This window comes from Ilumatobacter coccineus YM16-304, assembly GCF_000348785.1.
Classification (GTDB): domain Bacteria; phylum Actinomycetota; class Acidimicrobiia; order Acidimicrobiales; family Ilumatobacteraceae; genus Ilumatobacter_A; species Ilumatobacter_A coccineus.
In genome coordinates this window covers 3907356-3965026 of the sequence record NC_020520.1, presented here as the reverse complement: position 1 = coordinate 3965026, position 57671 = coordinate 3907356, and the positions used below count along the sequence as shown (strand labels likewise).

At 67.4% G+C, this 57671-nt stretch carries 46 protein-coding genes (1 of these 46 only partly in view); 19 read left to right on the top strand and 27 right to left on the bottom strand.

Annotated elements, in window-relative coordinates; translation table 11 throughout:
• Window positions 1-344 precede the first annotated feature (344 nt).
• From YM304_RS22985 to YM304_RS17655, 3 genes are all read left to right on the top strand, one after another.
• The gene (locus tag YM304_RS22985; protein ID WP_015443083.1) at window positions 345-1292 is read left to right on the top strand and encodes a GNAT family N-acetyltransferase; all 948 of its coding nucleotides are present in this window, start codon (window positions 345-347) and stop codon (window positions 1290-1292) included.
• 79 nt (window positions 1293-1371) lie between these two features.
• Complete coding sequence (locus YM304_RS17660; protein ID WP_197536901.1) at window positions 1372-2409, top strand: phosphotransferase family protein; 1038 nt, start codon at window positions 1372-1374, stop codon at window positions 2407-2409.
• A 3-nt stretch (window positions 2410-2412) separates the two neighbouring features.
• Window positions 2413-3156 (top strand): dienelactone hydrolase family protein, encoded by a 744-nt coding sequence (locus YM304_RS17655; protein ID WP_015443081.1) that lies wholly within the window; start codon window positions 2413-2415, stop codon window positions 3154-3156.
• A 43-nt stretch (window positions 3157-3199) separates the two neighbouring features.
• On the opposite strand, the gene YM304_RS17650 is transcribed toward YM304_RS17655, so the two are convergent.
• From YM304_RS17650 to YM304_RS17635, 4 genes are all read right to left on the bottom strand, one after another.
• Window positions 3200-4822: an AMP-binding protein gene (locus YM304_RS17650; RefSeq protein WP_015443080.1), complete on the bottom strand. Its 1623-nt coding sequence runs from the start codon at window positions 4820-4822 to the stop codon at window positions 3200-3202.
• 112 nt (window positions 4823-4934) lie between these two features.
• A complete protein-coding gene (locus tag YM304_RS17645) occupies window positions 4935-5396 on the bottom strand; it encodes a VOC family protein (protein ID WP_051071485.1) in 462 nt (153 codons plus the stop codon).
• Window positions 5397-5440: 44 nt separating this feature from the next.
• Window positions 5441-6217, bottom strand: coding sequence for an SDR family NAD(P)-dependent oxidoreductase (locus YM304_RS17640; protein ID WP_015443078.1), 777 nt, complete (start codon window positions 6215-6217; stop codon window positions 5441-5443).
• Window positions 6218-6285: 68 nt separating this feature from the next.
• Window positions 6286-6870 carry a glycerol-3-phosphate acyltransferase gene (locus YM304_RS17635; RefSeq protein WP_162142106.1) on the bottom strand — a complete coding sequence of 195 codons (585 nt, stop codon included), beginning with the start codon at window positions 6868-6870 and terminating at the stop codon, window positions 6286-6288.
• A gap of 293 nt (window positions 6871-7163) precedes the next feature.
• Here YM304_RS17635 and YM304_RS17630 point away from each other — a divergent pair, with 293 nt between their 5' ends.
• Both YM304_RS17630 and YM304_RS17625 read left to right on the top strand, forming a co-directional pair.
• Window positions 7164-8861, top strand: coding sequence for a right-handed parallel beta-helix repeat-containing protein (locus YM304_RS17630; RefSeq protein WP_041298413.1), 1698 nt, complete (start codon window positions 7164-7166; stop codon window positions 8859-8861).
• A gap of 102 nt (window positions 8862-8963) precedes the next feature.
• The gene (locus tag YM304_RS17625; RefSeq protein ID WP_041298412.1) at window positions 8964-10724 is read left to right on the top strand and encodes a right-handed parallel beta-helix repeat-containing protein; all 1761 of its coding nucleotides are present in this window, start codon (window positions 8964-8966) and stop codon (window positions 10722-10724) included.
• Window positions 10725-10754: 30 nt separating this feature from the next.
• On the opposite strand, the gene mftC is transcribed toward YM304_RS17625, so the two are convergent.
• From mftC to YM304_RS17610, 4 genes are read right to left on the bottom strand one after another with little or no spacing between them, the layout of a single operon-like run.
• Window positions 10755-11912: a mycofactocin radical SAM maturase gene (mftC, locus tag YM304_RS17620; protein ID WP_015443074.1), complete on the bottom strand. Its 1158-nt coding sequence runs from the start codon at window positions 11910-11912 to the stop codon at window positions 10755-10757.
• 3 nt (window positions 11913-11915) lie between these two features.
• Window positions 11916-12233 carry a mycofactocin biosynthesis chaperone MftB gene (gene mftB / locus YM304_RS17615; protein WP_015443073.1) on the bottom strand — a complete coding sequence of 106 codons (318 nt, stop codon included), beginning with the start codon at window positions 12231-12233 and terminating at the stop codon, window positions 11916-11918.
• A 4-nt stretch (window positions 12234-12237) separates the two neighbouring features.
• Entirely contained in the window at window positions 12238-12351 is a 114-nt protein-coding gene (mftA, locus tag YM304_RS24880; protein WP_070105291.1) for a mycofactocin precursor MftA, read from the bottom strand.
• Between the two features lie 50 nt (window positions 12352-12401).
• The gene (locus tag YM304_RS17610) at window positions 12402-13664 is read right to left on the bottom strand and encodes an amidohydrolase (RefSeq protein WP_015443072.1); all 1263 of its coding nucleotides are present in this window, start codon (window positions 13662-13664) and stop codon (window positions 12402-12404) included.
• 156 nt (window positions 13665-13820) lie between these two features.
• Here YM304_RS17610 and YM304_RS17605 point away from each other — a divergent pair, with 156 nt between their 5' ends.
• The gene (locus YM304_RS17605) at window positions 13821-14543 is read left to right on the top strand and encodes an MOSC domain-containing protein (RefSeq protein WP_015443071.1); all 723 of its coding nucleotides are present in this window, start codon (window positions 13821-13823) and stop codon (window positions 14541-14543) included.
• Here the strand turns inward: YM304_RS17605 and cobA are convergent.
• From cobA to YM304_RS17590, 3 genes are read right to left on the bottom strand one after another with little or no spacing between them, the layout of a single operon-like run.
• Window positions 14528-15289, bottom strand: coding sequence for a uroporphyrinogen-III C-methyltransferase (cobA, locus tag YM304_RS17600; RefSeq protein WP_015443070.1), 762 nt, complete (start codon window positions 15287-15289; stop codon window positions 14528-14530). The genes YM304_RS17605 and cobA overlap by 16 nt on opposite strands.
• Complete coding sequence (locus tag YM304_RS17595; protein ID WP_015443069.1) at window positions 15286-17049, bottom strand: NADPH-dependent assimilatory sulfite reductase hemoprotein subunit; 1764 nt, start codon at window positions 17047-17049, stop codon at window positions 15286-15288. The genes cobA and YM304_RS17595 overlap by 4 nt, the downstream gene beginning before the upstream one ends.
• Before the next feature lie 55 nt (window positions 17050-17104).
• Window positions 17105-17764: a phosphoadenylyl-sulfate reductase gene (locus YM304_RS17590; protein ID WP_015443068.1), complete on the bottom strand. Its 660-nt coding sequence runs from the start codon at window positions 17762-17764 to the stop codon at window positions 17105-17107.
• A gap of 71 nt (window positions 17765-17835) precedes the next feature.
• Between YM304_RS17590 and YM304_RS17585 the strand changes: the two genes are divergently transcribed.
• Together YM304_RS17585 and YM304_RS17580 are read left to right on the top strand one after the other, a co-directional pair.
• Window positions 17836-18441: a precorrin-2 dehydrogenase/sirohydrochlorin ferrochelatase family protein gene (locus YM304_RS17585; protein ID WP_015443067.1), complete on the top strand. Its 606-nt coding sequence runs from the start codon at window positions 17836-17838 to the stop codon at window positions 18439-18441.
• A gap of 85 nt (window positions 18442-18526) precedes the next feature.
• Window positions 18527-21562 carry a M16 family metallopeptidase gene (locus YM304_RS17580; RefSeq protein ID WP_154723526.1) on the top strand — a complete coding sequence of 1012 codons (3036 nt, stop codon included), beginning with the start codon at window positions 18527-18529 and terminating at the stop codon, window positions 21560-21562.
• A gap of 124 nt (window positions 21563-21686) precedes the next feature.
• Here YM304_RS17580 and YM304_RS17575 read toward each other — a convergent pair whose 3' ends face one another.
• Window positions 21687-22226, bottom strand: coding sequence for a hypothetical protein (locus YM304_RS17575; protein ID WP_154723525.1), 540 nt, complete (start codon window positions 22224-22226; stop codon window positions 21687-21689).
• Between the two features lie 116 nt (window positions 22227-22342).
• Between YM304_RS17575 and YM304_RS17570 the strand changes: the two genes are divergently transcribed.
• Complete coding sequence (locus YM304_RS17570) at window positions 22343-23458, top strand: NDMA-dependent alcohol dehydrogenase (RefSeq protein WP_015443064.1); 1116 nt, start codon at window positions 22343-22345, stop codon at window positions 23456-23458.
• Between the two features lie 71 nt (window positions 23459-23529).
• Here the strand turns inward: YM304_RS17570 and YM304_RS17565 are convergent, their stop codons facing one another.
• Window positions 23530-25074, bottom strand: coding sequence for an HNH endonuclease signature motif containing protein (locus YM304_RS17565; protein ID WP_015443063.1), 1545 nt, complete (start codon window positions 25072-25074; stop codon window positions 23530-23532).
• Window positions 25075-25259: 185 nt separating this feature from the next.
• Between YM304_RS17565 and YM304_RS17560 the strand changes: the two genes are divergently transcribed.
• From YM304_RS17560 to YM304_RS17540, 5 genes are all read left to right on the top strand, one after another.
• The gene (locus tag YM304_RS17560) at window positions 25260-28004 is read left to right on the top strand and encodes a 2Fe-2S iron-sulfur cluster-binding protein (RefSeq protein ID WP_015443062.1); all 2745 of its coding nucleotides are present in this window, start codon (window positions 25260-25262) and stop codon (window positions 28002-28004) included.
• Between the two features lie 158 nt (window positions 28005-28162).
• The gene (locus tag YM304_RS17555) at window positions 28163-28852 is read left to right on the top strand and encodes a hypothetical protein (RefSeq protein WP_015443061.1); all 690 of its coding nucleotides are present in this window, start codon (window positions 28163-28165) and stop codon (window positions 28850-28852) included.
• 118 nt (window positions 28853-28970) lie between these two features.
• Window positions 28971-30122 (top strand): NDMA-dependent alcohol dehydrogenase, encoded by a 1152-nt coding sequence (locus tag YM304_RS17550; RefSeq protein ID WP_015443060.1) that lies wholly within the window; start codon window positions 28971-28973, stop codon window positions 30120-30122.
• Entirely contained in the window at window positions 30115-31086 is a 972-nt protein-coding gene (locus YM304_RS17545) for an AAA family ATPase (protein WP_051071483.1), read from the top strand. Before YM304_RS17550 ends, YM304_RS17545 begins: the two co-directional genes overlap by 8 nt.
• A gap of 47 nt (window positions 31087-31133) precedes the next feature.
• A complete protein-coding gene (locus YM304_RS17540; RefSeq protein WP_015443058.1) occupies window positions 31134-32027 on the top strand; it encodes a vWA domain-containing protein in 894 nt (297 codons plus the stop codon).
• 45 nt (window positions 32028-32072) lie between these two features.
• On the opposite strand, the gene YM304_RS22980 is transcribed toward YM304_RS17540, so the two are convergent.
• From YM304_RS22980 to YM304_RS17490, 10 genes are all read right to left on the bottom strand, one after another.
• Complete coding sequence (locus YM304_RS22980) at window positions 32073-33482, bottom strand: LCP family protein (protein ID WP_015443057.1); 1410 nt, start codon at window positions 33480-33482, stop codon at window positions 32073-32075.
• A gap of 101 nt (window positions 33483-33583) precedes the next feature.
• The gene (locus YM304_RS17530) at window positions 33584-34378 is read right to left on the bottom strand and encodes a L,D-transpeptidase (protein WP_015443056.1); all 795 of its coding nucleotides are present in this window, start codon (window positions 34376-34378) and stop codon (window positions 33584-33586) included.
• A 192-nt stretch (window positions 34379-34570) separates the two neighbouring features.
• Complete coding sequence (gene valS, locus YM304_RS17525; RefSeq protein WP_015443055.1) at window positions 34571-37117, bottom strand: valine--tRNA ligase; 2547 nt, start codon at window positions 37115-37117, stop codon at window positions 34571-34573.
• 95 nt (window positions 37118-37212) lie between these two features.
• A complete protein-coding gene (locus YM304_RS17520; RefSeq protein WP_154723524.1) occupies window positions 37213-39684 on the bottom strand; it encodes a hypothetical protein in 2472 nt (823 codons plus the stop codon).
• Between the two features lie 122 nt (window positions 39685-39806).
• Window positions 39807-40454, bottom strand: coding sequence for a 5' nucleotidase, NT5C type (locus tag YM304_RS17515; protein ID WP_015443053.1), 648 nt, complete (start codon window positions 40452-40454; stop codon window positions 39807-39809).
• Window positions 40455-40461: 7 nt separating this feature from the next.
• Window positions 40462-41352 (bottom strand): phosphonate ABC transporter, permease protein PhnE, encoded by an 891-nt coding sequence (gene phnE, locus YM304_RS17510; RefSeq protein WP_015443052.1) that lies wholly within the window; start codon window positions 41350-41352, stop codon window positions 40462-40464.
• A complete protein-coding gene (gene phnE, locus YM304_RS17505) occupies window positions 41349-42179 on the bottom strand; it encodes a phosphonate ABC transporter, permease protein PhnE (RefSeq protein ID WP_015443051.1) in 831 nt (276 codons plus the stop codon). Before phnE (YM304_RS17505) ends, phnE (YM304_RS17510) begins: the two co-directional genes overlap by 4 nt.
• Window positions 42176-42952: a phosphonate ABC transporter ATP-binding protein gene (phnC, locus tag YM304_RS17500; RefSeq protein ID WP_015443050.1), complete on the bottom strand. Its 777-nt coding sequence runs from the start codon at window positions 42950-42952 to the stop codon at window positions 42176-42178. Before phnC ends, phnE (YM304_RS17505) begins: the two co-directional genes overlap by 4 nt.
• A 174-nt stretch (window positions 42953-43126) precedes the next feature.
• Window positions 43127-44272 carry a phosphate/phosphite/phosphonate ABC transporter substrate-binding protein gene (locus tag YM304_RS17495; protein WP_015443049.1) on the bottom strand — a complete coding sequence of 382 codons (1146 nt, stop codon included), beginning with the start codon at window positions 44270-44272 and terminating at the stop codon, window positions 43127-43129.
• A 117-nt stretch (window positions 44273-44389) separates the two neighbouring features.
• Window positions 44390-44995: a 5' nucleotidase, NT5C type gene (locus YM304_RS17490; protein WP_041298410.1), complete on the bottom strand. Its 606-nt coding sequence runs from the start codon at window positions 44993-44995 to the stop codon at window positions 44390-44392.
• Between the two features lie 125 nt (window positions 44996-45120).
• On the opposite strand from YM304_RS17490, the gene cysS reads away from it, so the two are divergent.
• Window positions 45121-46482 carry a cysteine--tRNA ligase gene (cysS, locus tag YM304_RS17485; protein ID WP_015443047.1) on the top strand — a complete coding sequence of 454 codons (1362 nt, stop codon included), beginning with the start codon at window positions 45121-45123 and terminating at the stop codon, window positions 46480-46482.
• A gap of 59 nt (window positions 46483-46541) precedes the next feature.
• Here the strand turns inward: cysS and YM304_RS17480 are convergent, their stop codons facing one another.
• Window positions 46542-47537 carry a hypothetical protein gene (locus tag YM304_RS17480; protein WP_154723523.1) on the bottom strand — a complete coding sequence of 332 codons (996 nt, stop codon included), beginning with the start codon at window positions 47535-47537 and terminating at the stop codon, window positions 46542-46544.
• A 198-nt stretch (window positions 47538-47735) separates the two neighbouring features.
• On the opposite strand from YM304_RS17480, the gene YM304_RS17475 reads away from it, so the two are divergent.
• From YM304_RS17475 to YM304_RS17465, 3 genes are all read left to right on the top strand, one after another.
• Complete coding sequence (locus YM304_RS17475) at window positions 47736-49196, top strand: extracellular solute-binding protein (protein WP_015443045.1); 1461 nt, start codon at window positions 47736-47738, stop codon at window positions 49194-49196.
• 67 nt (window positions 49197-49263) lie between these two features.
• Window positions 49264-50655, top strand: coding sequence for a carbohydrate ABC transporter permease (locus YM304_RS22975; RefSeq protein WP_015443044.1), 1392 nt, complete (start codon window positions 49264-49266; stop codon window positions 50653-50655).
• Window positions 50648-51496 carry a carbohydrate ABC transporter permease gene (locus YM304_RS17465; protein ID WP_015443043.1) on the top strand — a complete coding sequence of 283 codons (849 nt, stop codon included), beginning with the start codon at window positions 50648-50650 and terminating at the stop codon, window positions 51494-51496. The genes YM304_RS22975 and YM304_RS17465 overlap by 8 nt, the downstream gene beginning before the upstream one ends.
• A 20-nt stretch (window positions 51497-51516) precedes the next feature.
• Here YM304_RS17465 and YM304_RS17460 read toward each other — a convergent pair whose 3' ends face one another.
• From YM304_RS17460 to YM304_RS17450, 3 genes are all read right to left on the bottom strand, one after another.
• On the bottom strand, window positions 51517-54324 hold the full coding sequence (locus YM304_RS17460) for a helix-turn-helix transcriptional regulator (RefSeq protein WP_015443042.1): 2808 nt from the start codon (window positions 54322-54324) through the stop codon (window positions 51517-51519).
• 105 nt (window positions 54325-54429) lie between these two features.
• Window positions 54430-55536 carry a hypothetical protein gene (locus tag YM304_RS17455; protein ID WP_015443041.1) on the bottom strand — a complete coding sequence of 369 codons (1107 nt, stop codon included), beginning with the start codon at window positions 55534-55536 and terminating at the stop codon, window positions 54430-54432.
• 147 nt (window positions 55537-55683) lie between these two features.
• Window positions 55684-56769 (bottom strand): hypothetical protein, encoded by a 1086-nt coding sequence (locus YM304_RS17450; protein ID WP_015443040.1) that lies wholly within the window; start codon window positions 56767-56769, stop codon window positions 55684-55686.
• Between the two features lie 162 nt (window positions 56770-56931).
• On the opposite strand from YM304_RS17450, the gene YM304_RS17440 reads away from it, so the two are divergent.
• Window positions 56932-57671 carry the 5' portion of an acyl-CoA dehydrogenase family protein gene (locus tag YM304_RS17440; protein ID WP_015443039.1) on the top strand. 481 nt of this gene lie beyond the right edge of the window, so 740 of the gene's 1221 nt are visible here — the first part of the coding sequence; its start codon is at window positions 56932-56934; the stop codon falls past the right edge of the window.

Here is a 57671-nt window from a genome sequence, read left to right as displayed (position 1 = left end):
TTCCTTGACCTCGGAAGATCTTTCGGCGCCTCAGCGAGCTGACCGTTGAGTGGTGCTGGGTTGATCTTGTGGTGCGGCCACGCGCCTTGCGAGCGACGCCCCTGAGCACCGTCAGCAAGCTGATCTTTTATCATCAGCGAGCTGATCTCTTGATGTGGCGGCAACTCGGCCTCATGCTTCCTTGACCTCGGAAGATCTTTCGGCGCCTCAGCGAGCTGACACTTGAGTGGTGCTGGGTTGCTCTTGTGGTGTGGTCACGCGCCTTGCGAGCGACGACCCTGAGCACCGTCAGCAAGCTGATCTCTTGATGCGGTGATCTGGCTGGTGTGATCTGATGGGGGGTCATGACCGTGGTGATTCGGCGGGCGCGAGTCGCCGACCTCGACCAGATGGCGACGCTCGCCGCCGACGCGCAGGCAGACCCCGATCGCTTCTGCGCCTACCTGGCCGCCGACGCCGGGGCCATCGCCGCCGACGTCGCCGGTGTCATCGGTCCGAATGGCGGTGACTGGACCGACGCCTCGTGGGTCGCGCTCGACGACGCCCGCAACGTCATCGCCTGGCTCGTGGCGGAAGTCGACGACGACATGGATCGCGTGTGGTGGTGGGGGCCGATCGTCGCCGACGAGCAGCGCCTGCCGCCGGTGTTGCGCGACGGCACGATGGACCAGCTGTTCGCCGCAGCGAACGACGTCACCGGCCGCTACGACGAGCACGAGCTCGCGATCGACGACCGCTCGACGATGCTGCGATCGTTCGCCAGCCGCCACGGCTTCGTCGCCGAAGAGGCATCGGCCATGCTGCGCACGCCGCCGCTCGCCGCGACCGGCCAGCAACACGGCGACCGGGCGACCGACGAGCACCAGGGCGGCGTCGTCGCGCTCGCGCCACACCACCACGCCTCGGTCGTGGCACTCCACGACTCTGCGTTCCCCGGCACCCACACGACCGGCGAGAAGCTGGTCGAAGACGCCCCTGGCCGCAGTGTCCTGGTGATCGACGACGCCGCCGCGTCCACGACTGGAGCGGTCGCCGGCTACGTCGCCGTCGAACGGCAGAGCGACGGCTCGCTCTACATCGACTACCTCGCCGTGGCGAACCACCTGCGCGGCCGCGGCATCGGGCGTCGCCTGGTGTCGGAAGCAGTCGCTCGCGGTGCCGCCGAGGGGGCCACGCACGCACACCTCACCGTGCGGGTCGGCAACGTCGCGGCTCGGCGCCTCTATGCGTCGGTCGGCTTCGTCGAAGAGAGCATTCTCCTCCCGCTCCGCCGTGGCTTCAGCGTCCCCTGACCGGCGGCCAACACGGTCGACCGCAGCGAAAGAGATGTTCGTCTGAGTCGACGATCGGGTGGGCGGCTACGTTCGTCGTGTGAACGAAGCTGTGGTCGGAATCAACATCGAGAACGTCACGAAGTGGCTCGACGAACACGTCGACGAGCTCGACGGTCCGTATGACTTCAAGATCATCACCGGTGGTCGATCGAACCTGACGTTCCACGTCACCGACTCGAAGGGCGTGCAGTTCGTGCTGCGCCGTCCGCCGACCGGCAACGTGCTGGCGTCGGCGCACGACATGGTTCGAGAACATCGGATCATCGCTGCGGTCGGCCAGACCGACGTCCCGGTGCCACGCACGCTCGGCGTGTGCGAGGACGACACGGTCAACGACGCCCCCTTCTACGTGATGAGCTACGTCGAGGGCACCGTGCTCGACGAGGTCGAGAAGGCCCTCGACATGACCCTCGACCAGCGTCGGGCAGCCGGTGAGCACCTCATCGACGTGCTCGCCGACCTGCACGCCGTCGACATCGACGAGATCGGGCTCGGCAACCTCGCCAAACGCGAGGGATACGTCGAACGTCAGGTCAAGCGCTGGACGATGCAGTGGGAGAAGTCGAAGACACGCGAACTTCCGGCGGTCGACGAGATCGCTCGCCGCCTCGCCGAGAACCTTCCCGCACAGCAGAGTGTCACCATCGCGCACGGCGACTACCGCTTCGGCAACTGTCTCGTCGACAAACAGGCTGCCAAGGTCGTCGGCGTCCTCGACTGGGAACTCTGCACGCTCGGCGATCCGCTCGCCGACGTCGGATACCTCGGCGTCTACTGGTCGGATCCCGGTGAAGAGCAGATGCGGGCGAACGACCCGACGGGCATCGAAGGATTCCCGAAGTACGCCGAGCTGCTCGAGCGCTACGCGAACCGCACCCGACTCGACCTGTCGAACATCGGTTACTACGTCGCGTTCTCGTCGTGGCGGCTCGCCGTCATCTCCGAAGGCGTCTACTCTCGCTTCATCCACGGAGCGATGGGTGACCAGGAGATCGAGCCCGAGATCCTCGAGAACTTCCGCGTCGGGGTCGAACGACTCGCCGAATCCTCGCTCGAGGCACTGAAGGGAATCTGATCGATGAGTACCGGGGTCCTCGCTGACTGGGCCACGTCCGACTTCACGGCGGCTGGGATCACCCGGGACGTGTATCGCAAGGGGTCGGGGCCGGCGGTCGTCGTCGTCCACGAAGTCCCCGGCATCACTCCGAAGGTCACCGCGTTCGCGAACGAGGTGGTCGACCGCGGCTTCACGGTCGTGATGCCCGACCTCGTCGGCACCCCCGGCAAGGAACCGAGCAATGTCTACGGCCTCACCTCGATCCTGAAGGTGTGCGTGGCGAAGGAATTCACCACCATGGCGCTCAACCAGACCTCGCCGATCATCTCGTGGCTCCGAGCGCTCGCCCGCAATCTCCACAACGAGGTCGGTGGCCCCGGTGTGGGAGCGGTCGGCATGTGCTTCTCCGGCGGGTTCGCGCTCGGGATGATGGTCGACGACATCATGCTCGCTCCCGTCCTGTCGCAGCCGTCGTCGCCGTTCGCGATCGGCAAGGCGCGCAGCGCAGATCTCAACCTCTCACCCGACGACGAGGCCGCGGTCATCGCTCGCGCGCAGCAAGGATGCCAGGTGCTCGGACTGCGGTTCACCGGCGACAAGTTGGTCGGCGACCGGTTCGCCACACTCCGCGACAAGCTCGGCGACGCGTTCATCGCGATCGAACTGCCGAGCAACAAGGCGAGCGATCACTCGGTGCTCACCGAGCAGCGCGACGACGCCAGCGTCGAACGCGTCCTCGACTTCTTCGTCGAGAAGCTGCACTGATCCGGTATCCGCTCGACGAGCGGATGCCGAACACAGCGGGACGTCAGCGCGATGCGTCGGCGAGCGCCTTGGCGGCCTTGTAGTTGGCCTTGCCGTTCGGTGCGCGGGGCACCGACTCGACGAACACGACCGACTTCGGGGCCTTGTAGCCCGCGAGGTCGTTCTTGACCGAGGTGATCACGGTGGCTTCGTCGACGTCGGAGCCGTCGACTCGCGACGCCACGGCAGTGACGGCCTGACCGAACTTCTCGTCGTCGATGCCGACGACGAGGCAGTCGAGGATGCCCTCGACCCGCTTGACCGATTCTTCGACCTCTTCGGGGAACACCTTCTCACCGCCGGTGTTGATGACCTGGCTGCCACGACCGAGCAGGATCAGCGTGCCGTCGGCGGCCACCTGAGCGAGGTCGCCGGGGAACGAGTACCGAACCCCGTCGATGACACGGAACGTTCGGGCCGACTTCTCCTCGTCCTTGTAGTAGCCGAGGGGCACGTTGCCGCCGGCGGCCACCATGCCGACCTGGTCGGATCCGGGCTCGACCTCCTTGTCGTCGTCGGTGAACACCTTGGTCGTCGGCATCTGCTGGAACTTCGCCGTTTCGGTCGGCATGCCCTTCATCATGATCTGGGTGCCCATCGAACCCTCGGACGAGCCCATCGCGTCGACGAGCACGGCGTGTTCGATCCGGTCGAGCATCTGCTGCTTGACCTCGGTGGTCCACATGACCCCCGACGACATGAACAGGCCGGCGGTCGAGAGGTCGTAGGTGCCGCCGCCGGGCTTGCCTTCGTCGATCGCCCGCACGAGCGGCTTGGCGAAGCTGTCACCGACGATGGTGAGCGCCGTGACCTTGTGGTCTTCGATCGTCTGGAGCACCTCGTGTGGGTCGAGACTGCGGCTCGTGGTGGTGACGATCTTGCCGCCGGCCGACATCGGGATGAACCAGCCGAGCCAGCACCCGGTGCCGTGCATGAGCGGGGCGCACGGGATCGAGACCATGCGTGAGCCGGCCTCGGCCGCACCCTTGACGAGCTCGCCCACGCCCGACGCATCGGCTGGTGGCTCGAGCCCGACCATCGGGAAGCCCTGCATGATGAAGCCCTCGCACAGGCCGCCGATCGCGTACATCACGCCCTTGGGCATGCCGGTCGTGCCGCCGGTGTAGAGCATGTAGATGTCGTCTTCGCTGCGTTCGATGCGCTCCATCGGCTCGTGGCCGGCCACGACGTCCTCGTAGGCCTGCGCTCCGGGCACGTCGGCACCGGGTCCGTCGTCGACCACGACGAGGAGCTTGAGCTTCGGCAGACGGCCGACGACCTTCGCCACCCGGTCGGCGAGCGACGAGTGGAAGACGATCGCCTCGGCGTCGGAGTTGTCGAGGAGGTACCAGAGTTCTTCGTCGAGGTAGCGGTAGTTGACGTTGACGGCGACGCCACGCATCTTGAACGCGGCGTAGTGGGCCTCCATGTACTCGTTGCAGTTGTACATGTACAGCGCGACCTTGGAATCGGGGCCGAGCCCGGCTTCGGTGAGCGCCTGCGCGACCCGGGCGGCACGGTCGTCGTACTCCGACCAGGTTCGGGCGGTGTCGGCGTGAACGATGGCGATCTCGTCAGGGATCGCGTCGGCGATCGATTCCCACACGGTGGCGAAATGCATTTCCATGTGGGGGATCGTAGGCAATCGAGCTGTGGCCGCCGTCACGGGAGTGCGGAACTCGGCCAGACGCCGCTTCCGCAGGCTGCGGCGCGGTGCGCCAGTCTGATGCCGCGGCGAATCAGCCGCCTTCGACGACCGTGAATCCGTCCATCGCGGACTCGATCTCGGCGTGCGACGGCGCGCTGACCGTCTGGCTCAGCATCCACCGATGGCCGAACGGATCGAGGATCGTGCACTGTCGGGCACCGTGGGGCTGATCGGCCGGCGGCTGGAGCGATGTGGCGCCGTTGCCCACGGCCAGTTCGTGCAGGGCGTCGCAGTCGTCGACCTCGAGGTGGAGAGCGTGCGACGAGCCCTGCTGCGACGTGGCAGCCACGACGTCCATCTCGGGGTAGGCGTCGGAGAGCATCACGGTGGCGCCCGACACCACGAACTGGGCGTGACCGAGTCGTCCGTCGTCGCCGACGTATCTGACGGTCTCGGTCGCGTGCAGGCTGTCGGCGTACCAGCGAAGTGCGGCGTCGCCGTCGTCGACGGTGATGTAGGGAGTGATGCGTTGTGCTGCGGCCTGATCGCTCATCGGCACAGTGTCGCGCGGCGCGGCGAACTCCCCGGACCGTTGCGTCAGCGCGGTCCGCCGTTGACGTCGATGAGGGTGCCGGTCGTGTAGCTCGAAGCGTCGGTGGCGAGGTACAGCGCGGCGCCGATGATCTCGTCGGGTTCGCCACCACGCCCGAGTGCGAGCGTCTTGCGGGCCGACTCGTTGAACTCGTCGAGGTTCCAGGCCTTGGAGATGTCGGTGAGGAACGGGCCGGGAACGATGCAGTTGACCCGCACTTCGGGACCGAGGGTCCGCGACAGACCGTACGTGAGGTTGTTGACCCCGGCCTTGGCCGCTCCGTAGACCACCTCCTGCGGACTCGGGCGTTGCGACGAGATCGACGACACGAAGATGATCGACCCCGAGCCCTGCGTGCCGGCCTGCACGGCGGCCTGCATGCGGGTGCCGATCACCGCCGACAAGCGGAACGGCCCCTTCAGGTTGACGCCGAGCACCTTGTCGTAGAGCGCTTCGGAGATCGCGTCGACGCTCGGGTACAGCGGCGACATGCCGGCGTTGTTGACGAGCACGTCGCAGCGCCCGAAACGTTCGTAGGTCGCCTCGGCGAGTCGGTCGCTGTCGTCCCAGTCGCCAGCGTGGTAGGCGATGGGCAGTGCCTGGCGACCGAGCGCCTCGACCTCGCGTGCGACCGATTCGCAGTTCTCGATCTTGCGGCTGGCGATCACGACGTCGGCACCCTGCTCGGCGAACGCGAGCACCATCTCTCGTCCGAGGCCACGCGACCCTCCGGTCACCACGGCGACGCGGCCGGTCATGTCGAACTTGTCGATTGCGCTCATCGCTCCAGTGTCGTCGCTCGGCGCCTCGACGACCGAACTCGCGGGTACCGCACTCGGTGACGAGGCGGTCAGGCCGCCTTCTGCACGCTGCTGAGCGACGGTTCTTCGCGCCGGATCAGTCGACCGAAGTTGCGCCAGTGCTTGACGAGGATCAGCGCGCACACGGCGCCGAGCGCGGCGTACTCCCAGGCGGGACGGTCGAGGAGCGCGAGGCCCGCTGGTACGAGTCCGACGGCGACGAGCGATCCGACGGCAGCCTTGCCGGTGATGCGCGTGACGATCCACCACAGCGCGCAGGCGAACGGGGCGATGATCGGCTGGAGGACGAAGAGCACACCGGAACCGGCAGCGACACCCTTGCCGCCGCGGAACCCGCGAAACACCGGGAACATGTGGCCGATGATGGCTGCGCCGCCCGCCCAGTAGGCGAGTGGGCGTCCGTCGTACCCCAGCGCGAGCCCGGTGGCGACGGCGGCCTTGAGCGCATCGAGCACGTACACCCACGCCCCCTTCTTCCAGCCGAGCGCTCGGGTGACGTTGGAGGCCCCGGGGTTCCCGGAGCCGAACGTTCGGATGTCGATGCCGTTGGCGCGCGCGATGAGGATCGCGCTCGGGAACGTGCCGAGCACGTACGCGACAACCATCAACAACATCGGCACGGGTAGTGATCCTTGCAGGTCGACCCGCGTTTGCGACATCTCGTCGCGCACACGACCATGTGGCTCGACGTGACGCGAAGGTCGTCCGACGGTGCCGGAGGGGCAGAATCTCGACGCAGGGTGATGTCCGGTCACGCACCGTCGAGACCGAACGGCGTTCAGGTGGTGTAGTCTTGACGAATCGGTGGCGATTGTTTTCTGAACGGTCGAGCGGACACCGAGACACAGATGCGGTTGAGAGGGCGGCGTTCGTTGCGGCGCCTTCTGGGTGCGGACTTCCGACTTTCATGACGACACACGACACGATTCCCGAGACGGCGACGCTCGACGAACCGCGTCCCCGTCGCTGCGTCGGCACCCGCTCGATCATCGCCGTGGTGCTCGCGATGGCGGTGTTGATCACGCCCCTCGCGTTCGACGAAGGCTCGACGGCTCACGCTGCGGCACGAACCTGGGTGGTCGCCCCCTGGGGCGACAATTCGGCCTCGGGCTCTGCGTCCGACCCGTTGAAGACCGTCGGTTGGGCGGTCGCCCGTGCACGGAGCGGCGACACGGTCGTGCTGCGCGGCGGCGTCTACAACGAGCAGGTCCAGGTGTACCGCAAGACGTTGCACATCCGCTCGCAACCCGGCGAGCGAGCGGTGCTCGACGGTGCGGTCGCGGTCGACGACTGGTCGCCGAGCGGCGGCGACTGGTACAGCAGCGGTTGGACGCAGCAGTTCTACCGCGAGGTGTCGGGTGGGGTCGTCGACGGCGACAACATCGTCGCCGGCTACCCCGACCAGATGTTCATCGACGGCCGGACGCTCACGCAGGTGCTGCAACGCAGCGACGTGCGCCCCGGCACGTTCTTCCACGACACCGATGCCGATCGTCTCTGGATCGGTGACGACCCGACCGGCGCCCGCGTCGAGGCATCGAAGCTGCGCTTCGGCTTCTACTTCAACCGTGCCGACGGCTCGACGCTCACCGACGTCACCGTGCGCCGGTACGCCACCGAGGCTCGGCACATGGCGGCCATCCGTGCGTACTCCGACAACCTCGTGTTCTCGGGCGTCACGTCCGAACTCAACGCCCGTATCGGGATCTCGGCGATCGGCTCCGGCATCGTCATCCGTGACAGTCGCTTCGTCGACAACGGGCATCTCGGAGTGCACGGTGACCGCCTGACCACCTTCGTGGTCGAGCGCACCGCGGTGAAGGGCAACAACAAGGCGGGCTTCGACACCTTCCACTCGGCCGGTGGACTCAAGGTCACGTCGTCGCGGGGCGTGACCATCCGCGACAGCGACGTGTCGCGCAACAACGGGCCCGGCATCTGGACCGACCTCGACACCGAGTACGTCACGATCTCGCGCAACCTCGTCGAGCGCAACGGCCGCGCCGGCATCGAGATCGAGTTGTCGCGGAGCGTCAACGTGCTCGGCAACGTCACGCTCGACAACGGTGAAGCCGGCATCTGGGTGCTCGAGTCGCAAGACATCCAGGTGCTGCACAACGCCAGCTACGACAGCAAGAACGCCATCGAGGTCGAGGAAGGCCCGCGTCGCAACGTCCGCAACGTGCGCGTGTTCAACAACGTGCTCGCCCGGGCGAAGGGCGGTTCGCTCGCACTGCTCGCCGTCAACGACTGGACCGAGGAACGATCGGCGGCTCAGATGGGTGTGCGTACCGGGTACAACGCCTACTGGGTGCCGAGCACGTCGGAGACCGCCAATCTCAGCCGCTGGGGGCAGTGGCCGAGCAGCCCGGCGTATTCGCAAGACCTCCGCGAACATCAGCAGGTGACGGGCCAGGGCGTGGGTTCGCTGGTCGACACGTCCGGATCGAATCCGTTCGTGCGCTCGACCGACACCCTCGACTACCGGAGCCCCAGCACCACTGCGGCGGGAGCCGCGGTGGCGGGATCGGCGGCCGCCGAACTCGGTGTGCCGAGCGGATCTCGGCCCCGAATCGGGCCGCTCAGCGTCGTCGTTCGTCGCTGACGACGATTCGTCGAGAATTTCTGAAGATTCTGCTCAAGTCCGGAGTGCATCCGGTCGATACACGTGGTGGTGGAATCTCTCAATGCGCCAGGGCGGCGTTCGGTGGCTGCTTCGTCGCGCCCGTGGTGGCGGACGATCGGCGCCCTCGTCGCCACCTGTCTCAGCGTGTCGGTGCTCGTCGCCGACGCGTCCCCCTCTGCCGACGCAGCGACCGTCTGGCACGTCTCGACCCGAGGCTCCGACAGCGCGTCGGGTTCGTCGTCGTCACCGCTGCGCTCGATCGGTGAGGCGGTCGACCGTGCGTCGTCGGGTGATGCGATCGAGATCCGCGGCGGTGTGTACCGAGAATCGGTGCAGGTCTACCGCAAGGCGCTCGACATCAGATCGGCCCCGGGAGAGCGAGCGATCCTCGACGGATCCGTCCCGGTCTCCGGTTGGGAGCGAGGCTCCCTCGGCTGGTTCGTCGACGGTTGGACCACGCAGTTCCACGCCGACTTCGGTGCGATGGTGCTTCCGGGCTATCGCACCGCCGGCTACCCCGACCAGGTGTTCGTCGGTGGCGAGCCACTGTTCCAGGCGGCCGGCGGCGACGCGTGGGGCCCGGGGCACTTCTTCCACGCGACCGGAGCCGATCGCATGTGGATCGCCGACGATCCGGCCGGCCGGACCGTCGACATCTCCAATCGGTCGTGGGGGATCTACTTCAACGAGGCGCACGGCTCGAGCCTGACGAACGTGACCGTGCGCCGCTACGCGACCGAACGTCGTCACATCGCGGCCATCCGCGCGTATGCCGACGACCTCACGTTCGACGGGGTCGTGGCCGAAGACAACGCGGCGATCGGTATCTCGGTCATCGGCGACGACGTCACGATCGCCAACGGTCGTGCGAGCGACAACGGCTACATCGGCATCCACGCCGACAGCGCGACCGACCTCGTGATCGACGCCATGTCGGTCGTCGGCAACAACCGCGCCGGTTTCGACCCCTTCCATTCGGCGGCGGGCATCAAGACCACCCGGTCGGCGAACGTCACCGTGCGACACAGTGACGTGTCGTGGAACCACGGCCCGGGCATCTGGACCGACGTCTCGAGCGCCGGCGCCGTCATCGTCGGCAACCTGACGGAGAGCAACCACCGATCGGGCATCGAAGTCGAACTCACCGACGGCGCGGCCATCGCCGGGAACACGGCACTGCGGAACGGCGAAGCCGGTATCTGGGTGCTGGAGTCACAACAGGTCGACGTGTGGAACAACGCGGCATTCGACAACGCGTGGCAGATCAAGGTCGAGGAGGGCCCCCGGCGCGACGTCGACAGGGTCACGATTCGCAACAACCTCCTCGGGTCGTCCAGAGCAACCGGTGCGGCGCTCCTCGACGTCAACGACTGGACCGAGAACCGCTCGGCAGCCCAGATGAGGGTGACCGCCGACCACAACGTCTACTGGCGGCCGAGCACGTCGTCGACGCCGGTGTCACGCTGGGGTCGTTGGCCGTCGTCGCTCGCCGTCAACACCAGCCTCGGCGCGCACCGCTCGAACACCGGACAGGGCGAGCGCTCGGTCGCCTTCGCCGGCGACGATTTGTTCCCCGTCCGCGCCGCCAAGTGTCGTGACTATCGCGGCGTGGAGACGCTCGCTGCGGGCGCCCCGTTGCCACCGGTGATCGCCGGCGTCGTCGACCTGCTGGCCGGTCTGGTCCCGGTTCCGGGTCCGACGGCGGTCGCGCCCCGACTGCGGTACGACTGGCCGCTCGACGCTCGCGTCGATCCCGCTCCAGCGGGAGGTCTCGTCGGCGCCAACGGGATGCGCCACGCCGTGCGCGTCGGCCCGGTCGACGTCGTCCCCAACTGCGCCTGAATCAGCGCGTGGGCCGCGCCCGCAGATGAATCAGCGGCGGGTGAGCGCGACGGGGGTGCGCTGAGGCTTCGAGTGGTCCATCGCCGGTTTCGGAACGACGACGTTGCCCGACGACGCGGCGAGCATCGCAGCCTCGCCGTGACCGCTCACGCACTCGGGGTCGGGGCCATCGAGCGGGATGCCGACGAAGAACTTGGCGGCCATGCAGCCGCCCTGGCACGCGTCGTAGCTGCCGCACGAGGCGCACGCGCCGGCCGACTGCGGCTCGCGCAGTTCGGTGAACAGGTCGCTGTGCTTCCACACGTGGCTGAAGCCGCCGGCGTCTCGAACCGAGCCGGCCTTGAACTCGTCGTGGATGACGAACGGGCAGGCGTACACGTCGCCGATCGGGTCGATCAGGCACACGACGCGTCCGGCGCCGCACATGTTCAACCCGGGCAGCGGCTCTTCGCCGAGCGCGTTGAGGTGGAAGAACGAGTCGCCGGTGAGCACGTCGTCGCCGTTGGCGAGCAGCCACTCGTAGATCTGTCGCTGCTGCGCCTGGGTCGGGTGCAGGTCGTGCCACGAGTCGGCGCCGCGGCCCGACGGGCGCAGACGGGTGATGCGCAGCGTGGCGCCGAAGGAGTCGGCGAGCGCCTTGAACTCGTCGAGTTGATCGACGTTGTGGCGGGTGACGACCACCGAGATCTTGAAGTCGTCGAAGCCGGCGTCGCTGAGGTGCTGCATCGCCTGGATCGCCGTGGCGTACGAGCCCTCGCCGCGAACGGCGTCGTTGACCTCGGCGTCGGTGCCGTCGAGGCTGATCTGGATGTCGAGGTAGTCCATCGCCGCGAGGCGTCGGGCCTTGTCGGCGTCGATGAACGCGCCGTTGGTCGAGAACTTCACACCGATGCCCTGGCTGATCGAGTAGTCGAGGATCTCGAAGAAGTCACGACGGATCATCGGTTCGCCGCCACCGATGTTGATGTAGAAGACCTGGAGCGCCTTGAGCTCGTCGAGCACGCCCTTTGCTTCGGCGGTGGTGAGCTCTCGCGGGTCACGGCGACCCGACGACGAGAGGCAGTGGACGCACTCGAGGTTGCAGGCGTAGGTGAGTTCCCACGTGAGGCAGATGGGTGCATCGAGCCCGCCCTTGAGCTGCTCGACGAGCGCGGCGGGGCCGGACGTGGGGGTGTCGGTCACGGTCATGGTTCAGGCCTCGATCGCGGTGGTGGGTTGACGGACGTCGGTGCTCGACGAAGCGCCGCTGGGCGCGACGTCGCAGAGCATGTCGGACTCGTAGAGGGAGGTCAGCGCTCGGTCGAACGAGGGCCAGCGGCGCTCGTCGATGTTGCACGCGGTGAGCGTGTCGGCGACAGTGTCGTGGTCGGCGAGCGACTGCACGACGCGCACGACGTCGGGGTGTTTCAGGAAGACGAGCTTGCGCGTGTCGTAGTGGTACGCCAGCGCGCCGAACGGCTCGGGGCGGAGCGCTACCTGCGGGTGCAGGCCGAGCGACGCGTCGAGCATCCGGTCAGTAGACGCCGCACATCCCGTCGATGGAGATCTCCTCGACGAGAAGTTCTTCTTCGACGAGAACGTCGGTCGTCTCGGTCTCGACGGAATCGTTGACGGTCGTTTCGTCCATGGAGGCAGGATAGCCGCGGTCTCGTCGCCCGACCTGATCTGCCGATCGAGCTACGCGGTCAACCATTGGCGCGCCGCCACGTACATCGCCTCGATCCCCGCGGCCATGGTCGGATTCTGGATGGGCGCGTACAGCGGGGAGTGATTGGCGGGAATGTCCTCGTTCACTCGATTGGCGGCCAGCGCATCGAAGAAGGTGGCGTGGTCGGCACCTCCAACGAACCAGAAACTGGACGGAAAGCCGCCCCGCTCTCCCAGCAGACCGAAGTCCTCCGATGCCGAGGCGGGCGGTGCCTCGAGCACCCGGTCGGCAGCGAAGTGCGAGCGGAACGCGGCCTCGACCGTGGTCGTGGTGGTCGGATCGTTGTGCAGGGCCGGGAACCGACTGATCGGCTCGATCTCGGGTGAGGACGGGCATCCGGCCGCATGGGCCTCGCCGTGGACGATTCGCTCGATCGCAGCCAGGACCCGGTCTCGCACCTTGGCGTCGAAGGTGCGGACGTTGAGCCCGAGTTCGGCCCGATCGGCGATGATGTTCTCCTTCGTGCCGGCGTGCACGGTGCCAACCGTGACGACCGCCGATTCCCGGGCAGCCAACTCGCGTGAGACGATGCTCTGCAGGCGCATGATCGTCGAAGCGGCCAGCACGACCGGGTCGACCGTGGATTCGGGTGACGAGCCGTGTCCGCCCCGGCCGTGCAGGACCACCTTCAGCGAGTCGCTCGCCGCCATCGCAACGCCCGACCGCGACAACAGCCAGCCGGCGGGTGCGGGCGCAACGTGTTGACCCAGGCCGACGACGGGGGTGCCGAACCGTTCGAACAGTCCGTCGTCGCACATGGCGGCGGCCCCGCCGCCGACCTCCTCGGCAGGCTGGAACACCAGCATTGCCCGGCCGCCCCACGCGGATCGGTCGGAGGCCAGCAGTTCGGCCACGCCGAGCATCCAGGTCACGTGCATGTCGTGCCCGCAGGCGTGGGCGATCGGCACGTCGTCTCCGGCGGCGGTCATGCCGCGCTGCGTGCTCGCATAGGAGAGCCCCGTCGCCTCCTCCACCGGGAGCGCATCGATGTCGGCCCGAAGCAAGACCGGCGGCCCGTCGTCGCCGAGCGTGGCGACGACTCCGGTGCCGCCGACTCCGGTGGTGACCTCGAAACCGAGGGCGTCCAGCCGGTCCGCCACGACTCCGGCCGTGCGGTGCTCCTGGAACGAGAGTTCGGGATGGGCGTGGAGGTCCTCGTACACCTCTCGGAGAGGCGGCAACATGGAGTCGATCTGCTGAGCAATTCGGTCGTGGTCGATCGTCACGGTCACGAGCGCCAACCTAGTGGTCGGCGCCGATCCGGCAGCGTTGGGCCCGGCCTGCCCGCCGTACGGGGCTCGGGGCGGTCACCGGCAGGTGTTCGAGACCGGGTCGAGTGAACCGACCGCGGCCGAATCGCGTCGAGGGAGCGGGCTAGCTTCGGGCAGGTGCGCGTGAGAGAGATCTGGCGATACCCGGTCAAGTCGATCGGGGGCGAGGTGCTGCCGTCGGCGACGATCACCGAACTCGGCATCGCCGGTGACCGCGGCTGGAGCCTGTTCGACGTGAGTACCGGAACGACGCTCACGGCCCGCCGCACGCCGGAGCTGTTGTTTGCGTCGGCACGGGTGGTCGGCGGGGACGTGGTGATCACGTTGCCCGACGGCAACGAGGTCGGAGCCGGCGACGACGCGGCGCTGTCGGCATGGCTCGGGCGAGACATCGAGCTGCGTGCGGCCGGCGAGCACAACCTCGAAGCGGGCGGTACCTACGAGGTGCCGCTCGACGTCGAGAACGATGCCGACTGGGTGAGTTGGCAGGGCCCCGGCGGAGCGTTCCACGACTCGGCGAAGGCGCGGGTGTCGCTGGTGTCGGAAGGGTCGCTTCGCGACTGGGACCGCCGCCGCTTCCGCACCAACCTCATCGTCGACGGATCGGGCGAAGACGACTTCGTCGGCGGCCACGTGGCCATCGGCGACGTGCGGTTGTTCGTCCGCAAGCAGATCGATCGCTGCGTCATGGTCACGCGGCCGCAGCCCGACCTCGACCGCGATCTCGACGTGCTGAAGACCATCAACGCCGAACGGGCGACGTTCCTCGCGGTCGGCTGCCTCGTCGAGTCGCCTGGCGAGATCGAGGTCGGTGCCGAGGTCGTCTACAGCGCGAGTTGAGCCGGGTCGAACCGTGGCGCGGCATCGTGTTCGACGCGCAAGAGGTCGAAGGCCGCGACGGCGCCGATGACGATCGTGGCCGGTGACTCGACGTGCGTCGAACCGAGTTCTGCCAGATCGCATCGAGCGACGACCTGATCGCCCGTCGTCGCCGATCGCACCGCTGCCACCGGCGTGTCGGGATCGAGCCCACCGGCGATCAACTCGTCGGCGATCGCACCGCGATGGGCCACGCCCATGAGCACGACGATGGTGCCACCGGTGCGGTTGAAGCGGGCGAGCGCCCGCCAGTCGACGTCGGGTTCGCCCGGTCGACGATGCCCGGTGACGACGGTGAAGGCCGCCGACACACCCCGGTGCGTGACAGGAACGCCCGCGGCGGCCGGTGCGGCGACGCACGACGTGATGCCGGGCACGATCTCGAAGCTCACGCCGGCTTCCTGGAGCGCGATCGCTTCCTCCCCACCTCGACCGAAGACGAACGGGTCGCCGCCCTTGAGTCGCACGACGCGCTTGCCCTGCCGGCCGAGTTCGACCAGGAGCGCGGAGATCATCTCCTGGGGGACGGGGCGACCGGCGCGCTTGCCGACATCGATCCGCTCGGCCCGTTCGGGAACCAGATCCATCACGCCGTCGCCGACGAGTGCGTCGTGGACCACCACGTCGGCCTGTGCCAGCAGACGCGCTGCCTTCATGGTCAGCAGATCGGGGTCACCCGGCCCGGCACCGACGAGGGAGACGGTCATGATTCGCTCCGTTCGGCACGGCGAGCGGCGCGGCGCGACGTGTCGGGCGGAAGCAGCGCGTCGAGCTGCTCCCAGTTGGCGTCGGCCCAGTCGCCGAAGCTGGTGGGTGACGTGCGGTCGGTGTCGCGGCTGAATCGTTCGAGCAGCGGGCGGAGCAGGTCGGCGATGTCGTTGATCGGCACGTCGGCGCGAAGCCGGCGCGCGAGGCGGTCGCCGGCCGGGGAGCCGCCGACCAGCACGTCGTAGCCGCGCTTCGAGCGACCGACGATGCCGAGCTCGGCGGCGTAGGGACGTGAGCAGCCGTTGGGGCAGCCGGTCATGTTGAGGCGGAGCGGGAGGCCCGTGTTGCCGGTGTCGGCCAAGACCTTCTCGAGCCGGTCGACCACGTCGGGCAGCACTCGTTCGGCTTCGCCGAGTGCCTTGGAGCAGGTCGGGAGCGCCGGGCAGGCGATGGCGAGGTTGCGGGTGGCGCTGTTGTCGGAGGCGAGCTGCACACCGTTGGCGTGCAGCAGGTTCTCGACCGTCTCGATCTCACGCGGATCGACGCCGAGCAGCAGGAGGTCTTGTCGCGCGGTCACGCGCAGTTCGTCGACGAGGCCGTCGGCGATCAGTCGGCGCAGCGCCCAGCGGAGCCCGCCGGCGACCTTGCCCGACGGCACGGGGAGGCCGAGGGTGACCGAGTCGCTCGCATGGCCCGGTGACGACTCGTGGTCGTGCCAGCCGTGGTGGGCGTCGACGGTCCAGTCGGGCAACTCGACGGGCGCGGCGAGGGCGAAGCCGGTGCGCTCCTCGATCTGGTCGCGCAGCCAGTCGATCCCCTTCGCTTCGAGCAGGTACTTGAGTCGTGCCCGGCTGCGGTCGTCACGGTTGCCGTGATCGCGTTGCGTGGCGACGATGGCCTCGACCACGTCGCCGACCTGCTCCACCGGCACCCAGGCGACGGGCTGAGCGAGCAGTGGGTAGGTGTCGTCGGGGCGGTTGTGGCTCATGCCCATGCCGCCGCCGGCGAGCACGACGTAGCCGGTCAGCTCGCCCGACGTTCCCTCCGAGAGCGTCGGCACGATGCCGACGTCGTTGGTGTAGATGTCGACGCAGTTGTCGCCGGGCCAGGCGACGGCGATCTTGAACTTGCGCGGGAGATAGGCGTCGCCGTAGAGCGGCTCGACGTCGTCGATCGCCGGGAGCGAGAGGGCGTTGGCCCGAGGCTTCTCCGCGCTGACGGCCTTCTCGCCGTCGACCCACAGTTCCCAGTAGCTCTCGGTCTGCGGACGGAACCGGGCGACCAGATCGTCGACGAGCGGATCGATGACCGCTCGGCGTTCGGGGTGGGGGAGCGGGCACGCCATGATGTTGCGCACCACGTCGCCGCAGGCGCCGAGCGTGGTGAGCAGCGAACTGTTGATGCCGCCGACCAGTTGGGCGAGTTCGTTCTTGTAGACGACGTGGTACTGCACGCCCTGGCGGGTGGTGAGGCGCAGTTTGTCGTCGGCGAGCGCGGCCACGCGGTCGAGAGCGAGCCACTGGTCGCCGGTGATCACGCCGCCGGGAACCGACGCCCGGACCATGCACGAGTAGTCGAGCGGCAGCTTCGCCTGGGTGCGGCTGCGGCGGATGTCGCGGTCGTCCTGCTGGTAGATGCCGTGGAACTTCAACAGCATCTCGGCGTCGTGTTGGAACTCGACGGCGCCGTCATCGGCGAGTTCGGCACCGATCGTGCCGGCGAGGTAGCCGCTCTCGATCTTGATCGTCTCTGCGCTCATGGCGTGGTCTTTCGTGAGGTGACGTACGTGGGGGAGAGGTGGAACCGGGTGGTGTTCACAGGTGCAGCCCGCATTCGGTCTTCTCGGAGTCGGCCCATCGACCCGACCGAGCGTCGGCGCCGTCCTGCACCGGGCGGGTGCACGGCCAGCAGCCGATCGACTCGTAGTTGCGATCGGTGAGCGGGTGCTCGGGGAGGTCGTGCTGGGCGGCGTAGTTCGCGACGTCGGCGTCGCTCCACGACACGAGCGGGTTGACCTTGACGACGTTCTTGAGGAGGTCGACGTGGGCGAGTGGGGCCGAACGTCGCGATGGGGAGTCGTCACGGCGGAGTCCGGTGACCCACACGTCTCGGTTCTGCAGCGCTTGTTGCAGCGGCTCGACCTTGCGGGCGGCGCAGCAGGCGTCGGTGTCGGTCTGCCACACGTCGCGCTCGAGGTCGGCGGCGGGACGGACGATCCGGATGTTGAGGTCGAATCGGTCGCGCATCGTGTCGGCGAACCACTCGGTTTCGGCGAAGAGGTAGCCGGTGTCGAGCAGGGTGATCTCGATGCCGGGAATCGTGTCGTTGGCGAGGTGGGCGAGTGTGGCGTCACCGAAGCTCGCAGTGACGCACACGGCGTCTCCGTGGGTTCGGTGCGCCCAACGGAGTGCGGCTCGTGCGTCGATGAACGGACGGCCGGTTTCGAGCGGGAAGGAGGTGGTCACGTCCGACATTCAATCAAATCCCGACCAATACGATCAACTTTGTAGGGATTGATCCTGAGAACATGCTCTACGCTGGGGTGATGGCAGCGTCCAATTCCCCTGAAACCCGAGCAGGACGAGCGAGATTCTCGTATCCGGTGTTCCTCGACCTCACCGACGTGCCGGTGCTCGTCGTCGGTGGCGGACGTATCGGCGCCCGCAAGGCCGAGGGCCTGGCGGCCGCCGGAGCTCGGGTGCGCGTGGTGGCCGAGGAGGTGTCGGAGCACATCGACGCCGACGTGGTCGACGAGGTCCGCGCCCACCGGTTCGTCGACGGTGACCTCGACGGCATCCGCCTCGTCGTCACGGCCACCGGCGACGTCGAGACCGACCAGGCGATCTCGCGCTCGGCGCGTGCTCGCGGCATCTGGACCAATGCCGCCGACCAGCCGGTCGACTGCGAGTTCATCCTCCCCGCGATCGCGAGGGCGGGACGCGTGACCGGAGCGATCAGCACCGACGGTGCGAGCCCGGCGCTCGCCAAGTATCTCCGCGATCGGGTGGCCGAGATCCTCGACGATCGCGTGGCCGAGGTCGCCGACATCCTGGCCGCCGAGCGGGCCGACGTGCAGGCTCGCGGGGGGTCGACCGAAGACATCGACTGGACGCCCCGCCTCCGCGAACTCCTCGACGCACCCACCCTCTGACCAACCTGGTTATTTCCATCCCGGATGGAAATAACCAGGTCGGGGGCTCACGGGTGGTTGACGGGGCGCTCCTAGAGTGGCCGCCATGTTAGCTCGGCGGTCCCGATCATCTCGTTCGATCAGCGTGCGTGCGCTCGGGGTGCTGCTCGCCTCGTCGGTGGGTGTCGCTGCATGCGTGTCGTCGGCCGACGACGTCGATTCGGAATCGAGCGATTCGACGCCGACGTCCGAGGTGGCCGACGCCCCCGACGTCACGACCGACACCGACCCGGAGCCGGTGTCGACCGATCCGGCGCCGACGACGAGCGACCCGGTCGCGGAGCAGGGCGACACGCCGACGTTCGAGACCGAGCCGCCCGACGCCAGCTCACTGCCGTCGCTGACCGACGGCGACGACGACACCGTGTCGGGCATGCTCGACAACGGGCTCCGCTACCTCATCCGTGAGAACGACAACCCCGGTTCGAAGGTCGAACTGCGGCTCGTGATCGACGCCGGATCCGGGCTCGAAGACGACGACCAGGTCGGCGGTGCGCACTTCCTCGAGCACATGCTCTTCAACGGCACCGAACAGTTCCCGAAGAACGACCTCGTCGACGTGCTCCGCAGCTTCGGGGCCGGCTTCGGCGCCGACATCAACGCGTACACGTCGTTCGACGAAACCGTCTACACGCTCACCGTGCCGACCGGTGACCCGTCGGTCGTGTCGACCGGGCTCGACGTGCTCGAACAGTGGCTCTCGGCGGCGACCATCGCCGAAGACGACGTGATCGCCGAGCGCGGTGTCGTGCTCGACGAGTGGCGCGTCCGCGACCAGACGTCGAGTGGTCGACTGTTCGACGAGATCGCCGACTTCTTCCTGGCGGGCACGGCGTACGACGGACACACGCCGATCGGTGGCGGTGAGGCGATCGAGACGACCGAGGCCGCCGAGCTGCGCCGCTTCTACGACGACTGGTACCGGCCCGACAACGCCACGGTCATCGTCGTCGGCGACATCGACGTCGACGACATGGAGCAGCAGGTCGTCGAGCGGTTCGCCGACGAGGTCGATCGTGGATCGTCGCCCGAACGCGTGACCCTGGAGGTTCCACCGGCGACCGAGGCGCGGGCGCGAGTGGCTTCGGACACCGACCTCGCCGAGGGCTACGCGTTCGTCACACTGCCCATCGCCCCGACCGAGGCGCCGTCCATCGAGGCCGAGGCGCAGGCAGAGCTGTACCGCGTGATGGCGTTCCGCATCCTCGCCACGCGGCTCAACAACGATGCACTCCGCGGTGAAGCTCCCTTCGACAGCGCCGAGGTGGCCAGCAGCGAGTTCGTCCGCGAGATGATCGCACCCGAGATCTTCGTGACCGTCGACGGCGAGAACGTCGCCGCGGCGGTGCAGGCGATCGTCGACGAGTACGAACGGGTTCGCCGCTTCGGATTCGCGCCGGAAGAGGTCGAGCGTGCCGCGGGCACGTTCCGCTCCGACGCGCAGACCACGTACGACGGGCGCAACTCGCGTCAGGACGCGTCGTACGCCGACGAGTACGTCGACTTCTCGCTCACGGGTGACCCGTACGTGACGGCGCAGCGCGAGTACGACTTCATCAACGCGGCGATGGACGGAGCGACGCCCGAGAACCTGACGCACGTGTTCGTCGAGGTGCTCGACGCGGCAGGGCCGCACATCTTCGCAGCGGTGCCGAGCGGCGAGCTCGACGACACGGCGACCGCCGAGGAGTTGGTGGCCATCGCCGAGTCGGTCGGCGAGCGAGACCTCGAACCGCCCGCCACCAGCGCTGCGATCGGCGACGATCTGATGGAGCGTCCGGATCCGGTCGAGGAGTCGGAGCGTTTCCAGCTCGCCGACGACCCGTTCCCGAACTTCATCGACCCGACCGTGGTCCGCTTCGACAACGGGGTGACGGTGTCGTTCAACCCGAACGCGATCGTCGAGGGCCAGGTGTACCTCGAAGGCCGCAGCCCCGGTGGGTTGGCCGCACTCTCCGATGCCGACGTGCCCAACGGTGACGCGCTGAGCGGTGTGGTGGGCAACAGCGGCGTCGGCGATTTCGACCGGGTGGCGATCGACGAGTTCCTCGACAAGAAGGACCTCACGCTCTACCCGTCGGTCGACCTGTTCGAAGACCGCTTCAACGGCGTGACGGCGACGACCGATCTCGAAGTGTTGTTCCAGCTGATCCACCTCGGCATGACCACGCCGCGGGTCGACCCGGTGGCGCTCGATCAGTACCTCGACGATCAGCTCCCGTACGCCGAGAACCCCGGACTCGACTCCGGGTACGCCGAGTTCGTCGCCATGCAGGACGCGCGCTACGACGACATCCGCTTCCTGGCGCCGACGCCGGAGACGTTGGCGACGGTGAGCGCCGACGGGCTCGCCCGTGTCGCCGCCGACCGCTTCGGCGACGCAAGCGACTGGACGTTCTCGTTCAGCGGAGACTTCGACGTCGACGCCGCCATCGAGTTGGCCCGCAGCTATCTCGGCACGTTGCCGTCGTCCGGTCGTGTCGAAGAGGTCGGCTTCGACGAGGAGCCACCTCCGTCGGGTGTCGTGCTCGTCGAGACGCAGGCGGGCGAAGGCGAGACGGCCAACGTCTCGTTCCTGTTCACCGCCGAAGCGAGCACCGATCGCCGCGACGACGTGCTCGCCCGGGTGGTGCAAGAGGTGGTGTCGAACCGGCTCACCGACTTCATCCGTGAGGAGTTGGGCGACACCTATTCACCGTTCGGGCAGCTGTCGATCGGTTCGGGTGCGACGCCTCCGGCCGAGTACTACATCTCGGTCTCGACCGCTCCCGATCTGGTCGAGAAGGTGTCGTCGGCGGTGCTCAGCCAGTTGGCCGACCTGCGTGACAACGGCCCGGCGAGTCGGGAGTTCGACAACGCGATCGCCACCGTCGGCGAGCAGTTGAACTTCTTCAACAACGGCCAGATCAACGACGAGGTGCTCGATGCGCTCGTCGACCCGGCGGGCTCCGCCGACTTCGATGACTTCCTCTACGAACTCGATCTGATCCCGTCGATCTCGGCGAGCGACGTGCAGTCGGCCCTGCAGTCGTGGACGAGCCCCGACCAATACATCGAAGTCAGAGTCCTCCCCAGATCCTGAACGAAGACCAGTGGACCGGAGCAGGAGTCAAAAGCACCAGCGAGAGCTGCGCGGGAGTTCCGCAACGTGACACCAATCAATAGTGGTCCTGAGCGGTGATTCCGGGAAAGCTGGCCCGGCTGAGTCAGTGGTGGGAGGTGATGGTGCGTTGCGACACTTCGACGAGTTCGCCGCCGCGCACTTCGTAGCTCACCACGTGGTCGACGCTGTGCTGACCGCTGCGTTGCTTGCCCGACACGACGTCGATCCCGGTGCCGTCGACGAGCGGCAGCAGTGCGACGGCGCGAAATCCTTCGTCGTTGCCGGGCGACGAACGCTTGTCTTCGCGCAGCAGGAGGCTCGACTCCCAGACCCACACGTCGTCGACGCTGACGAAGCGGCACTTGTGGCTCGACTTCGACTTCGACACCGTGCCGCCGGGACAGACGATGACGTTGCCTTCGACCCAGGGGAGTGCGCCGAGGCCATCGCGGCCGAAGCCGGTTTCGAACGCCGCGGCGATGATGGCGTCTTCGTCGCCGTCGCCGATGGCCCGCTCGATCTGGACCTGGCGAACGAGCTCGGCGACGTGGTGCAGTTCGGCGTCGGACATGTCGCGCACGAGCGCCGACACCGCGTCGAGATGGAGTGCGTCGAGGTCGGCGGACAGTGCGTCGTCGTTCATGCGTTGCATTCTGCCTGAAGGGTGTGACAGCCCCGACCCAGCGTCGGTCGCCGGGTGGTTGTCGGGCGCCCGTCTGCGTGCCGCGCGACCTGCAGTGATGGCGTACTCTCAGCGGTATGCAGACCAAGGCCGCAATTCTCTGGGAAGTCAACAAGCCGTGGAGCGTCGAAGACATCGAACTCGACGACCCGAAGGAAGGGGAGGTCGCGGTCAAGCTCGCTGCCTCCGGCATGTGCCACTCCGACGAGCACCTCGTCACCGGTGACCTGCCGTTCGAGCTGCCGATCATCGGTGGTCACGAGGGTGCCGGTGTGGTCACCAAGGTCGGGCCCGGTGTGAGCTGGCTCGAAGAGGGCGATCACGTCGTGTTCGGATTCATCCCGTCGTGTGGCCGTTGCCCCAGCTGTTCGACCGGTCACCAGAACCTCTGTGACCTGGGCGCCATCATGGGTGCAGGCCTTCAGGCCTCCGACATGACCTCGCGTCATCACAGCACCAGCGGTGAGGACCTGAAACTGATGTGCATGCTCGGCACGTTCGCTCACGACACCGTCGTCAACGAGGCGAGCTGCATCAAGATCGAGAAAGACGTCCCGCTCGACCGCGCATGCCTGCTCGGCTGTGGTGTCGTGACCGGTTGGGGTTCGTCGGTGTACGCCGCCGAGGTGAGCCCTGGCGACGTGGTCGCCGTGGTGGGTGTTGGCGGCATCGGCGCCAACGCGATCCAGGGTGCCAAGCTCGCCGGTGCCAAGCAGATCTGGGCGATCGACCCGGTCGAGTCGAAGCGTGAGAAGGCGATGGAGTTCGGTGCCACGCACACCGCAGCGTCGATGGCCGAGGCGATGGAGCCGCTCGGTGCCGCGTCGTGGGGCACGATGGCCAACAAGGTCATCCTCACCATGGGCGTCGGTTCGGGTGAGCTGATGGCCGAGGCACTCGGGCTCGCCGCCAAGCGCGGTCGCGTCGTGGTCACCAACATCCACCCGGCGATGGAGATGTCGGCCAACATGAGCCTGCTCGACCTGACCCTCATGGAGAAGCAGGTCGTCGGTTCGCTGTTCGGCTCGGGCAACCCGCGTGCCGACATCCCGAAGCTGCTCAGCCTCTACCGCGAGGGTCAGCTCGACCTCGACGGACTCGTCACCAAGGAGTACTCGCTCGACGGTGTGAACGACGGCTACGACGACATGCGGGCTGGCAAGAACATCCGCGGCGTCATGGTCTACAACTGACCCGCTGATTCGGATCCATCGATTCGCAGACGCCCGCCCGCGAGGGCGGGCGTCGTGCGTTTTCGCTCTGGTCATCGAGTGAGCTCGCCGACGCGTGTGCGCGCGAGTTCGGCGAGGCGCGCGAGTTCGGCAGGTTCGTCGGTCTCGTCGACGAGTTCGGGCACTCTGCAGCCCGCCGGCAACATGATCGAGCCATCGGCTCGGACCGTGTGGTGTCGGCCGGCGGTGGAGGTCCGGGTTCGCCATCGGTTTCGATGCTTCCCGCGGTTGTGTGGGCCGCATCGGACGCCGGCGTTGGCCTGATCGGTCGTGCCGAGTTCGTTCCACTCGATGCCGTGATCGATCTCGCACGATGTCGACCGCAACTCGCACCCCGGATGCTCGCAGGTGCGCAGCAGCACCATCGCCGCGTGCCTGGCCGGCCCGGTGAACAGCCGCTGCTTGCGTCCGTAGTCGATGACGTGACCGTCGGCGTCGGCCACCACCCGGCGCACGTGACCGGCGAGCGCCGCCTGCACCACGTGTCGGGGGCGCAGTGGTACGCCGTTGCTCGTCTCGCATCGTCGGCCGAGGAGTTCGTCGGGATGCTCGACGAGATCTGCGAGCAGATCGGTGGGTTCGGCCAGACCGGTGAAGGGATCGATCGGGTTGCCGTCGAGATCGAAGTCGGTCGCCAGTCCGAAATCGACGAAGGCCCGTCCGAACGTCGCGTCGTCGATGACGAGGTCGATCAACGGGTCGGTTCGCGTGATGGCGAGCTCGTCGTCGAGTGCTTGGTTGGCCAACTCGAACGCTGCGTGGATCGCGTCGTGGCGGCGATGGGCGTCGGTGCGTGGGAGCGGAACGCCTGCGATGTCGTCGCCGTGCTCGGCGCGTCGAGTCTCGACGTCGGCGGCGAACTCGCGCTCGACGAATCGGTCGACGATGGCGATGAGCGTCGCCGTCGCCATGGCGTCGCCGCCCGTGACCTTCATGAACAACGAGCCGTCGGCATCGACCACCGTGGCCTGGCGGTGCTCGATCGCTCGATCGTCACGTTGCTCCGCGCCGTCGTCGTCGGCGATGGCCACGACGTGCGCCATGACCGCTTCGAAATCGGAGTACTTCAACTGCTCGGCATGTCGCACCAGCGTCGGGGCGAGTTCGTGTAGCGCATGACGTACTCGTGGATTGGCGAAGGCACGAGCGAATGCCTCGACCTGGGGGAGACCGATGCGACCGACCGCGAGCGCGTCGCCGACGCCGGGGATGCCATCGGCCGCTCGCGCCAGACGAAGCCACCGCTTGGTCTCGGTACTCGACCAGTTGAACGTCGCTCGCAGGTACGACGTGAGCGTGCGGTGTCCGTCGGCGGCCGGGAGGCCCCGGGCATCGGCCGCCAGCACTCGGGCCAACATCTCGGCGGCGGTGCGACGATGCGCCAATTCGAGCGCTCGTAATTCGCCGTCGACGACCGCGTCGGGCTGGGTGATTGCCGAGTCGATGATCGTCTCGAACACCCCCTCGGCAACGGAGTCGCACGAGTCGCGACTCGGAGACAGTGAGGGTGGCGCCGACTCGACGGCGAGCAGGCGTTCGACTCGATCGAACGGCGAGGCGTCGAAGTCGTCCTGCATGATCGCCAGTCTAGCGAACGTGTGTTCGATTGTCAAGATGAAACGGTCGTGCTTCGACGCCGGGACAGCACCGTTGCGAGCGCGAGTCGGCGAAAAATCGGAAGAAATCTCGGGAACTGGGTGATCCGACACTCGGTGGGCTACGAACTGCGTTTGGCATCGCTGACAAAGGGGAATGTAAAGCCATGGGCATCATCGAGAACTCGTCCGACGTCGCACCGACGAAGGGGGTGTCTCGACGACGATTCCTCGGAGCGGTCGTGGCAGCACCGACGCTCACTGCGGTGGCCATCCTCCACGACGGCGCACCTGCCAAGGCCGGTCTGTTCGACGGTCTCGACGACGTGCTCGGTGGCCTGGTTCCCGACATCGGTCTGCCCGACGTGTCGGACGTGGTCGACCTCGGCGACCTGCTGATCCTCGCCGAGTACCCGTATCGCTACAACCTGTTGATCGAGGTCACCACCGACAACACGGTGCGTCTCGAACTCCCGCGCCTCGAGAAGGGGCAGGGGATCACCACGGCGTGCGCGGTCATCCTGGCCGACGAGATCGGCGCGCGACTCGACGACACGGTGGTCGACCTCTCGGATGCTCGCCTCGACCGACCGTTCACCATCACCGGTTCGTCGCACAACGTCCGAGCCTTCTGGGAACCGATTCGGACGCTCGCTGCCGGGTTGCGTGCCCGTCTCGTCACGGCGGCGGCCAACGTCTGGGGCGCCGACCCGTTCAGCCTCACCACCGCCGACACGCACGTCGTGCACCCGGACGGGCGAACGCTGACGTTCGGTGAGCTCAGCGCGGCCGCCGCGCAGATCGTCCAGGTGTCGACCAACGCGGCGCCCAAGGGCGACGACGAGTACCAGATCATCGGAACCCGGCGAGGTCGGGTCGACGCGCTCGACATCGTCACCGGCGCCGCCGACTACGCACTCGATCTCCCCATCGCAGGTTCGCCGGCGATCATCGCTCGGTCGCCTGACATCGGCGGCACCGTCGCCTCGTTCGACGACACCGCCGCGCTGGCGATGCCCGGCGTGATCGCCATCACCGAGGTGCCGTCGGGCATCGCCGTGGTGGCGCGTACGTTCCACGAGGCGTTCGAAGCAAAGGCCCGCCTCGACATCACGTGGAACCCGGGCCCCCTGGCGTCGACGTCCGACGCCGATCTCCGACAGACGCTGAAGCAGGCACCGAGCGTCCCCGTCACCCCGGGCGGTCTGTTCACGAAGGTCATCGACGCCGAGTTCGAGTACCCGTATCTCTCGCACTCGCCGATGGAGGTGATGTCGGCCGTCGCCGACGTGCGCGCCGACTCCGCCGAAGTGTGGTTCGCATCCCAGTCACCGGTGATCGCGTTGCAGAGCATCGCGGCAGCGATCGGCATGAGCCAGACGTCGGTGACGTTGCACGTGCCGCGTTCGGGTGGGTCGTTCGGGCGACGCCTGTTCTTCGAGCCGGCGGTCGAAGCCGCCCAGATCTCGCAGGCGGTCGGCCAACCCGTGAAGCTGATGTGGACGCGCAACGACGATCTCCGCAGCGGTCGCTTCCGCCCGATGTCGATCAACCGGATTCGCGCCCGCGTCTCACGCGGCAAGGTGCTGTCGTTCGATCACCGGATGAAGGCGGCCGAGACCGACTTTCGCCACGGCTTCGGTGAGGCGCTCACGGCAGCCGGTTCCGATGTCGGCGCGGTCGCCATCGGTCAGTCGATCTTCCACACGACGGTGAGCGTGCCGTACGACTTCGGTGTGACGACGCAACTCCTCACCGAGGTGGAGTTGCCGGTGCCGACGAGCAGTTGGCGGTCGATCTATTCGGGCCACGTCGTGACCTCGAACGAGATCATGGTCGACCGGATCGCGGCATCGATCGGACGTGACCCGGTCGAGTTCCGTCGTGACAAGCTGTCCGACGAGCGGGCGATCGCGGTGCTCGACCGAGCCGCCGCCGAAGCCGACTGGGGCAAGCCGATGCCCGCTGGCGTCGCCCAGGGAGTCGGCGTGCACGTCGAGTACCGCTCGTTCGCGGCCTACGTCGTCGAGATCGACACGAACGGCGTCGAGCCGCGCGTCACCAAGGTGACCGTTGCGGTCGATGTCGGCCGGGCGATCAACCCGTCGGGTCTCGAAGCGCAGCTGCAAGGCGTGGTCAGCGACGCGATCACGGCGATGCTGCGGGCCGGTAACCGCCTCGACGACGGACGGATCCGCGAAGGCAGCTACGGCGACTTCCTGTGGGCGCGCATGAAGCACGCTCCGGTCACGGTCGACGTGCACATCATGGAGCCGAACGACGAACCTGGTGGCGCCGGCGAGCTCGGGTTCCCGACCTGCGCGGCGGCCATCGTCAACGCATACAGCCGGGCGACCGGCGAGCAGCCGACCGTGTTCCCCATCGGTCGCCCCGACCCCGACCCGCTGCCGGCGACCCTGCCGCCGAGCGGCGACGCGCCGTCGAGCATCGTGCCGGTCACGGTCAACGGCACGACCACCGACGTCGAGACTCAGGAGGGGGCACCAGCGCTCTACCTCATGCGTGACGTGCTGGGAGTGACCGGGCCGAAGTACGGGTGCGGTGTGGGCGTGTGCGGTGCGTGCACCAGCCACAAGGACGGCGAAGCGTTCCGACCGTGCGTCACGTCGGTCGGCGACTGCGCCGGCTCCGACATCACCACGATCGAAGGCCTCGCCGCCGAGGGCGAGCTGCACCCGGTGCAGCAGGCGTGGATCGACGAAGACGTCGCCCAGTGCGGCTTCTGTCAGCCCGGTCAGATCATGACCGCGGTGGCGCTGATCGCTGCCAACCCCGATCCGTCCGACGCTGACATCGACGCGGCGATGTCCGACAACGTGTGTCGATGCGGCACGTATCCCCGGATCCGCAAGGCGATCAAGCGTGCGGCCGCAGCGATGAACGCCGGCTGACCGAGCGAGTCGGTGGTGCCCGGCGCGGCCCGCCCGGGGCGGGTGACGGTGTGGTGCGGTGCGGTCGAGAAACGTCTGGTTAACGCGTGGTGCATACCGTCGCCGACGTTGGTTCGACGCTCGAACCACGCACCCCACCACCACCAGGAGACCATGCCATGAACCGCCGTTTCGTTCCCGTGATCACCATCGCGATGCTGGTCGGAGCCGCCTGCGGAGGCGGATCCGACGATGCCGCATCGAGCCCCGCTGCCGCTGACGACGCGAGCGAGGCCGTCACCGACGCGCCCGCCGACGACTCCTCCGACTCCGACGAGTCGGCAGACTCCGGGCTCGTCGCCGATCTGCCGCAGTTCTTGAGCGACTTCGAACGAGTCTGCACGACCGAGACCGGCTTCGCCGGCGCGACGCCGTACTCCGACGGGCCCGGCCCGCACCCGTTCGTGCTGCTCGTGGAGTCCGACAGCGGTTCGATGTTCGACCGCACGATCAGCGACGCTCCTCCCGGTTGGGCGATCGAGACCGATCTCGACTTCGACGACAACAGCGAGTTCGTCGCTACCGAACTCATCGCCTGTGCGACGCAGTCGTCGGCGGAGCCGACCGGCATCATGTGTGACCTCGAACTCGACGACGACTCGGTCGTCACGCTCGAACTCGTCGACGTCACGATGGACCTGACGATTCGCGAGGCGACCACCGGCAACGTGGTCGGCACCGAGACGCTCGACGGTTCCGACGCCGAGTGCCCCTTCTTCGCCCTGATCAACGACGGCGACACTCAGCACATGAACACGCCGACCGACGACGACTACATCAGCGCCCTCAAGCCCTACGTCGCCCCCTGATCGCGAACCTGCACTGCGACGAATCGAACGAGACGTGTCGTCCGGCGGTTGAGGCCGGGCGGCACCTCGTTGGCTAACTTGCGGTCACGTCAGCAACACGTGTCGGCAGGGGGTCGTCGTGAAGTCGAGAGCAGCCATCATCAGTGGAACCGGACAGGACTGGGAGGTCGTCGACGTCGAGGTCGACGCTCCGAAGACCGGTGAGGTCATCGTCGAGTGGAAGGCCGCCGGGCTGTGCCACTCCGACGAGCACATGATCACCGGCGACATGGTCCCACCGGAAGCCGCGTGGGAGATGATGGGCATCGAGAGTCTGTGGCCGCTCATCGGTGGTCACGAAGGCGCCGGGGTCATCGCCGAGGTCGGGCCGGGCGTGAAGAGCGTGCAGGTGGGCGATCACATCTCGGGCTCGTTCATTCCATCGTGCGGTCGCTGCCGCTACTGCTCGACTGGCAAGCAGAACCTGTGCGACTCGAGCGGCGGCACGTTCAAGAAGGGCATGATCACCGACTCCACGAGTCGGCATCGCCTCGGTGACGGCACCGAACTCAACCTGTTCGCCAAGCTCGGCACGTTCTCGCAGTACACGTGCGTGGCCGAAGAGCAGGTCATCAAAGTCGAGAACGACCTGCCGATGGAGGCCGTGGCGCTCGTGTCGTGCGGTGTGGCCACCGGCTTCGGTTCGGCGACCGAACGCGGCGACGTGCAACCCGGCGACACCGTCGTGGTGGTCGGCATCGGCGGCATCGGCATGAACGCGGTGCAGGGCGCCAAGCTCGCCGGCGCCCGCCACGTGATCGCCGTCGACCCGGTCGAGTTCAAGCGCGAGAAGGCCACCGAGTTCGGAGCGACGCACACGTTCTCGTCGATGGAAGAGGCGTTCCCCGCCGTGCAAGAGCTGAGCTGGGGACACATGGCCGACAAGGTCATCATGACGCCGGGCGTGTTGTACGGCGACATGATGCAACTCGGCGTGTCGCTGGCCGGCAAGGGCGGCACGATCGTCGTCACCGGCATCGCCCCGATGGATCAGACCGAGTCGTCGGTCAACCTGTTCGAGTTGGCGATGTGGAACAAGGAGATCAAGGGCACGATCTTCGGTTCGCTCAACCCGCGTGCCGACATCCCGCGTCTGCTCAGCATGTATCGAGAGGGCCAGTTGAAGCTCGACGAACTCGTCACCAACACCTACACGCTCGACGAGATCAATGCGGGCTACCAGGCGATGCGCGATGGCGAGAACATCCGCGGCGTGGTGCTCCATGGGTGACCGCGTGCTGGAGCTGCATCAACTCGTCGAGCGGCTCCAGGCGGGTGTGGTCGGTCGAGTCCGCGAGACCGAACTGGTGGTCGCCGCGATCGCCTCCGACCGTCACATCCTGATCGAAGGCCCACCCGGCACCGGCAAGTCCACGTTGCTGCGCGGTGTGGCTCGCGAGATGGACATCGGTTTCGAGTTCGTCGAAGGCAACGCCGAACTCACACCGGCGCGTGTCGTCGGCCACTTCGACCCGGCTCGTGTGCTGTCGGACGGGTACGACCCCGATGTGTTCGTGCCCGGTCCGCTGATGTCGGCGCTCACCAACGGTTCGCTGCTCTACATCGAGGAACTCAACCGCGTCCCCGAAGAGACGCTCAACGTGCTCATCACGGTGATGAGCGAACGCGAGATCACGGTGCCGCGCTTCGGCACGGTCGAGGCGGCGCCGGGGTTCCGGTTGGTGGCGGCGATGAACCCGTTCGACGCGGTGGGCACTGCGCGCATCTCGGGTGCGGTGTACGACCGGGTGTGTCGTGTCGCCGTCGGCTACCAGTCGAGCGACGACGAGACGCTGATCGTGCAACGTGCCGTCGCCGCGGACGTGAGCGGGGTCGACTCGACGGGCGCATCGGGCGCGGCCGACTTCGAGCAGATCGTCGAGCTCGTCCGGCTCACCCGTGAGCACCCCGACCTGCGCGTCGGCTCCTCGGTGCGTGGTGCGATCGACATGGTGTTCGTGGCGCGCTCGCTCGCCGAACTGCGCGGTGTCGATCCGGCCGACCCGAGCGTGTCACTCGACGCGGCGCTCGTCGCGCTCTCGGGCCGAGTGCGGCTCCGGGAAGGCACGACGCGTACGCCCGAAGACATCGTGACCGAGTTGTGGGAGCGCGTGTTCGCCACGACGGCCGACGGTGAAGGTGGCGGCGACGAGGGAAAAGTTGGCGCCCCGACGGGGGCCATGACCTCCAGCTGAACTCACCTCCTCCCAACACGAAGGAAGGCGACGAGGCCGACGAAGCCGTGTCGGAGGCGCGCAAGAAGACGACCTCGCGTCGAGAGTTGGAGCGCCAACCGAACTTCGACGAGATCTCACCGGAGGTCGGCGAACTCGACGAGGTGGCGGTCGAGGAGGCGATGTCGGCCGACCCCGACGAGATGTTGGCGATGCTCGCCGACCTCACCGGTGCAACCGATCCGAAGCTGCGCGAACTCGCTCGTCGCCTCGCCGGGCGCCTGTTCCTCGACCTCGCCAAGCGCGGGCCGTCGCAGCCTCGTGGGATCGGACGGCTCGAGACGCAGCGCTACCGACCCGATGCCGGCGACATCGACATCGACGCCAGCCTCGACGCGGTGGTCGCGGCGCGGGCGGTGCAGAGCGCCGTCGACCCCGACGACCTGCGGGTGCGGGCTTGGGCCACGCCGGGGACGGCGATCTGTCTGCTCGTCGACCGCAGCGGCTCGATGGGCGGCGGTCCGCTGGCAACGTCGGCTGTGACGGCGTCGGCGGTCGCCTGGCGCTCTCCCGACGACTACTCGGTGTTGTCGTTCGGCAAGGACGTGGTCGCGGCCAAGTCGCAGGATCAGACGAAGTCCAACGAAGCGGTCGTCGACTCGGTGTTGGCACTGCGCGGCTTCGGAACCACCGACGTGGCCGGAGCGCTCGTCGCCGCCGCCGATCAACTCCGCCGTTCGACCGCCGGCCGCAAGATCACCGTGCTGCTGTCGGACTGTCGAGCCACGGTGCCCGGCGACGTCGTGGCTGCCGCTCGCGGTGTCGACGAACTCGTCATCGTGGCCCCCGAAGGCGACAGCGAAGAGGCCGAAGCGCTCGCCGCCCAGACCGGCGCCAGGTTCACCACCGTCGCCGGCCCCAGCCGAGCCGCCGAAGCCCTCGCCACCGTCCTCGACACCTGACGTCGACGGGTTCGTCATCGGGTGTCTGACACCGGATGACTTGGGTCAGTTGGTGCAGCTGATCTGGCTGTCGGGGACGACGCCGATGACGACGTTCTCGGTCTCGACTTCGGGAAGCGTCTCGAACGGGACGGCTTCGACGGTGGTCGTCGTTTCCGGCTCGATGATGATCGGCGCGGCGGAGTCGGGCTGCGTGGTGACCGGAACGGTGGTGAGCGGCACGGTGGTTCCGGGAGCGAGCGTGGGGTCGACCTCGTCGAGTTCGGCGGACGGAGCGCTGGCCAGCGTGGCTTCACCCTTGAAAAGCGCGAGCACCGCCTGCATGTTGTCGCCGGAGATGCGCGGCACGAGGACGCTCGCTCCGCCGATGTTCTGACCGCTGGCTTGGATCTGGTACGTGGTGATCGTGGCCGGGTCGATGGAGCGGAGCACGCCCGAGTACTGGAGCACCTTGTCGACCGTGAGCCCGGTGTCGGTCAGCACGTACTCGTCGCTGGTTTCGAGGAGCCCGCGGATGACGCTCGGCGAGAACGCGTTGTCGATCGCTTCGTCGATGACGCGGCGGATGAAGTCCTGCTGACGCGAGATGCGGCTCAGGTCGGACGCTCCGTCGGTGCGCCACTGGCCGTCACGGAACTCCTGCAGCTTGCGGGAGCGGACGTAGGCGAGCGCGTGGTCGCCGTCGAACTCGAAACAGCTCGGCTCGGTGATGAGTACGTTGAGCCCGGTGTTGACGTCGCGGACGGGCAGGTCGAACGGCACCGACACGCCGTCGACCGCGTCGACGAGCGTCTTGAACGCACAGAAGTCGACCTGGATGTAGTGGTCGGTGTGGATGCCGAAGTTCTGGAAGATCGTGTTGATGAGGCGCTGCGGATCGTCACGCTCGTACGCCTCGTTGATGCGGCCCTTGCTCGATCGGCCGTCGATGCTGACCCACAGGTCACGGGGGAACGAGAGCACGGCGACCTGCGAGGTGCTCGGGTTGATCCGCCACATCATGATCGTGTCGCTGCGCTCGCCGAAGCCGTCGCGGTTGCCGAACGCGGCGTAGTACGGCGAATCGGGGGAGATGCACGAGTTGTTGTCGGCGCCGGTGATCAAGATGTTGCGCGCCGACGGCTCGGCGGGCGGAAACGTCTCGACCGGCGCAGGTGGCTCATCGGACTCGGTGGCCGCCGCCTCTTGGGCCGGTTCGCCACCGTCGTCGCTGGCCAGATCGAACTCACCGAAGTCGGCCGACTCGGTGACCGACTGCGACCCGTCGTCGATGGCGACGAGGTTGCGGTCTTCGAGCTGCTGCTGGACGAACCAGATGGCGCCGGCGGAGCCGAACGCGGCGAGCGCACCGAAGATCACGCCGACGATCAGGAGTCGCTGGCCCCACGAGCGCTTCGAGGGCTGCGACGACGGCGCTGGCTCGGTGTCGTCGACGGAGGATTTCAAGCGAGCCATGAAGGTGTGAACGATACAGAATCGCGGGTGGGTGTGGCCGTCAGCGGCACGAACGCATCATGCCTCCGACGTGCGTCGATTGCCTGTCGGTGAGCCGGGGCTCAGGGGAGAACGACGACCTTCGTGCCGATCTGCGCCCAGTTCCACATCCAGATGGCATCGGGCTGTGCCTGGCGAACGCAGCCACCCGACAGCGGCTGGCCGAGCTGAGCGATGCTCTGCACGAGACTGCCGTACTGCGTGGGGATCTCGTGGAAGCCGATGTTGCCGCCGTTGCAGCCCTTGGTGAAGCGGACCATGTAGCCCCACTTGATGGTGGGGTTGTTGATCGAATAGGTGTGCCGTGACCGTGACCACACTTCGTACGTGCCGACCCGCGGGTCGCACCACAGCATCTTGCCCGACACCCGGTGGGTCTTGACGACGGTGCCGTCGGCTTCGACCGCCCAGACGCGCTGCGCCGACTTGGAGTAGACCGCGCGGCGACCGGTGCCGGAGTTGTACGGCAGGATCGTCGGGTCAGGCAGGGTGGTGGTCGTGGTGGTCGTGGTGGGCGGCGGTGGCAGCGGCTGGGTCTGGAACATCGTGCCGCGACCGGGGACGCTCAACTCGCTGATGTCGACGCTGTCGTCGTCGCTGACCGCACCGGGAAACGCCGGAATGGTCGTGCTCGGAGCCACCGTGGTCGTGGGAGCGACCGTGGTGGTCGGCTCGACCGTGGTGGTCGGTGCTTCGGTTGACGGTGGTGCTTCGGTCGAGGGCGGTGCTTCAGTGGAAGGGGGTGCTTCGGTCGACGGCGGTGCCTCGACCAGTTGTGCGTCGGCGCCGGGCGCGCCGAAAGCGAGCAGCGACACCGCCGTCGCCAATGCCAGACCCGCTCCCAACTTCGCACGCATGACCGATGAGGCTACCGCTGGATCGCGTGCCATACGTCACCAGATTGCAACAAACACCTGAAGACGCCCATGAGGCTTCCCCGGGTGTTTCGTGACCCCGATCTCCGAGTCCGTCCCATTCGGGTGTTTCGACGGCCCCTGTGGGTCTCGAAACACCCGGGTGAAGGAGACACCCGGGTGGTGGAGGGTTGGTCAGTCGGTGGGGGCCAGGGTGACGCTGCAGGCCAGGTCGGTGCCGTCGTCGAGGGTGATGTCGGCGATGGTTCCGGCTGCTGCGAGGTCGGGGCGACCGGCGTCGAGCGCGGCGTGCATGTCGGCCGGCGCCGTGATGGCCAGGGCTGCGACCTCGGCGCGTTGGCTGACCTTGGCCTCCGACTTCGCCCGGCGCACCAGCGTGAGCGCCTCGATCGTGGGGTCGACGAGTGCGGCGTCGCCACCGAGATCGCTCGGCGTCGGCCAGGCAGCAGCGTGGATGCTGGTGTCGTTCCACCAGCTCCAGGCTTCTTCGGTGGCGAAGGGCAGGATCGGAGCGAGCAGGCGTTGGCACGCCGACAGCGCTTCGCGCAGCGCGCGGCGAGCCGATGCCGCAGCGTCGGGGCCCATCGCCTCGTACGCCCGGTTCTTGACGAGCTCGACGTAGTTGTCGCAGAACCACCAGAAGAACGACTCGGTGCGTTCGAGGCCACGGGCGTAGTCGAACGCTTCGAATCCGGCGGTGGCTTCGGCGATGACGGCGTCGACCTTGGAGAGCATCGAGCGGTCGATCGGATCGGTGACGGTGTCGCCGAGCGGACCCTGCATGTCGACGTCGCCGAACGACAGCACGAACTTCGACACGTTGAGCAGTTTGTTGGCGAGCTTGCGCCCGACCTTCATCTGCTCTTCGCTGAACGTGGTGTCGACACCCGGGCGGCCAGAGGCGGCCCAGTAGCGCACGGCGTCGGTGCCGAACTGCTCGAGCAGACCTTCGGGGGTCATGGCGTTGCCGCTCGACTTGCCCATCTTCTTGCGATCGGGGTCGAGGATCCAGCCCGACAGCGCCGCGTGGTGCCAGGGGGCGACGTGGTGCTCGTGGTGGCTCCGCGTCATGGTCGAGAAGAGCCAGGTGCGGATGATGTCGTGGCCCTGCGGGCGCATGTCCATCGGGAAGATGCGGTCGAACATGTCGGACTCGCCTTCCCAGTCGCCGGCGATCTGCGGCGTGAGCGATGAGGTGGCCCACGTGTCGAAGATGTCGGGGTCGGCGACGAAACCGCCCGGCTGGTCGCGCTGGTCGGCGGTGTATCCGGCGGGCACGTCGACGGAGGGGTCGACCGGCAGGTCGGCCTCGTCGGGCACGAGCGGCGAGTCGTAGACCGGTTCGCCGGCGTCGTCGAGCGGGTACCAGATCGGGATCGGCACACCGAAGAAGCGCTGGCGGCTGACGAGCCAGTCGCTGTTGAGCCCTTCGACCCAGTTCTCGTAGCGGTGACGCATGTGCTCCGGGTGCCATGTGACATCGCCCGAGCGAGCGATGAGCGCGGCGCGCAGGTCGGCGTCTTTGCCACCGTTGCGGATGTACCACTGGCGCGAGGTGACGATCTCGAGCGGTCGGTCGCCCTTCTCGTAGAACTTGACCGGGTGGGTGATCTTGCGCGGCTCGCCGATGAGGATGCCCTGCTCGGTGAGCTGTTCGACCACGGCACGCTGCGCCTGGTTGGGGTACTTGCCGGCGATGAGCGCGTACGCCTCGGGGTCGACGCCGTGCGGCGCGTCGGGCAGGATGCGTCCGTCGCGGCCGATGATGGCGCGCATCTCGAGCGCGAGTTCGCGCCACCACGTGACGTCGGTGGTGTCGCCGAACGTACAGATCATGGCGATGCCGGTGCCCTTGTCGGGCTGCGCGAGTTCGTGTGCGCGCACTTCGACCTCTTGGCCGTAGAGCGGCACGATGACCTTCTTGCCGAAGTGCGGCTGGAAGCGCTCGTCGTCGGGATGCGCGACGAGGGCGACACAGGCGGCGAGCAGCTCGGGCCGGGTGGTGTCGATCTCGATGCTGTTGGCCTCGTCGCCCACGATGGCGAACGGGATCTTGTGGTAGGCGCCCGGACGCTCCTCGTCCTTCAACTCGGCTTGGGCCACGGCGGTGCGGAAGTCGATGTCCCACAGCGTCGGCGCTTCCTGGCTGTACGCCTCGCCGCGCTCAACGTTGCGGAGGAAGGCGCGTTGGCTGATGCGACGTGAGCGCTCGTCGATCGTGGCGTACTTGAGCGTCCAGTCGACCGACAGGCCGAGGCGGCGGAACAGCTGCTCGAAGAGCTCTTCGTCGATCTCGACGAGTTCGTCGCACAGTTCGAGGAAGTTGGGACGGGAGATCGGGACGGCCTGGTGCTTCTTGGGCGGGTCGCCGCGGAACGGCGGCTCGAAGCCCTCGACGTACGGCTGGCTCGGGTCGCAGCGCACCCCGTAGTAGGCCTGCACGCGGCGCTCGGTGGGCAGGCCGTTGTCGTCCCAACCCATGGGGTAGAACACCTGCTTGCCGGCCATGCGCTGGTAGCGGGCGATCGTGTCGGTGTGCGTGTAGCTGAACACGTGGCCGACGTGCAGCGAGCCGCTCACCGTCGGAGGCGGCGTGTCGATCGAGAAGACGTCCTGGCGTACCGCCGACCGGTCGAAGCGGTAGGTGTCATCGGCGTCCCACTGGTCGGACCAGCGTTGCTCGATGCCGTCCAACGTCGGCTTGTCAGGGATCTTCGTCATAGGCGCCCGAGGCTATCCAGCACCCTGCCGCTCCGACCGGATCGATCACGTCGAACCGTGTCGCGATCACCGGCGGGGGCCGCGTCAGGAGCGCATCAGCAGAACGTGAACCAGCGGTAGGTGCCGTCGACGATCGAGAGGTGTGCCACCGATTCGTCACCCGACTGGCCGCGACCGGAGAGCCGGATCGTGACGGCCTGGGAGCCGGGAACCTCGACCGCCTGCTCGTTGGCCTCGTACACCCAGTCCTCGATCGGCCCGGCCGAGACGAACTCGATGACCAGGTCGGGGTCGGCGAACGATTCGAGCGCAGCGGGGCACGAGTCGCCGTACACGTCGAACACACGCTGGTCGAGTCGGTCGAGTGCGAAACCGAGGTCGCCTGCCGACACGCTCGCCGAGAGTCGTGTGTAGAAGTCGGCGAGCGACTCGATCGGCGCCGCCTCGTCGGTCGGAGCAGGCTCCTCGACGGTCTCGACTGGCGCAGTGGGCTCGACTGGCTCGGTCGGCTCGGTCGGCTCGACTGGTTCGGCAGCCTCGAGCGGCGTCATCTCTGGGGTCGTGATCAGACCCATCACCGGCACGACCGGTTGGACGTGTTCGTTGCCGTCGACGGTGGTCGCCCACTGATAGGCGAGGGCTGCGTCGGGGAGCTCGTCGCTCGGGATCACGAAGGTGAGTGATGTTCCGCGAATGATCGCCCGCGCCCGCGTGGCTCCGGTCGACGATGTCACGACCCACTCGTCGGCCGTCTGCGTGGCGCTGAAGCGCGGTCCGCCGACGGAGGTGAAGTCGGCGTGATGCGCTCGATCGGTTCCGTCGGAGGCGAGCGGAACGCTTCCGGCCGTCTCCGCCGACACCGTGACGAAGGCCCCCGTCTCCATCGCCGGGTCACCCTCGGAGCAGGCGGTGTAGCCGACGTAGCCGAACCCGCACGGGAAGACGGAGTTGTCGAACAGCGTGTCGGTGGTGCGGAAGGCGGAGATGTCTGCGGCGGTTGGCATGACCTGCCCGAGCGGATTGGCGTAGGTGGCGGTCGTGCCGAGCACGGTGTCGGTGACCGAGACCTCGATCTCGACGTTGGTCGTTGCGGCGGCGAACACCCAGTAGTGGTTGTTCGTCGCGCAGCCGTCGAGCACCCGTGTCACGAGTTCGACGTTCTGCGGTTCGAAGAACCAGAAACACCCGTCGTCGACTCCAGTGCGCCCGCCGAGCACGTTGTTGATGGTGTTCACGTCGTCGAAACCGATCTCGACGCTCGGGTTCTGGACCGCATAGAGCGAGTCGTTCGGAGTGGTCGGCTCGCGCTCCGACGCGTCGACGTTGTAGATGGCGATCTGTGGGAACCGGAACATGTGGTCGTCGAAGTTGGCCCGGATCTCACGGTTGGAACACTCGCCATAGCTGAAGAGCGGAAGGTCGGCGCGAACCGATCCGTCGTCCTGCGGGACACCGGCGCCGGTGACCGTCGTTCCAGCACAGTCGGCCGACGCCTCGTAGAGCTCGTCGGGCCCTCCGACCGGTTCGAGGTCGCCGACAGCTAGCGACACCAGAATCAGGAAACTCTCGAGCAGCGTCGAGAAGCCGGTCTGTCCGGACACGGCATCGGTGGTTCCCGGGAGGTGGTTGTTGCCGGTCTGGCCGGTGATGGCGATCGCTGCCGGCTGGTCGAGCGAGCATGGCAAGTCGGCCGGGCAGAACCCGTACGTCGAGGTCCGGTCGGGCTCGGGGGCGCACGATCCGTCGGGCAAGGTCAGGTCACCGTAGATCGTGACGATCGGTCTGCCGAGCAGGGTGCACAGTGCGTCCCTGAAGCTCTGGTCGTCGTCGATGAGTGTGGTCGTGGGACCGGGATCGGAGGCGCTCGACGGCGGTTCGCTGGGTTCCGGTTCGGCCGGGGCAGCCGTGGGAGGCGGCTCGGTGGCGGCCGGTGCGGTCTGGCCGACGTCGACGATCGTGGCGGTCTCGTCGTCGCCTCCGCGCACGAGCACCACCGCTGCCACGACGAGCACGGCGACGACGGTGACCGCAACGAGCATCCAAGTGAGGCATCCCGGCGAGGGCTTCTTCTCGGGTGGCACCGGTACCGGCGGAGGACCGCCAGGCTTGATGACCTTCGGGGCTGGAGTTGCGGGCGGCGTCGGTTCCTTCGCCGGCACGACCGCGTTCTTCTTGGTCATCGCGACCTTGTTGCCGTCGACCGCGAACGTGTCGAGTTGCTTGCCGTTGGCTTTCAGCGTCGCGTTGAAGTCGGCGACCCACTTGTCGATCTTCGGGCCGATGCCGAACCCGATGTCGGACGCGTCGACCTGTAGTTCTCCGTTGGGCCCGATCGACGCGGGGAGGTCCATCGAGATGAACTCGCCGTACCCGATGGTGATCGTCGCCGTGCCGGGTGTCGCCCCGGCGGTCACGTTCACGTCGGGAGCGAGCGCCGCCGGAACGCCCGGTGGTGTCGGGATCCAACCGAGTGAATCGGTGTCGAGCGTGACGCTCTGCGTGGTGCAGGCCACGAAGTCGCGCAGTGACTTCGGCGCTCCCTTGGGCAGTTTCGCTGGTTTCGGCATCATCCCTCCCGGACGTGGACGCAGGGTGATGCAAGTGTGCGAGGACAGGCGTCAGCGAAACGTCATCCGGACGGTTTGTCTCAGAGACAAAGCGTCCGGGTCGCTCGGACTCTGGTGTTGCGTCAGTCGCGGCGTCGGTCGAGGCGGTCGGCACCGGGGTCGATGCCCGGAAGCTGCGCTTCGAACTGACCGACGTGCGCCGCGGCGAGGTCGGTCACGATGGCTTCGACCTCGGCCCAGTTCTTTGCTCGAAGACCTTCGACGTCGCGGTTGTACGGTTGCTCGAACGCGATGACCGTGTTGCCGGCGGCGCGGAGTTGCTCGATGTTGTGCGGCGCGTCGTCGATGTAGGCGTTCGCCTCGACCTGCGGCTTCTTGCCGAGGAAGCAGAGGTCGCGGTACGGGATGCGGTGCGTGTCGAGCCAGGCCGCCGTGTCGCCGATGGCCTTCGCGTGGCCCCAGTGCACGTAGAGGCGATGCGTGATGATGCGAATCCACACGCCGGCGTCGCTCAGCCGCCACAGTGCTTCGGTCGCACCGGGGATGAGCGGCATGGTGGCGAACATGTCGTATTCCATCACCGCAACTCGGTGCAGGGTGGCGTACTCGTCGGGGCCGAGGCCCCACTCGCCGAAGTTCCACGAGCGTTCGAGCGGCAGGCTCTCGGGGTCGATGCCGCGGATGTCGGCGAGGATCTCGCGGAACCGATACGTGTGGTCGGCGACCACACCGTCGAGGTCGACGCCCAGGATGAACTGCGGGTCGGCCATCAGCGGTTCACGTTCCCGTCTCGGGGGCGAGCACCAGCGCGTCGGGTGACAGCAGCAGCGAGTCCTCGTCGTCGGCCAAGCGCTCCTGCTTCGGTCCGGCGACGATGCGGCGGCGGATGGCGCCCGAGATGGTGTCGACGGCGATCGTTCCGACGATCACCACGATCAGGGCGAGGCCCGCCTGGCCGTATTCTTTGAAGCGGAACGAGTCGGCGAGGGTGCCGCCGATGCCGCCGGCGCCGACGATGCCGAGCACCGACGACGCACGAATGTTGACCTCGAAGCGGTACATCAGGAACGACGTGAGTTCGGGGGCGACCTGTGGGAGCACACCCCAACGCAGGCGTTGGACCGCCGAGGCGCCGACGGCGTCGGTGGCCTCGATCGGGCCGGGCTTGATGTTCTCGATGATCTCGTAGAACAGCTTGCCGAGACTGCCGATCGACCCGATGCCGATCGCCATCACGCCGGCCATCGGGCTGAGGCCGAAGACCGGGATGAACAACAGGGCGAGGATGACTTCGGGGACGGCACGCAAGATGTTGAAGATCTGTCGCGTGACCCAGGCGATCGGACGGCCGACCAGGTTCTCGGCGGCGAGGAACGACATCGGGATCGCGAACACGGCGGCGATGAGTGTGCCGATCCATGCGATCGCGATCGAGTCCCACATGAGGCCGATCAACGTGTCGAGGTTCTCCCATGGGAGTTCGCCGAACATGACCTTGGCGAGTCGGTACATGTCGGCAGGGGCACCGAGCAGGCGCGACCACTTGAGTTCGACGTTGATCGCCGACCAGCCGAACAGGATGACGAAGGCCGTCGTGAGGATGATCTTGAACGTGTCGCGCGACTTGGACGGCAGGAGGTGTGTCGCGCTGGTGGTGACGTTGCTCATACGAGACGCCTCCGGATGCTCACCGAGATCCGCTCGACGACGAAGACGACGATGAAGAACATCACGACGAGGCCCCACAGTTGGTCCCACAGTCCACGGTTGCGGAAGAAGTCGATCCGCTCACCGATGCCGCCGGCGCCCACGAGTCCGAGCACCGCCGATGCGCGCAGGTTGAGCTCGTAGTCGTAGAGCGCGTACGAACTGAACGCCGGGAGGATCTGTGGAATGACGGCCGTGCGCAACATCTGGGTGTGGGTCGCGCCCGAGGCGTTGGCGGCCTCGATCGGGCCCATGTCGATGCCGTCGAGCGTGTCGGCGGTGAGCTTGACCATCACGGCGAGCGAGAAGAAGAACAGCGCGAGCACACCCGACAGGGCGCCGATGCCGACGCCGAGCACGAACAGGCCGGCCCACACGAGGTCGGGGATCGACCGGATCACGTTGTTGATCGATCGGAGGATGACCCGGGGCACGAGGTACGGGTTGCCCACCTCGGTCGACCACAGCGCCATCGGCAGCGAGACGGCGACACCGGCGACCGTGGCGAGGGTCGCCATCTGGAGCGTCTCGACGAAGTAGGCGCGTGACCTCGGCGAGAACATCTCGCCCCACGCGGTGTGCAGCAGGCCCTCGAAGACCGGGTTCGGACGTTGCAGGTTCTCGATCAGGCCGTCGAGCGAGAACCCGATGCGGCGAGCCGTCAGGACGGTGAAGACCAGACCGCCGATGGCCAGCCCGATGACGAGCGCCGACGGCCGCGGGCGCTCAGGGAGGGCGACGGTCTTCGGCGTGGCGGCCCCGGAGACGTCGGTGGCGTCGAGACTCACAGAGCGGCCTGCTTGGCCATCGTGTCGTCGGCGGTGAGGCTGCGACCGTAGATGTCGCGGAAGGTGTTCTCGTCGGCCGCCGAGCCCGGACCGTCGAAGACGAGCTCTCCGTCGCGCAGCCCGATGATCCGGTCGGCGTACGCCGTTGCGAGGTCGAGGAAGTGCAAGTTGACGATCGTGGTGATGCCGAGTTCGCGGCTGATCTGCTGCAGGTACTTCATCACGACGTGGCTGGTCGGAGGGTCGAGCGAGGCGACGGGTTCGTCGGCGAGGATGATCTTCGGTTCCTGCGCCAGCGCTCGGGCGATGCCGACTCGCTGGCGTTGACCGCCGGAGAGGTTGGTGGCTCGCACGTAGGCCCGGTCGACGATCTCGACGCGGTCGAGTGCGCGAGCGGCGATGTCGATGTCGGCCTGCGGGTACTTGCCGATCAGCGTCCGCCAGGTCGGCACCTGGTGCAGGCGTCCCATCAGGACGTTGTTGAGCACGGTGGTGCGATCGACCAGGTTGAAGCCCTGGAAGATCATCCCGACTTCGGAGCGCAGAGCTCGGCGGCCCTTGCGGTCGAGGTTCGGCACGTCGTGGCCGTTGACGTCGAGGTTGCCGCTCGTGAGCGGGACCAGTCCGTTGACGGCTCGGATGAGGGTGGACTTGCCGGCGCCGGAGAGTCCGACGATGACGACGAATTCGCCGTCGGCGATCTCGAGGTCGAGGTTGCGCATCGCAGAAACGCCCCCCGCATAGGTGACGTTTGCCTGCTCGAAGCGAATCATTGGTCGGTGGTTCCCGCTGTGTGTCGGTGCTCGTGGTGACGTGGTGCCGAGGCGTCGGTTGCCGGTGCTCGGCGGAGGTGTTCGCAGTTCAACGGTAGACGCTGAACGCGAGCCGGGTCCCGCTCGCTGTGCGAACGAGACCCGGCTGGTGTTACGTATCGCTCGAAAGGCGAATCAGCTGAGCAGGTCGGCCAGTTCGGTCTCGAGGTTGCGGATGATGTCGTACGAGCCGTCGGGGACGGGCACGAGACCATCGATTTCGTACAGCTCGTCGAGCAGCGCAGCACCGTCTTCGGTCGCCGCGATCGCGGTGAACGCGTCGGCGATGGCGGTCTGGAGGTCTTCGGGCAGATCGCCGGCGACAGCGAAGCCGTCGTTCGGGATCGGCGACGACCAACCGAAGACGACGACCTTTTCGCCGACGTCCGGAACGGTTTCGGCAACGCCGCCGCGGGCGTCGTTGAACGACACGCCGACTTCGGCGTCACCGTCGTAGACGGCCTGGACCGACGAGTCGTGGCCACCGGCGAACAGCGACTCGATGTCGTCGAGCGGGTCGACGCCAGCCTCGAGGAGGCCGAGCGACGGGATCAGGTAGCCCGAGGTCGAGCCCTGGTCGACGAACGACACGGTCTTGCCGGCGATGAGCGAGAGCTTGTCTGCGCCGATCGGGCCGTCGGTCGGGCCAGTGGCCTGGTCGACGCCGTTGCAGAACAGCATGCCGTCTTCGTCGGCGACCGGGGTGTCGTCGCAGAACTCGTCAGGGTTGTTGGTGAACCACTGCGTCACGTACTGCGAGTCGCCGAAGCGGACAGCCTGGAGGATGAGGTTGGCACCGGCGGTGTCGGCGGCCTGGACCATCTGTGACGGGCCGAGTCCACCGGCGACCTGAGCCTGACCGGACTGGAGGGCGACGATGACGCCGGCGTAGTCGGACGGCACGAGGGCCTCGACTTCGACGCCGAGTTCGGCGGCGAGCAGGTCGGCGAGCGGCTGTGCGGTCTCGATGAGGCCGCCGGTCTCCTGGCTCGGGGTGAGCGTGAAGACGATCTTCTCCGGCCAGCCCTCGTTCATGGCTTCTTCTTCCATGGCTTCTTCTTCCATGGCTTCTTCTTCGGCCGGAGCTTCTTCCTCCATGGCCTCTTCTTCCATGGCCTCTTCTTCGGCAGGAGCTTCTTCTTCGGTCTCCTCGGCCGGAGCTTCGGCTTCGGTGGTCACCGACTCCTCGGCGGGCTCATCGTCGCTGCCACACGCGGCGAGTACCAGGGAGGCACTTGCTGCGACGGCGAGGAACGAACGCTTCGTGATGGATCGTTTCATGTTCACGTCTTTCGGATGGATTGATCGACCGGAGTCGATCGTGATGGTTGTGTTGTCTCCCCCTGTGATCGACGGCTCCGAACGAGGCAATCGATCCAGGACATCACCGAGGCTAGGTCAACGAGCGACGTCCGGTCGTCGTACGCGTGACCGTTCGGTGACGAGAGCATGAAATTCTGCCCAACTCGACACGTCGACGGCGCCGTCGACGGGCCGGTTCCACGGCCGAACGAAGCGGCACACCAGGGCGTTCGGGCGATGTTCGACCAGTCCGGGGAGCACGATCGGCGCATCGTCGAGAAACACGTCACAGTCGACTTCGTGCTTGGTGAACGTCAGATGCACCTCGCGCGTGGGGATGGCGTTGTCGGCGAGCCAGTGCAACGTCTCGTGGATCGCCCAGTCGGGCTTGGTCGACACGATGACGATCCGGTGGCCGTCGGCATCGAGGGCTCGCAGTGTGTCGAGTGCGTCGGGGAGCAGGGTGAGATGGCGGAAGATCGACGGGCGTTGCTCGTTGCCGCGAGCCCAGGCCCAGAACTCGTCCATGTCGTCGAAGCCGCCGATGTCGTGGAGTCCGTCCCACGACGTGACCAGGTCGGGGGTGAGCGTCCCGCCGAACTCGCGATTGTGCAGCTCCATCCAGCCGGCGTTGAAGTCGGCGACCACGCCGTCCAGGTCGATGCCGAGCCTCAGCGATGTACGGGCAGTGGAGTCGTTCATGTGCCGCATCGTGCCAGGCGACCGCCGCTCCTCCCACCCCGGACGGTTTGTCTCAGAGACAAACCGTCCGGGGTCGGGGCAATTGCCAGCGGTCGGCGGACGCCTGGCCTCCTACACTGCGGAGCGTGCTGAACCTGTACGACACCGCGACCCGTTCCGTTCGTGAACTGGCTCTTCGAGAGCCGGGCAAGGTCAGCATCTACGTGTGTGGTCCCACCGTGTACGGCCCGGCGCACCTCGGTCACGGCCGCATGGCGATCGTGTTCGACATCCTGCGCCGCTACCTCGAGTGGACCGGGCTCGATGTGCAGTTCGTGTCGAACATCACCGACATCGAAGACAAGATCATCGAACGGTCGCAGCGCGAGAACCGCCCGTGGCAAGACATCACCGAGAAGTGCGAAGCGATGTGGTGGAAGGCGATGGAGGGCATCAACGTCGGTCGGCCGACCGACACGCCGCACGCCACCGAGTACGTCGACGAGATGGTCGAGATGATCGGACAGTTGGTGGAGCGCGACCTGGCGTACACGACCGACGACGGGGTGTACATGGACGTCGAGTCGGTCGACGACTACGGCCTGCTCGCGTTCCAGACGCTCGATGACATGCGCTCGGGTGGCGGCGACCGTGAAGTGGTCGGTGCCGAACAGAAGCGGCACCCGGCCGACTTCGTGCTGTGGAAGTTCTCCAAGCCCGACGAGCCGTCGTGGCCGTCGCCGTGGGGTGACGGTCGGCCCGGTTGGCACAGCGAGTGCGTCGTGATGAGCCTCGACCTGCTCGGTGAGGGATTCGATCTGCACTGCGGCGGGCAAGACCTCCGCTTCCCGCACCACGAGAACGAACGCGCTCAGGCGGTCGCGCTCGGCAAGACGTTTGCCAATCACTGGATGCACAACGGCTTCGTCGTCGACGCCGAAGGCGAGAAGATGTCGAAGTCGATCGGCAACGTGGCGAACCTGCTCGACCTGATCGAGCACTACGACCCGCGGGCCTACCGACTCGTGCTCCTGCAGTCGCACTACCGCAGCCCGGTCACCCTGGGCCAGTCGGTGATCGACAGCGCGGTCAAGGCGTTGTCGGGCCTCGACGCGTTCGTGGCACGCGCCGCCGGTGTCGCGTCGGCCGAGCCCGATGCGGCGACGATCGACGCGTTCCGTGCGGCGATGGACGACGACCTCGACACGCCCAAGGCGATGTCGATCGTGTTCGACACCGTCCGCGCCGCCAACTCGGCGATCGACAGCGGCGACGATGCCGTGGCCGCTCCGCTGGTCGCCGCGGTGCTCGAGATCACCGGGGCACTCGGACTCGAACTGTCGGCGGGCGGCGACGACGTGCCCGCCGAGATCTCGGCGAAGGCGGCGGCGCTCGACGAGGCTCGCGCCAACAAGGACTACGCCGCGGCCGACGCGCTCCGCGACGAGTTGCAGGCCGACGGCTGGACCGTCGAGACCACCAAAGACGGCACCACCGTCCGCCGCTGACGCCACCGCCGCCAGCGCGGATCAGCACGGGCGGCGGTCGGTGCTTGCTCCGGGGTAGATCAGATTTCGGGCGTGTCGAACGAAACGCTGACGAGCGCGACTCGAAGCGCTGTGCAGATCGTGACGACGTAGGTGAAGTCGTCACGGACGACGACGTCGTCGACGGCGTCGAAGCTCTCTCCCGACACGACGAGATCGGCGTCTGGAGTTGCGGGGAGCGACAGCGTCTGATCGACCGCGACTTCGATCAACTCGGGTTCGGTGGCGTAGGTGCCGGCGCGGTCGACGGTTCCCACCAGGTAGACGTCGAAGTCGCCTGGGTCGTCGGTGATGTAGTTCACGGTGCCACCGGTGATCGGTCGCCCTGCGGGCAAGTCGATCGGCGCGTACACGCACTCTCTGGTGGCGCTCGGTGTGTGGATGAACGTCTCGTCCACGTGCCAGTCGTCGCCCGACGGGTCGTCGGACTGGAACTCGAAGCCGCTGAGCACCACCTGGTCGGGTGTCTTCTCGTAGCGGTCGTCGTGGTCGTGGTGCGCGTAGTAGCCGTTGACGTCGATGACGATGTTGACGTTGCCCTTCTCGTTGAACACGTTGAAGGTGCCGGCGTCGGAGAGGGGCGTGTTGACGGCGTTGGGGGTGGGCGGCTGACCCGGCGCCGGGTTGAGGTTGGCGGTGCCCGGGTTGTCGCCGTCTCCCCAGAAGGTGAGGAAGGTCTGTTCGGTGGCGCCGAGCGCGGTGACGTTGAGGGCGAGTGCGACGGCATCGGACGGGATGGCCGCGGCGCCGGTGCATTCGCCGTTGCTGCCGTGTGCGGTGATGGTGGCGATCTCGGCGACGCCGAGCGGGCTCGACTTGGGGCCGACGGTGTTCGGAGCCGTGCGGGTGTCGGCGAGTCGGCAGGGTGTGGTCGGGACGAAGACGGGCCGGTCGCCCGTCGACACGTCCGCATTGACGAGGTTGTAGCCGCCGACGCCGGCAGCACCGACCGTGACCGCCACGGCGGCGCCGATGGCAGCCCAACGAGTTCGGACAACGGCGAGGTCTGCAGTCATCGGCGTGACCATAGGCGGCGAGGCGGGGGAGCCGCTTCGATTATCGGTGTCGACCGAACTCCACTTCACCCAGTGTTCAGATCCCTGTCGGCCGGACGCAACTCACGCGCCCCGTCTCGTCACCTCCCCTCTTTAGGTTCCCGCTCGATCGGCCGACTTGTGCCGATCGACCCCCCCATCCGTGAACCAGGAGAACCGATGACCCCCCGACGAGCACACCGCTCACTTGCCGCCACCGCGTGCGCGGCACTCTTGTTCGCTGCCTGCGGCAGTGACGACGACAGCGCCGACACCGCCGGCGCCGACGAGGTGACCGAAGCCGACGAGAGCACCGACGCTGGCGCCTCCGACGGCGACTCGTCTGAAGCCGCTGCGAGCGGCGACGAGATCGACGTCTGGATCGCGTTCACCGACGATCGCCTCGACTGGACCGAAGCGGTCGCCGCCGAGTTCAACGCGCAGAACGACGGCCCCGACGTGGTCGTCCAGGGCTACGAGGACTACGAATCGCTGTTCGACGCGACGCTGCTCGCGTTCGACCAGGGCGAGCCGCCCGCGGTGGTGCAGTACTTCGAGGCTGCGACCACCGAAGCGCGCGACGCGGTCGGCGCCAACGGCGGATCGCTGTTCACCAGCGTCGAGGCTGCGATCGACGGTCGCACCGAGATCAACGGCGTTCCCGTTGTGCTCGACGACGTCGTGACCTCGGCCGCCAACTACTACACCATCGACGGCACGTTCAGCTCGATGCCGTGGAACACGTCGTCGGCGACGATGTTCCTCAACCGGAGCCTGCTCGACGCGGCCGGCGTGGACGGCACACCCGAGACGTGGGACGACCTGCGCTCGATGTGCGAGGCCTTCATGGCATCGGCTGTCGCCACCGACTCGTGCATCAGCTGGCCGAACCACTCGTGGTTCCTCGAGCAGAGCGTCGCCCAGCAGGGTGCGCTCCTCGCCAACAACGACAACGGTCGCGCCGACCGGGCAACCGAGGTGCTCCTCGACTCCGAGGCAATGGTCGACTACGTGTCGTTCTGGAAGGGCATGCAAGACGACGGGCTCTACGTCTACACCGGCACCCAGCGCGACTGGGGTGGCACGTACGACCTGTTCGCCGCGCAGGAGATCCCGTTCCTCGTGTACTCGTCGTCCGACACGACGTTGCTCACCGACGAAGGCGTCAACGGTGGCTTCGACGTGGAGTCGGCGTTCATGCCCCGCAACGGTGACGCCACCGCCGGCGGCGGCAACATCATCGGCGGTGCGACGCTGTGGCTCGTCGACGGTCTCCCGACCGCCGATCAGGACACGGCGCTCGCGTTCATGAATTTCCTGAACAACCCGGAGAACGCTGCTGACTGGCACCGCACCACCGGCTACATCCCCATCACCAACGCCTCGGTCGAGCTGCTCGAGTCGGAGGGCTGGTTCGACGAGAACCCGAACTCGGCCGTTGCCAACAACCAGCTCAAAGGCGCGGAGACCTCGGCGGCGACCGCCGGCGCACTGCTCGGCAACTTCGTGGCGATCCGCGACGTGCTGACCGAAGGCGTCGAAGACATCCTGGTCAACGACCTCGATCCGGCGGAACGCCTGGCCGAGGCACAGGAAGACGCCCAGCAGCTGCTGGACGAGTACAACGAGCTGTTCGGCTGAGCCGTTCGGCTGAGATCCGGGTGCACTTCCCCGCACCCGCGGCCGGCATGGCGCTGAGTGGGGTGTCGTGAACGTCCCACTCGCCGTCATCTCGGTCATCCTCGTGGCCGTCGCCGCCTCTGCGCTCCTCGCGCACGCGGCGGCGGCACATGGCCGGCCCCGCCTGGTCGGCGCTGTCGTCGGCGCGCTGCTCGGCCTTGCCGGGCCGCTCACCGTGATGCTGCCCCTCGGCTTCTGCACATTCGACGGAGAGGCCACCACGCTCGACCGCTGGTTCGGGCTGGTGCTGATCGCCAGTGCCGGTTTCGTGGCGGCGCGACTCGGTCGCACGGCGCTCGACCCAGAGGCTGCGCAGAAGCGTCGCCGTCAGGGCGACGACATCACTCACGGCGTGTTCCGTGGCAACCGGGCGATCCCTTGGCTGCTCCTCGCGCCCACGCTGATCGTGCTGGTCGTGTTCTTGTACTGGCCCGCGCTGCGCACGCTCCGGCTGTCGACGCAGCTCGCTCGACTCGGTGCTCCCCGCCGGGCCGATCGCTGCGTCACCAACTTCACCGAACTGATCGGGCCCGACATGCCGTGGCTCGTGGTCGGTTCGGGCGCCGTCGCGGCGGCGCTGTGGGGCGCGGTGTGGCTCGTTCGTCGTCGGTTGGACACGACGCCGATCGGGCCCACCCGCCAGCGATTCGAAGCGTTCATGCGATGGGCCTCGACGCTCGCCACCGGTGCGGTGCTCCTCGTCATCGCCGGGCTGTGGACGGAGGACTACCGGGCGGTGTTCGCCGTGACGATGATCATCTCGATCGGCACGGTCGCCGGCGGGCTCGTCATCTCGCTCGGCATCGCGTTCCTCGCCTACCAGCCGATTCGCGGCGCCGGGATCTACCGGACGCTCCTCGTGTGGCCGTATGCGATCTCGCCACCGATCGTCGGGCTGCTGTTCTTCGTCATGTTCGACGCCAACTCCGGCATCATCGAGCACTGGCTCGACAACCTGTTCGGCCTCGCGCTGCCCGACTACCGGACGAACACGCGGCTCGCCCAGTTCGTCGTGATCCTCGCCAGCATCTGGAAGACGCTCGGCTACAACCTCCTCTTCTACATCGCCGGGTTGCAGACCGTCCCGAAAGACCAGTTGGAGGCGGCGATGCTCGACGGTGCCGGCTCGTGGCAGCGGTTCCGCTTTGTCGTGATTCCGGCGCTGTCGCCGATCACGTTCTTTCTCATCGTCACCAATCTCACCTACGCGTTCTTCGAGACCTACGGCACGATCGACTACCTCACCTCGGGTGGCCCGGCGGGTCAGACGAGCGTGGCGATGTACGAGGTGATCCAGACCGCGATCCCCGGGCGTGACCTCGGGCGCGGCGCTGCTCAGTCGCTGGTCCTGTTCGGCGGTGTGGTGGCGCTGACGATCTGGCAATTCCGTTCGACCGGCCGGAGGGTCAGCTATGGGTGAGTTCAACATGCGAAGCGCGCTGCGGCCGAAGTCGTCGGTCGACCGCTGGTACACGCACCTCGCGCTGATCTCGACGGTCTGTCTGATCGGCTTCCCGTTGATCTACGCGATCGTCGTCTCGACGCAGTCGAACACCGAGTACTTCTCGCGACAGCTCACGCCGGGATCCAGCCTGCGCGACAACTTCGACGTCGTGTGGCGCCAGCGCGATCTCGGTTCGTACATGATGAACTCGATCGTCCAGGCGGTGATCATCACGATCGGCAAGACGATCACGGCGATGCTCGCCGGCCTTGCGTTCGTGCATTTCGACTTCCGGGCGAAGTGGTTCGTCTTCTGGTTCGTGCTGGTGACGTTGATGATGCCGACCGAGATCTCGATCATCGCGTTGTTCCAGATCGTCGGCGACCTCGGTTGGAGCAACTCGATGCTCGGGCTCACCGTGCCGTTCCTCGCGTCGGCGACCGGTGCGTTCCTGTTCCGGCAGCACTTCGCGAAGCTCCCGGCGGAGTTGTCGGACGCGGCGCGCATCGACGGTGCCGGGCCGGTGCAGTTCCTGTTCCGGATTCTGCTGCCGCTGTCGTGGAACGTGATCGGCGCGCTCGCCGTGATCCAGTTCCTCTACTCCTGGAACATGTACCTCTGGCCGCGGCTGGTGATCAACGATCAGTCGGAGCAGGTGGTGCAGATCGGGCTCGGCACGCTGCGCAACGTCGGAGGCGGCCAGTCGTACGGGCCGTTGATGCTCGGCGCCGTGATCGCCTCGATCCCTCCGACGCTCGTGTTCGTCCTGCTGCAGCGCACGTTCTTGAAGGGCTTCTCGATCTCGGCCGACAAGTAGCAGGTCGGTCTCGCTACGGGTCAGCGGCGGTGTTCGCCGATGGCCGTGGCGAGTTCGACGCGGTTGCGGATGCCGAGCTTTCGGAAGATGGCTCGGAGGTGCGCCTCGACCGTGCGGATGCTGAGGAAGAGGAGGGCTGCGGCTTCGGCGTTGGTGTTGCCGTCGGCAACGGTGACCGCCACGCGCAGCTCGGCGGGCGTGAGTGCGGTGAGGACGCTCTCTCCGATGCCGGAACCGGCCCCGCGGCGGCCTGGGGCGGTGCGTGATTCGTCGGTCTCGGCGTTGCGGGTCGAGAGTGGGATCGACCCGTCGACGGGGGAGGCGATGGGGGAGGCGAGGAGGTCGCAGCGCTTGACGTACGGGGCTGCGCCGAGGCGCGCGAACCGTTCGCGGAGTTCGTCGGTGTCGACAGAGATCGGGCGTTGGGTCACGCGTTCGTGTTCGCCGACGAGGAGCTCGATCCGTGCCGACTCGAACGGCGCGTCGAGCGCCCGAGCGAGTGCGACGGCGTCGGCCGACGATCCGGTGCCGAGGAGTGCAGCGCCGAGCGCAGCGATCGCCTTCGACCAGGGCCGCGCGGTTCGGGAGGCGTGTTCGGCCAGGCGGTCGACGACCGTGCGAAGGTCGTCGCCCCGGCCGAGTCGCCACAGTGTCTCGACGTGGTCGAGGTCGATCCACATCGCCCCCGGTTCGAGTGCGCCGCCCTGTTGCATCTTCATCGAGATGTCGTCGACCAGTTCGGCGGCTCGGCGCACGTTGCCGCTCGCGAGGTCGTTGTTGGCGCGTGCGATCTGGGCCGCGGAGGTGATGAACTCCATGCCGACCGGCTCCGCCTCGGCGAGCGCGGAGTCGACGAGGGCGTCGACGCCGTCGACCTGCTGTGCGGCGAGCATCCGAGCGCGGATCGCTCGTTGCCACACCTTGCCGGCACTGGTGCGGGCGACATCGATGTCGAGGTCGCTCATCGTCCGACTCAACGCGCTCGCCCAGCGGCCTTCGCGCCGATCGAGTTCGGCGAGGCAGGCGTCGGTGAAGTCGGTGATCGCAACGGCGCCGCGCGCGTGGGCTTCGGTTCGCAGCGAGGTGAGGGTGCGTCGAGCGGTCGCTCGGTCGTCGACGACGAGTTGCGCGTAGCCGACGAGTTGGAGGAGGTTGAGCGCGCTCGTCTCGAGTTTGTCGGGAGCGGCGCCGCCGAAGAGGTCCATCAGGTCGAGGTCGCAGCGAACGGAGTCGTCGAGGTCGTCGTCGCCGGCTCGTCCGCGCAGGGTTGCAGCGAAGCCGCGGCACACCGCTGCGGCGCCTTCCCAGGTCGCCGACGCCGCGGCGCTGACGGTCGGCGACGCGATGCCGGTGGTGAGTTCGCCGGCGATGTCGACCGCGAGTTCGACCTGGCCGGCGAGGCACGCCTCGATGAACGCCGCCACGCGCAGGCCGGAGGCGACCTCGGCGTCGGCCCCTTCGACGACCATCGCGTCGTCGAGATAGATCCGGATCGTGTCGACGACATCGTGTTGCCACCCGGTCGCCGCCCGGTGCAGTTGGCGCAGACGGATTCGTCGGACGGTGTCGACGGGGGCGTCGGCCGCGTCGGCGGTGACGCGGGCGGCCTCGCCCGGGAAGCAGGCGTACCACCACGATTCGGCGGCGGCGATGAGCTCGTCGGCGCGCAGCCGCTCGTCGCGTGCGAGCGCAGCGGCTTTCTCGAAGCACCTCGCCGCCTCGATCGGTGCGCCACGGTCGGCTGCCCGGCGGCCTGCCGCATCGAGGAGCCGAGCGACGTCGTCGTCGGTGGTCGACGTGGCGTCGGCCATGTGCCACGCGGCTGAGTCGGGCTGCGTCGCGGTGACGGCGAGGCATCTCGACACCTCGTGCTGTTCGGCGGTGCTCACTGCCGCGGCGGCCGCAACCTGGTACTCGGCATGGCGGAATCGGACGGGCGCATCCGGCTCGATGACGTCGACGGTCTCGTCGGATCGAACCGCCTCAGCGAATCCGACCGTCTCATCGCCGGTGAGCAGTGTCCACGCTGCGTCGAGATCGTCGCCCGAACGCTGACGAGCGAGGAGACACATCGCGAGTCGCGTCTGCGGCGTGCAGGTGTCGACGCGTCCGCCGGCGTCGATGTCGTGCCGACCACGGGAGCGATCGTGGCGTTGCGACAACCAGTCGAGCAGCGCGAGCGGGTGCCCGGCGGTTGCGTTCCACGCTGCGTCGGCGACGCTCGCATCGTCGCTGCCCAGCCGAGTGGCGACGACCTCGTCGCTCTCGGTCTTCGACAGGCCGCGAACGTCGAGGCGCTCGCCGAAGGTCACCATGGGAGTGCTCGGCCGCTGTGCGATGAGCGTGGTGGGGGAACGGTCGGCGAGACGTCGCAGTGCGAATTCGATGACGCGCCGCGAGGTCTCATCGAGCCAGTGAGCGTCGTCGATCACGAGGAGCCCCGTGTCGGCGGCGAGTCGGTCGAGTGCGGCGAGCACATCCGCTGCGGCCGCGAGTTCGGCGTTGTCGGAGGGGCCCGATTTCGTCGGCGCTGCGGGCGCCGGTGAGTCGGCCGTCGTTTCCTGCAGGGCGGCGGCGTCGAGGAGTTGCGTGACGCCGCCGAGCGGAACGTGTTGATCGAGCAGCGTGCCATTGACTCGAAGCACTCGATGCTCGAAGGGCCACGCCCGGTCGACGAACCACCGAACCAGTTCGCTCTTGCCGATACCCGCCGGCCCGCGAACGGTGACGACTCTGCCGGCGAGGTGCTCGGTGAGCATTCGAGCGGCACCGATCTGGTCGATGCCGAGCGCCGCCGCCAGTCGCTCGCGATCCGCCCCCTGTGACACGCCTCCAAGCTAGGACACGCCCGGGCGGCACGGTCGGCCTTTCCCGCCGCAGTTCGGAGGGCTGCCGGTGTTGGACACCGGCAGCCCCACGAAGCGGGCCGCGATTCAGACGGGAATGACGAGCGCCGTCATCGTGACCTCGGCCCAGTCCATGTCGTTCACGAGCTCTCGGCATGCAACCGAGTAATTGGCGACTCCGCTGACCGTGCCGGTCGTTTCGGTCATGACGACGTGCTGGAACTGGCCGCCGATGTCGGTGTCGCTGATCGTCGAGCCCATCCTGACCTCGGAGTTGAGGATCGGGACGCCGTCGCGTTCGATTCGGCACTCGCCGGTGGCGGGGCTGGAACTGCGTGCCACCCACGCGACCATTGCAGTGATCATCACCGTGTGGTTGTCGGTGACACCTGCGTTCAGTGTGATGGTGCACGACTCGAAGTCGCCGGCGTCCGCTTCGCCTGGAGCGGTGTCGTCGGCGGCACAGACGGTCTTGGTGTGGCGGGTGATCGCGGCCGGACGCTTGCTGACGAGCAGCGCGTTGATCTCCGATTTGGTGTACGTGTCGACGGCCGCCGCGTATCGGCCGTCGCTCTCGGCCTTCGTGTACGCATCGACGGCGGCGGGGAGGTCGCCGATCTTCACGTAGCGGTCGTCGTGGTTGTGGCCGACGTAGTAGCCGTTGACGTCGATGACGACCTCGACGGTGCCGGCGTCGTTGTACATCTGGAAGCTGCCGTTGCTCCCGAGCGGCGTGTTGACGGAGTTGGGTGTGGGTGGCTGTCCGGGTGAGGGGTTGAGGTTGGCGGTGCCGGGGTTTGCGCCGTCGCCCCAGAAGGTGAGGAAGGTCTGCTGCGTGGCTCGGAGCGCAGTGACGTTCATCGCGAGGCCGACCGCGTCGGAGGGGATGGTCGCCGGGCACGGGTCGGTGTTGCCGCGAACCTGGATCACGTAGGTGTCGGTCGGCCCGAGCGGCGCCGGTTGGACGCCGGTGTTGAGCGGAGCGGGTCGGGTGTCGACGAGTCGGCACGGTGTGATGGGGACGAACACCGGGCGGTCGCCACTCGACACCTCGGCCGAGACGATGCCGAGTCCGCCGATGCCGGCGGCTCCGAGGGTGACCGCGACCGCTGCGCCGAGCGCGGCCCATTTCGTTCGGAGTCGGCCGAGCTTCTGTTGCGCTGCGGGCGGGGGAGCATCATGTGGTCGGGTCATGGTCCGAACGTACGGACGACCCGGTCCTCGGCGCATCGGTGGAACCACCTATTCGCTGCCGGGTGCGAACGAGTCGCCATCCGCCTCGGTGGAGAGGGGACGGCGACTCGTCTGCGAGGTTCGGAACGGGGTGGGTTCGGTGCGTGGTCAGTCGTGCGACACCTCGAGGCCGGCGCCGGTGACCGAATAGGCGTCGCCGCTGCACGTGGTGACGTAGTAGGTGTCGGTGCCGCGGTCGACGACGATCGGTGCCGTCAGCGTGGCTTCACCTTGCACGATGTTGCCAGCGCCGGAGGTGTTCATGGTGCCGCTACCGAGTTCGGACTGCAGGTCGCTGGCGCTGAGGCCCGTGCCCTGGGCGTGGCGGGTGCGGATGACCTTGAGGTCGACGGCGACGCCGGCGGCAGCGAAGCCTCGCACGCCGACACGGTCGATGGTCATGCCATCGGTGACCGGGAGTTCGGCGATCATGCACTGTTCCGGCGCAGTTGCCGACGTGAGGAAGCCGGATCCGGCGACTCTGGTCGTCACCGGTCGGGTGACGAGGACCTCGTGAAAGTCGGTGTGGCCGACGATCAGTTCGGTCTCCTTCTCGACGTAGTCGTCGTGGGTGTGGCCGACCTCGGCGTACTCCTCGTGGCTGTGGTGGACGAAGTAGCCGCTGACGTCGATGACGACGTCGACGTTGTTCTTCTCGTTGTACATGTTGAACGATCCGGTCATCGACAGGGGAGTGGTGACGGCGTTCGGAACGGGCGGCTGTCCGGAGGTGGGGTTGAGGTTGGCGGTGCCGGGATTGGCGCCGTCGCCCCAGAAGGTGAGGAAGGTGGGCCCGGTGGCCTTGAGTGCGGTGACGTTCATCGAGAGGGCGAGCGCGTCGGCGGGGATCTCGGAGGCGCCGGTGCATTCGCCGTTCGCACCGTGGGCTTGGATCGTGAGGGTTTCGTCGTCGCCCATCGGCGTGCTGCGGGGTCCGACGTTCTCCGGCCCTGATCGGGTGTCGATGAGGCGGCACGGGTTGATGGGCACGAAGACGGGTCGGTCGCCGTCGGACTTCTCGGCCGAGACCGAGGAGAGGCCGCCCATGCCGACGGCGCCGACGGTGACGGCGACCGCGGCGCCGATGGCAGCCCATCGTGATCGAGTGGCGCCAGCACTCCGGCGGGTACGGGCGTGGTCGGCGGCGTTGTCGGCGGTGGTGCTGAATGTGGTGATGTCAGGTGTCGTGGTCATGGGAGCGACGCTGAGAACGCCGCGATAACCGTGCGTTAATCAGTCGCGAACAGCTCGCTGAGCTGGTGCTTCCCGGCGACGCGCTCGAGTCTCGATCGTTGCCGTTCGGTGAAGGTCGGACGTTCGGTGGTCGGTCGGGTTACCAGCGGGTAACTTAGAGCCATGACCGATTTCTCCATGAAGCTCAACGAGGACCAGCTGACTCTGCAGAAGTGGGTGCACGACTTCGCCGAGACCGTCGTTCGCCCGGCCGGTGAAGAGTGGGACGAGAAGGAAGAGTTTCCGTACCCGATCGTCGAGCAGGCCAAGGAGATCGGCCTGTACAGCTGGGAGTTCATGGCCGAGGCCATGATGAACGATCCGACCGGGCTGTCGATGCCGATCGCGATCGAAGAACTGTTCTGGGGCGACGCCGGTATCGGCATGGCCATCATGGGGTCGGGTCTCGCCGCCGCGGGCATCGCCTCGTCGGCCACGCCTGAGCAGCTCATGGAGTGGGTGCCGCAGTGCTACGAGAACGCCGACACCGGCAAGCTCGCACTCGGTGCGTTCTGTGCGTCGGAGCCCGACGCCGGTTCTGACGTCGGCGGTTACCGCACGTCGGCCAAGTACGACGAGAAGACCGACGAGTGGGTGCTCAACGGCACCAAGGCCTGGATCACCAACGGTGGCATCTCCGACATCCACGTCGTGGTCGCCGTCGTCGATCCCGAGCTCGGTTCGAAGGGGCACGCATCGTTCGTCGTGCCGCCGGGGACCAAGGGGCTTTCGCAGGGTCAGAAGTACAAGAAGCACGGTATTCGTGCGAGCCACACGGCCGAAGTGGTGCTCGACGACGTGCGTGTGCCGGGCCGCTGCCTCCTCGGTGGCAAGGAGAAGCTCGACGAGCGTCTGGCCAAGGT

What these genes read in the sequence shown, in the direction of transcription:
- YM304_RS22985 (WP_015443083.1), top strand. Translation starts at nt 345, where the DNA reads ATGACCGTGGTGATTCGGCGGGCGCGAGTCGCCGACCTCGACCAGATG.
- YM304_RS17655 (WP_015443081.1), top strand. Translation starts at nt 2,413, where the DNA reads ATGAGTACCGGGGTCCTCGCTGACTGGGCCACGTCCGACTTCACGGCG.
- YM304_RS17650 (WP_015443080.1), bottom strand. Translation starts at nt 4,822, where the DNA reads ATGGAAATGCATTTCGCCACCGTGTGGGAATCGATCGCCGACGCGATC.
- YM304_RS17645 (WP_051071485.1), bottom strand. Translation starts at nt 5,396, where the DNA reads ATGAGCGATCAGGCCGCAGCACAACGCATCACTCCCTACATCACCGTC.
- YM304_RS17640 (WP_015443078.1), bottom strand. Translation starts at nt 6,217, where the DNA reads ATGAGCGCAATCGACAAGTTCGACATGACCGGCCGCGTCGCCGTGGTG.
- YM304_RS17635 (WP_162142106.1), bottom strand. Translation starts at nt 6,870, where the DNA reads ATGTTGTTGATGGTTGTCGCGTACGTGCTCGGCACGTTCCCGAGCGCG.
- YM304_RS17630 (WP_041298413.1), top strand. Translation starts at nt 7,164, where the DNA reads ATGACGACACACGACACGATTCCCGAGACGGCGACGCTCGACGAACCG.
- mftC (WP_015443074.1), bottom strand. Translation starts at nt 11,912, where the DNA reads ATGACCGTGACCGACACCCCCACGTCCGGCCCCGCCGCGCTCGTCGAG.
- mftB (WP_015443073.1), bottom strand. Translation starts at nt 12,233, where the DNA reads ATGCTCGACGCGTCGCTCGGCCTGCACCCGCAGGTAGCGCTCCGCCCC.
- mftA (WP_070105291.1), bottom strand. Translation starts at nt 12,351, where the DNA reads ATGGACGAAACGACCGTCAACGATTCCGTCGAGACCGAGACGACCGAC.
- cobA (WP_015443070.1), bottom strand. Translation starts at nt 15,289, where the DNA reads ATGACCGTCTCCCTCGTCGGTGCCGGGCCGGGTGACCCCGATCTGCTG.
- YM304_RS17595 (WP_015443069.1), bottom strand. Translation starts at nt 17,049, where the DNA reads ATGAGCGCAGAGACGATCAAGATCGAGAGCGGCTACCTCGCCGGCACG.
- YM304_RS17590 (WP_015443068.1), bottom strand. Translation starts at nt 17,764, where the DNA reads ATGTCGGACGTGACCACCTCCTTCCCGCTCGAAACCGGCCGTCCGTTC.
- YM304_RS17585 (WP_015443067.1), top strand. Translation starts at nt 17,836, where the DNA reads ATGGCAGCGTCCAATTCCCCTGAAACCCGAGCAGGACGAGCGAGATTC.
- YM304_RS17580 (WP_154723526.1), top strand. Translation starts at nt 18,527, where the DNA reads ATGTTAGCTCGGCGGTCCCGATCATCTCGTTCGATCAGCGTGCGTGCG.
- YM304_RS17575 (WP_154723525.1), bottom strand. Translation starts at nt 22,226, where the DNA reads ATGAACGACGACGCACTGTCCGCCGACCTCGACGCACTCCATCTCGAC.
- YM304_RS17570 (WP_015443064.1), top strand. Translation starts at nt 22,343, where the DNA reads ATGCAGACCAAGGCCGCAATTCTCTGGGAAGTCAACAAGCCGTGGAGC.
- YM304_RS17565 (WP_015443063.1), bottom strand. Translation starts at nt 25,074, where the DNA reads ATGCAGGACGACTTCGACGCCTCGCCGTTCGATCGAGTCGAACGCCTG.
- YM304_RS17560 (WP_015443062.1), top strand. Translation starts at nt 25,260, where the DNA reads ATGGGCATCATCGAGAACTCGTCCGACGTCGCACCGACGAAGGGGGTG.
- YM304_RS17555 (WP_015443061.1), top strand. Translation starts at nt 28,163, where the DNA reads ATGAACCGCCGTTTCGTTCCCGTGATCACCATCGCGATGCTGGTCGGA.
- YM304_RS17545 (WP_051071483.1), top strand. Translation starts at nt 30,115, where the DNA reads ATGGGTGACCGCGTGCTGGAGCTGCATCAACTCGTCGAGCGGCTCCAG.
- YM304_RS22980 (WP_015443057.1), bottom strand. Translation starts at nt 33,482, where the DNA reads ATGGCTCGCTTGAAATCCTCCGTCGACGACACCGAGCCAGCGCCGTCG.
- YM304_RS17530 (WP_015443056.1), bottom strand. Translation starts at nt 34,378, where the DNA reads ATGCGTGCGAAGTTGGGAGCGGGTCTGGCATTGGCGACGGCGGTGTCG.
- valS (WP_015443055.1), bottom strand. Translation starts at nt 37,117, where the DNA reads ATGACGAAGATCCCTGACAAGCCGACGTTGGACGGCATCGAGCAACGC.
- YM304_RS17520 (WP_154723524.1), bottom strand. Translation starts at nt 39,684, where the DNA reads ATGCCGAAACCAGCGAAACTGCCCAAGGGAGCGCCGAAGTCACTGCGC.
- YM304_RS17515 (WP_015443053.1), bottom strand. Translation starts at nt 40,454, where the DNA reads ATGGCCGACCCGCAGTTCATCCTGGGCGTCGACCTCGACGGTGTGGTC.
- phnE (WP_015443052.1), bottom strand. Translation starts at nt 41,352, where the DNA reads ATGAGCAACGTCACCACCAGCGCGACACACCTCCTGCCGTCCAAGTCG.
- phnC (WP_015443050.1), bottom strand. Translation starts at nt 42,952, where the DNA reads ATGATTCGCTTCGAGCAGGCAAACGTCACCTATGCGGGGGGCGTTTCT.
- YM304_RS17495 (WP_015443049.1), bottom strand. Translation starts at nt 44,272, where the DNA reads ATGAAACGATCCATCACGAAGCGTTCGTTCCTCGCCGTCGCAGCAAGT.
- YM304_RS17490 (WP_041298410.1), bottom strand. Translation starts at nt 44,995, where the DNA reads ATGAACGACTCCACTGCCCGTACATCGCTGAGGCTCGGCATCGACCTG.
- YM304_RS17480 (WP_154723523.1), bottom strand. Translation starts at nt 47,537, where the DNA reads ATGACTGCAGACCTCGCCGTTGTCCGAACTCGTTGGGCTGCCATCGGC.
- YM304_RS17475 (WP_015443045.1), top strand. Translation starts at nt 47,736, where the DNA reads ATGACCCCCCGACGAGCACACCGCTCACTTGCCGCCACCGCGTGCGCG.
- YM304_RS17465 (WP_015443043.1), top strand. Translation starts at nt 50,648, where the DNA reads ATGGGTGAGTTCAACATGCGAAGCGCGCTGCGGCCGAAGTCGTCGGTC.
- YM304_RS17455 (WP_015443041.1), bottom strand. Translation starts at nt 55,536, where the DNA reads ATGACCCGACCACATGATGCTCCCCCGCCCGCAGCGCAACAGAAGCTC.
- YM304_RS17450 (WP_015443040.1), bottom strand. Translation starts at nt 56,769, where the DNA reads ATGACCACGACACCTGACATCACCACATTCAGCACCACCGCCGACAAC.